A 56,680-nucleotide genomic window follows, 5' to 3' on the forward strand; every position below is an offset into this window, starting at 1 on the left:
ACCTCGCCACATCACCTCACCGGGACGTGTAGCCGGTCAGCAGATTTCAGGCCACCCCGTGCGACCTGCGCACATCACTTCGCAACACTGCCTAGGCGCGGGTCAGGGGGTGCGCGGCCGGGAGTGGAAGCCGAGCCCCTCGTCCTGCGCGCCCATCCAGGCGGACTCGTCGCTCTTGCTGTCCGGCACGTAGATGGTGTCGCGCGGCCTGCGGCCGAGCTCCGGCGGCGGCGTCTGCTCGAATTCGTCGGCGTCGATGACGAGCCGTTCGAGGTCGTTCTCCAGCCGCCGGACCGGCGAGGCGTCGCCGTAGTGCGAGCGCAGCGCCCCGATGGAGCGCTGGAGCTGGCCGACCGCGTAGCGGAGTTCCGCGATATCGCTGCGTGTCATCGTTACCTCCCAGGTTTGTGTGAGGCCACAAGATCATGTGACCCACCGCACACCGTGATCTACAACACAGTAGCCGAGGAAAACCCTCGTGTCCGGTGCGATCTCGAATCGGGGCGGAACCGGTCTGCGTGCTCAGCCCGCCATGGCGTAGGCGGGCGAGCCCGCCAGCACCCGCCGGACCAGCCCGGACAGCGCCGCGGCGACCTCGTCGGCGCGCTCCAGGATGACGCCGTGCCCGGCGCCGTCCACCCGGACCAGCTCCGCCTCCGCGAGCTGCGCGGCGAGCACGACGGAGTGCGCGAACGGGGTCACCAGGTCGGCCGAGCCCGCCAGCACCAACGTCGGGATCCCGGCCAGCCGGTGTAGCCCCGCGCTCTCGTCGAAGGTGCGCAGCGGCTCCAGGAAGCTGGTCATGGTGAGCAGCGGGGTCTCGTTGAACATGGCGATGGCGAGCGCCCGCACCCGCGGGCTCACCGGCGCGGTGCCCAGGTTCGCCTCGCCCATGATCGGCTCCAGCAGCCGCCGGGAGAGCCGGTGCGAGGCGCCCATGAACCGCGGCGCGCGCAGCACCGCCCGCTGCAGCGCGCCGATCGCGCGCCGGTTCAGCAGCCTGCCGAGCCCGACGTCGGTGAGGCCGCTGGCGGCGGTGGCGATCAGCGCGAGCCCGGCGATCCTGGTGCCGACGGCGTGTGGGAAGAGCCGCGCGTAGGCGAGCGCCGTCATGGCGCCCATCGAGTGCCCGACCAGCACCACCGGCCCGGTCGGGGCCAGCGCGCGGAGCACCGCGTCCAGGTCGTGCGCCAGCTGGTCGATGGTGTAGCTCGCGGCCTCGCCCGCGCCGGAGTGGCCGTGCCCGCGGTGGTCGTAGCTCACCAGCCTGGCGCTGCCGCCCCACTCCCGCGCCAGCCGCTCGCCCAGGAAGGACCAGGTGTCGGCGCGCAGGCAGTGGCCGTGCACGAAGACCAGGGTGACCTCGGCGCTGTCGGCGCCGATGACCCTGGCCGCCAGCGGGGTGCCGTCGTCGGCGGCCACGGTGACGCGACGGTCGGCGACGGGAGCGATCGACGTGGTCATGGCAACACCTCCGGGCGGGGACGGTCTTTCCTTGCCTGGATGGTCGCCTCCGCCGAGCCCGCCGTTAACCGACCCCACCTGCCGTTACGCAGCCGTGGCCGAACCGAGTCGTGCCGAGATCATGGGAGTATCGGAGACTCTACCGATATCCCTAGATTTGATTAGACAGTCCTGAGATACCGCCCGAAGTGCGGAACGGTGAAACCGATGCTGCCGCGCTCGGCCGAGTAGATGAGCCCCTTCTTGATCAACCCGTCCCGCGCGGGGGAGAGCGAGGCGGGCTTGCGGCCCAGCTCCTTCGCCACCGCCGCGGTGGCCACCGGCCCGTCGTCGCCCGACAGGTCGGCCATGGCCCGCATGTACTCCCGCTCCGCCGGGGTGGCCCGCTCGTAGCGGGAGCCGAAGAACCCGACCGCCAGCTCCTCCTCGGCGGCGGGCGCGGCCACCTCGACGTCCTCGGCCTCGATCGGGCTGCGCGGCGCCTGATCCCAGGTCGCCTTGCCGTACGCCTGCACGAAGTACGGGTAGCCGTCGGCCTTCTGGTAGAGCAGGTCGAGCGCGGCCGGGGTGAACGCCACGTCCTCGCGCTCGGCCGGGGCGATCAGCGCCTGGTCCGCGGAGTCCCGGTCCAGCCGGTCGATGCGGTGGTAGCTGAAGAGCCGCTCGGAGTAGCTCTTCGAGGCGGAGAGGACCGCGGGCAGGTGCGGCAGCCCGGCCCCGACCACGATCAGCGGCGCGGCGTCCTGGCTCAGCTCGTGGCAGGCGCCGCAGATGGCGGAGACGTCCGCGGGGCCGAGATCCTGCATCTCGTCGATGAAGACCGCGATCCCGACGCCGATATCGCCCGCCAGCGCCGCGGCCTCGCCGAGCAGCTCCACCAGGTCGATCTCGATATCGCCGGAGTCGGCCCGCCCGGTCACCGCGGGGACATCGATCCCCGGCTGCCAGCGGTCCCGCATGCCCTTGTCCGCGGTGGCGCGCAGCGCGAAGGCCTTGAGGATGCCGAGGAAGTCGTCGACCCGCTCCGGGTTTCGGTGCGAGGTGGCGATGGCGCGCACCGCCATGTGCAGCGCGGAGGAGAGCGGCCTGCGCAGCTCCTGGTCCGGCCGCGCCTCCAGCTTGCCGGTCCCCCAGCCCCTGGCGACCGCACCCGAGCGCAGCTGGTTCAGCAGCACGGTCTTGCCGACCCCGCGCAACCCCGTCAGCACCACGCTGCGCTCCGGCCTGCCGCGCGCGATCCGCTCCAGCACCACGTCGAAGGCGGCGAGCTGCTTGTCTCGCCCCGCCAGCTCGGGCGGGCGCTGCCCGGCACCGGGGGCGTACGGGTTCCGCACGGGATCCATGACCCGACACGGTAGTGGGTTCTCCGGTGAATATCCGTATTTCTACGTGTTGCCCTAGAGACCGCTATCGACCCCGATGCTCTGCCGTTGCGCGGCACCGGCACCGCCGTGACCCGTCCGTGATATTGATCGGAATCGCCACAACCCCAGCTCCTGGCCTCGAATCGGAATATCGGGGTAAAGAGCCAGCTCTGTGGGCTGGACAACAGCGCGTGCGGGTCGTAATCTTCTCGTGACTTAGTGGAGTCTGTCGCTTCGTGAGGAAGGAGCGGCGCCGCTGAGTTACCGCTACAGCGGCTGTCGGGGCCCGTTGGATTTCCCGGCCTCGTCGCGCCGGGAGCACTCCCGGTCAGCGGGTGATGCGCAAAGAGGGAGAATCGGCTCGGTGGGTAAACACAGCTTGCAGCGGGATTCACGCGTTCCGGGTTCCGTCAAGGGTGCTCTCGTCATGGGTGCGGTAGCAGCGACGGGCGCCATGCCCGCGATCCCCGCCATGGCAGCCACCATCGATATTCCGGGGCTCGGCTCGTTCGACGTCCCGAAGGAGTTCGAGGCACCGGCCCAGCAGCTGGAGCAGCAGCTGACCGCCGCGCTCGGCTCGATGCCCGCGGCCCCGCAGGGTGCGCCCGCGTTCCCCGGCTTCGCCGCGCCGGAGCTGCAGGGCATGTTCGCCCCGCAGGTGCAGAACACCGCCGGTGACATCGCGCTCGACGCCGCCAAGACCAAGGTCGGTGCCTCCTACGTCTGGGGCGCCACCGGCCCCAGCAGCTTCGACTGCTCCGGCCTGGTCCAGTGGGCGTTCAAGCAGGCGGGCGTCGAGCTGCCGCGCACCAGCTTCGAGCAGTCGCACGTCGGCGCCCCGGTCGCCTTCGAGGACCTGCGCGCCGGTGACATCGTGATCACCAACGGCGGCGGCCACGTCGGCATCTACGCAGGCGACGGCAAGCTGCTGAACGCGGTGCAGTCCGGTACCCCGGTCTCCTACACCAACCTCTCCGCGGACGAGGTCGTCACCGCCCGCCGCGTGCTCTGACGATTGCCCGCTGAACAGAGCGCACCGACGCAGGCCAGGGTCGACTCCTGGACCTGGGCGGTGCGCCTGTTCAAGACCCGGTCCGCCGCCGCGGAAGCGTGCCGCGGCGGGCACGTCCGGGTGAACGGCGCCGCGGCCAAACCCGCACAGCAGGTGAAGCCTGGCGACGAGGTCCGAATCCGGGCCGCCGGGGTGGAGCGCATCGTCATCGTGGAACGCATCGTCACGAAGCGAGTCGGCCCACCCATCGCCGCACAGTGCCTGATCGACCGCAGCCCGCCGCCGCCGAGCAGGGAAGTTCTCGCTTCCCTGCCGCGGCGGGACCGCGGCAGTGGCAGGCCGACCAAGCGGGAACGCCGCGAAACCGATCGGCTGCTCGGGCGCACCGAGAACTAGTGCGTCCGTAGCTCTCCCGCCCCGAAGCGGGCACGGCACTCGCCGCGCCGCACCTTCCCGCTGGATGTCCGCGGAATCTCCCCCGGCGGCACCAGCAGCACCGCGCGCGGCACCACCTCGTGCGTCCCGGTGACGGCGGAGCGGATCCGGCGCACCAGCTCCGGCCCGGCGTCGGGCACCTCCGCCACGATCACCAGCGACTCCCGTACCCCGTCGTCGTGGCCGAAGGCCGCCACCAGCCGGACCTCCGGCGCTGCCGCGCGCACCGTGCTCTCCAGGTCGACCGGGTGGTGGTTGCGGCCGTCCAGCACCACCAGGTCCTTGGCGCGGCCGGTGACGTAGAGCTCGCCGCCGTGCTCGAACCCGAGGTCGCCGGTGTGCAGCCAACTCTCGGCATCGGCCAGGCAAACATTGGGGCCGGATACCAGGATCTCCCCCACCCGCCCCGGCGCCGCCGCAGTGCCGCTCGCCGGGTCGACGATCCTGATCCGCTGTCCGGCGGGCGGGCCGCAGCTGACCAGCGCGACGGCGGGCCCGGCACCGGCGACCCGCGCGCACCCTGCGGCCAGCGCGGCCCGGTCCAGCTCGAGCACGGTGGGCTCGCGGTCCTGCGGGGTCAGGGTGACGGTGAGCGTCGCCTCGGCGAGGCCGTAGCCGGGGGCGTGTGCCCGGTGCCGGAAGCCCGCGGGGGCGAAGGCGTCGGTGAAGGCGCGCAGGGTCGCGGCGCGGACCGGTTCGGCGCCGTTCAGTAGCGCGTCCAGCCCGGAGAGGTCCAGCTCCGTCACCTGACGTTCCGTGGTGGCCGAGACCGCCAGCGCCAGTGCGAAATCCGGTGCCCCCGTCGTGCCCGCGCCGAAGTCGGCGCAGGCGCGCAGCCAGCGCACCGGGCGCTTGACGAAGTCCACCGGTGCCAGCGTGACCCCGTGCACCCCCGACCACAGCGGCAGCGCCATGGTCAGCACCAACCCCATGTCGTGAAAGAAGGGAAGCCAGCCGACGATCGGTTTCGTCCGGGTGGCCGGGATGGCCGCGCGGAGTTGTTCGAGTGCGGCACCGAGATTCGCCGGGCTTACCCGAATTCCGGTCGGTGAGCCGGTGGAGCCGGAGGTGTACTGCAGATACGCGGGGGCCCCGCCGCGCGGCAGTTCGGCGTGCTCCCAGTGGCACGCCGGGTCGACGACGAGCGCCTCCCCGGCCAGCGCGGCCGAGGCCGCGTCGCCGGGGTCGATCAGGGCGAGTGTCGGTGCGGCATCGGCCAGTACCCCGGCCAGCCGCTCCGGGTGCCTGCCGACCGGGAAGAGCGGCACCGCGATCCGGTCGGCGGCCAGGCAGCCGAGGAAGGCGACCAGGTAGCCGAGGCCGTGGCCGGTGAGCAGCGCGATCCGGTCACCGGGGGCTGTGCGGGCGCGCAGTTCGCGCGCGAGCGCCGCCACCCGGGCTGCCAGCTCCGCGTAGCCGAGGGTGTGCGGGATGTAGTCGGTGCCGTCCGGGGAGCTCGGCGCGGGGTAGCGCAGCGCCGTGTAGGCGGGGGCCGCAGGCCGCTCCTGCGCCCAGCGGGCCAGCCGGTCGACGAGGTGCTCGGTCACCGCTGCTCCGGTTCCCGGCGGCCGAGCCGCTCCGCCAGCACGGCGGCGAGCGCGGCGACGGTCGGGTTGCCGAAGATCTCCGCGGTCGAGAGCCGCACCTGCAGCCGGGATTCCAGGACCCTGCGCAGTTCGATGCCGAGCAGCGAGGTCAACCCGAGGTCGGTGAAGTCGGCGGCCGGGTCCACCTCGTCGGCGGGCCGGTCCAGCGCGGCGGCGAGCGCCGCGCGCACGACCCGGTCCAGCGAGCGCGGCTGCGGGTCCGGCGGTGCGGGCGGCGCGGATTCCTCGGTACCGCCGAGGGTCTGGCTCAGCCGCAGGCCGACCGGGGAGTGGTCACCGGGGCCGGACCAGTCGAGCGCGAGCAGGTACGGCACCTCGTGCCGGAGCACCTCGGCGAAGAGCGCGGCGCCGCGCTCCGGGTCGAAGGCGCGGATTCCGGCGCGGCGCAGGTGGTCGGCGCCGCCCGCCGCCTCGGTCAGCCCGGACGACCACACCCCCCAGCCGACGCTGGTCACCCGCCTGCCGCGCTGGGCCGCCGCGAGCGCGTCCATGGCCGCGTTGGCGGCCGCGTACGCCGCCTGCCCCGGCGCGCCGAAGGCGCCGGTCGCCGAGGAGAAGAGCAGGACGAAGTCGGTCGGGTCGGTGGCGGTCAGCTCCAGCAGGTGGTGCGCGGCGACCGCCTTGGCGGCCAGCATCCGGGTGAGCTGCTCCGGCGTCACCGTGGGGAAGGCGGCGTCCTCCAGGCTGCCCGCCGCGTGGATCACGCCGCGCACCGTCGACCCCCACTCGCGGATGTCGTGCAGCGCCGCGGCCAGGTCGGCGCGGTCGGTGACATCGCAGCGGACCACGACGATCCGGTCCTCCAGGCCGTCGAGCACCGCAGGCATCGGGCGCGGCGCCCTGGTCAGCACCACGACGTCGCGGGCGCCCTCGGCGAGCAGCCAGCGCACCGCCAGCGAACCGAGCGCGCCGAGGCCGCCGGTGACCACGTAGGTGCCGGTGGCGTCGATCGAGACCGGCGCCGCCGCGGCCGGTTCGGCGCGCACGAAGCGGCGGACCGCCGTCGTCTCCGGGGTGAGCCGCAGCTCGAGCGGCAGCGTGGGGTCGGTGACCGCCCGGGCCATGGCGTCGTCGGTGCCCGGCGCCCGGTGGACCAGGCGGACCCGCAGCGCGGACTCCAGTTGCAGGCTGCGGACCAGTCCGGCCAGCGCGGCGGCGGGGTGCAGACCGGTCGCCGACGGCACCTCGTCGATCGGGAGCAGGACGGTGAGCGCGGCGGTGGCCTGCGCCGCCGTGACGTGCTGGAGCAGGGCGAGGGTTCGGGAGACGGCGGCCGCGGTGGTGCTCTCCGGACCCGGCCGCGCAGGCCAGACGAGGATGACGGCGAGCCGGGCGGCGGAGGTGTGCCCGGTGAGGGCCGACCGGACCAGCGGGAGCGCGGCGTCGGGGTCGCGGGCGACCCGCTCGGTGGGCAGGGTGCGCTCCAGGGCGCGAGCGAGTCGGACGGCGTCCTTCGAGTCGCCGATCACCAGCGCGCGCCGGATCTCCGCTCCGGCCGCCCCCTGGCGCGCGTCCGCCGCGGCGGGCGAGCCCGGTCCGGGCCCGGGAACCGCAAGCGGCACCCAGTGCTCGGTGCGCAGCACGTCCGCGCGGTGCGGCGCGGTGTGCACCGGCAGCGCCGGGTCGGTGAACCGCACCCGGACACCGAGCAGCGCCAGCATGGGGATCCCGTGCTGGTCGGTGGCGACCACATCACCGACCAGCCCCGCGCCGGAGCGCTCCCGCACCAGGGCGTGCGCCTCGCCGACCGTGCGCCCCGGCTCGGTGGTGAGCCAGGCGTTCTCGATGCCGATCGGCAGCGGCACCCGCCCTTCCGGCAGCCCGCCTGCCGCCGCCGCCAGCACGTGCAGGCACCCGTCCAGGGTGGCGGCGCGGTGCGGGTCGGCGGCGTCCAGCTCGCCCGCCGCCCGGTCGCGCTCCACCGCGAGCCCGCGCAGCGGCCGGAAAGCGGGGCCGTACGCCAACCCGTGCGCGCGCAGCTCCGCGTAGAAGCTCGCCACCGGGACGGCGCGCATCCGCGGCCGGGCGGCCCGGCCCGCGTCGACCACCCGCATCCAGGCGACGATGTCGCCGGGCGTCGGGTCGCCCGCGGAGCGCGTCGACGCCGCCGCGGACGCGCCCGCGACCTCCGCGCGGAGCCCCGGCCCGTCCTCGGTGTAGCCGACGGTGGGCGCCACCTCCGCGCGGGTGAGCTCGTGCACGGCGAAGCCGCGCACCGCCGACGCCCCGGTCCCGGCCCGCGCCGCGTGCAGCAGCCGCAGCAGCCAGTACACCGCGGGGACCAGCGGCACCCCGGCCACCACGTGCTCGGCCAGGTCCTGCGCCGGGAAGGTCGGCTCGGCGACCGCGGCGGGCGCGGGCACCAGCAGCGGGAAGCGGCGGCGCTGCCAGCGGCGGCGCGGCGGCGGCTCGGTGAAGGCGCCGAGCGCGGACCAGTCCGGCGCGCGGCCCGCGACGTGCAGCTCGCCGATGCACTCCAGCAGCGCCGCGACCTCGTCGTCCCGGTGCGCGGCTGCGTGCGCGGCGGCCGCGAAGGCCGGGGTGTCGCGGAGCGCGGGCAGCAGCACCGGGTGCGGTGCGATCTCCACCGCGGTGCCGAACCCGTCCGCGCCCGCCCGCTCCAGCGCCGCGCCGAGTTGCACCGTGGCGACGGCGTTCTCGGCCCAGTACCCGGCATCGGTCGCCGCGGCGCCGAGCACCGCGCCGCCGCGCGCGGTGGAGTAGAGCGGAATCCGCGGCACCAGGGGCGTGATGTCCGCGAGCGCCGCGCGCAGCTCCGGCAGCACCGGCGCCACCTGCGGGCTGTGCGCCGCGAACCGCACCGCCACCCGGCGCGCGAAGAGCCCGCGCCTGCCCGCCCGGCGCAGCAGGATGTCCACGTAGCGGCGGGAGCCGGAGATCACCACCGAGCGCGGCCCGTTCACCGCGGCCACCGCGACCTCCGCCGCGACCGGCTCCACCAGCGTCTCGGCCACCGGCAGCTCGGTCTCCAGCACCGCCATCGCGCCCTGGCCGTCCAGCCTGCCGAGCAGGGCGCCGCGGGCCACCGCGACCCGCGCGGCGTCGGCCAGGGAGAGCGCACCCGCGGCGACCGCCGCCGCCACCTCGCCCAGGCTGTGCCCGGTGACCGCGTCCGGCCGGACGCCCCAGTGCGCCAGCAGCCGCAGCATCCCGACCTGGTAGACGAAGAGCGCCGGTTGCACGGTGGCCGTCGCCTCGTCCGCGGTGAAGCCGCCATCCCGGCTCCAGACCGCGGGGCCGCCCGCGGCCACCACGGCCGCGGCCGCTTCGGCGAGCCCGGCGGCGAAGGCGGGGAAGCGGGCCGCGAGCGCATCGCCCATGCCCGCGAACTGGCCGCCCTGGCCGGAGAAGACGAAGAGCACACCGCCGGGGACCGGGCCGCCGGGCACGAGAATGCCGGGCGCCGAACCGGATTCGGCGAGCGTGCGCAGCCGCTCGACCGCGGTCTTCGCGTCGGGGGCGAGCACCGCGGCGCGGGCGGATTCGGGCAGCCTGCGCGCCTCGGCGGCGGCGAGCGCGGCGACCCGCGCGGGTTCGGGGAACCTGCGTGCCCCGGCGGCGAGCGCGGTGACCCGGGCGGGTTCGGGGAGCCTGCGTGCGTCCGCGGTGGTGAGTGCGGTGGCGCGGGCGGGTTCGGGCGGCCTGCGTGCCTCGGCGGCGAGCGGTGCGGCAGCGCTCGAGATCGCGGGCGACCCCGGCTCCCGCCCCGCGACCGCGGGCAGCGCACCCGGCGGATCACCGACGGAGGCACCGCTGTCCGCGAGTCCATCTGTTTCCGAACCGGATTCGACGGCCGCGCCGCCCGCCTCGATGGCATCGGCCACCGCGGCTGCCCGCTGCCGCACCTCCTCCTCGTCCCGCCCGGTGAGCGGGATCAGCACCGGCGCGGGACCTTCGGGCACCGCTCGCTCGGCATCGACCCCGCGCAGCACCACGTGCGCGTTCGTCCCGCCGAACCCGAACGAGCTCACCCCGGCCCACCGCTCGCCCGGCGGCACCGCCGACCAGTCCACCGCGCGCACCGCGGGCCGCAGGCCGTGCTCGGCCTGGCGCAGCAGCGGATTCGGCGTGCGCACGTGCAGCGTCGGCGGGATCACCCCGTGCCGGAGCGCCAGCGCCGTCTTGATCAGCCCGGTGACCCCGGCCGCCGCCTCCAGGTGCCCGAGGTTCGACTTCACCGACCCCAGCCACGCGGGCTCCGTGCCGAGCACCGCGGCCAGCGCCCCGACCTCGACCGCGTCGCCGAGCGGCGTTCCGGTGCCGTGGCATTCGAAGTACCCGGCCCGCTGCGGCGGCACCCCCGCCCGCCGCCAGGCCGCCCGCACGACCTCCTGCTGCGCCCGCCCGCTCGGCGCGTAGAGGCCGTTGGAGCGGCCGTCCGAGCCGACCGCGCTGCCCGCGATCTCGGCGTAGACCCGCGCCCCCGACGCCGCGGCATCGGCGCTGCGCTGCAGCACGATCACCGCGCAGCCCTCGCTCCTGGTGTAGCCGTCGGCGGCCGCGTCGAACGGCTTGCACCGGCCGTCCGGCGCCAGGAACCCGCCGTCGGCCAGGTACTCCGACGTGTGCGGCAGCAGCACCAGGTTCACCCCGCCGACCACGGCGAACGGCACCGCGGGGTCGGCGAGCAGCCGCACCGCCAGGTCCACCGCGGCCAGCGAGGAGGAGCAGGCGCTGTCCAGCACCAGGCTCGGGCCGCGCAGGTCGAGCGCGTAGGAGATCCGGTTGGCGACGATGCTGAGCGCCGACCCGGTGACCGCGAACGGGGCATCGTGCCCGCCGGAGCCGAGCACCGTGACCCCGTGGTCGAAGGTGCACGCCCCGAAGAGCACCGCCGCACCGGAACCGGTTGCGCGGTAGCCGATCCCGGCGTCGTCCAGCGCCTCGGCGGTGACCTCGAGGGCGAGCCGCTGCTGCGGGTCCATCACCGCGGCCTCGCGGTCCTGGATGCCGAACCTGGCATTGTCGAAGCGGTCGATGCCGCGCAGGTAGCCGCCGCGCCGGGTGAGCGGGCGGTCGGGCGGGGGCGCGTCGGTGGCATCGAGCCCGCTGGTGAGCAGGTGCCAGAAGGCCGCGGGGCCGTCGGCTCCCGGCAGGCGGCAGCCGATGCCGACGAGGGAGATCGGGGTCATGCGGCGAGGTGCTCGACCAGTTGCTCGATGCTGGCGTGGTCGTACAGCGCGACGAGCGGAATCTGCACGCCGAGCGCATCCTCCAGCCGGGCGGTGAGCCGGGCCAGCTGGGTGGAGCTCAGCCCGAGCTCGGTGAAGGGCGCGGTGGTCGAGACCGGCCCCGCGTCGGCCGGGAGCAGATCGGTGATCGCCGCGACCGCCGCGGCGGTGAACGCCGCCCGCCGTGCGGCCCTTCCCTCGGGTACCCCGGCGCGCATCGCGACCTCCCTCTGCCCGGCTCGCGGCCGGGAATCCCCCAGCGATTATGCCCGAGGAGAGTGGCGAAGGCGCTGCGCAGCTGGGTCTTTCACGCCGCGGCTCGCAAACCGGGGCGGCGGAGGGGCAGTGCGCGGACGGTGCGCGATCCGCGGCCCCCCGCAACCCGCGATTCCGGCGCTCCGGCGCGAGTCGTCTGCCTCCGGCTCGGCGGTGGCGCGCACCGAAGGGAGCGGGGCGCGCCGACCGGGGAGCCTCGCTGTCCCGCGGGGCGACCGCCCGCTCGCGCGGCCCGGCGTCGCTACAGTGGCCCCATGTCGGGAGACGACCGCACCGCCACGGTGCCGACCCTGCTGCGCTGCTGCGCCGCACTCGCCGCGACCCCGGGGCGGCTGCTCCGCCCCCGGAAACCGGACACCGCGCTACTGGCCGGGCTGGCAGGCGTCGACCCGCCGCCCGCGACCGCGACCGTCGCGCTCACCGTGCTCACCCAGGCGACCATGCACGCTCCGACCACGATCGTCGCCGAGGGGGTCCGCGAACTCGGCCGGACGCAGCTGATCATGGGCAGCTTCCTGGTCGAGCACCCGAAAGCGCGGTTCCTGGTCGACCCGGCGCTCTGCTCCGGCGTGCACGAGCGGGTGCTGCCCGAGCTGCCCTTCCCGATCCCGCTGCTGGTGGCCCCGGAGCGGCCGGTGCTCGGCCTGGCCGATGCGCTCGCCGGGCGGGACGTCGCGGTGGACTCGATCGACTTCGTGCTCCCCACCCACCTGCACTGGGACCACGTCTCCGGCCTGCTGGAGCTGCCGGACCAGGTGCCGCTGCGGCTGCCCGCCGCCGAGCGGGACTGGGCGCTGGCGGGTCCGCGCGCGCCCATCGGCGTCGCCCGCGGCCCACTGCGCGGCCGCGAGACCCAGCCCTTCGAGCTGGACGGCCCGCCGGTCTTCGGCTTCCCGCGCAGCCACGACCTCTTCGGTGACGGCTCGGTGCTCCTGCTCGACCTGAACGGCCACACCCCCGGCAGCGTCGGCGTGCTGCTCGCGGTGGACGACGGCCGCCGGGTGCTGCTCGCAGGCGACGCCGTCTGGACCAAACTCCAGGTCGACACCCTGCGCGAGAAGGCCCCCATGCCCGGTCAGCTCTTCGACGCCGACCGCGACGCCGCCTTCGCCACCATCCACCGCCTGCACGCCCTCCCGGACGGCATCGAACTCATCGCCAGCCACGACCACGCCGCCGTCACGGCCCGCGCCGCCCGCAACCCCCCGCGCTGACGCACCGCCCCCGCGCTGCCGCGCTGAACCCGCGCCGCCGCGCTGAACCCGCGCCGCCGCGGGCGAACCGCTGCGCCCGTAGCGGAGCAACTCGCGCGGTACCGCCGAAAAGTGCGGTACCGCACAGCGGTGGTGGCTCGCCACCCCTGTGCGGTACCCCGATCGCCGCCGCTTTTCGCCGTTCGCGGCGGCGACGTCCCTAGCGGGTGACGAACCCGGCGAGCTGCCCGGTGATCAGCTCCTCGGCCTCGCGCACCATGCGCTCGACCAGCTCGGCGCAGGTCGGGATGTCCTCGATCAGCCCCTGGGCCAGGCCGGTGGACCAGATCCCCGCGTCCAGGTCGCCCTCCTCGAACACCTTGCGGCCGCGGGCGCCGGAGACCAGCTCGCGCACGTCCTCGAAGGTGCCGCCCGCCTTCTCGATCTCGACCACCTTGCGGCTGATGGCGTTGTCCGCGACCCGGGCGGTGTTGCGCAGGGTGCGGAAGATGAGCTGGGTGTCCAGCTCGGAGTTGGCGACGATCTGCTCCTTGACCTTCTGGTCGATGGAGGACTCCGCGGTGCAGAGGAAGCGGGTGCCCATGTTCACCCCGTCGGCGCCGAGCGCCAGCGCGGCGACCAGGCCGCGCGCGTCCGCGATGCCGCCGGAGGCGATGACCGGGATGTCCAGCACCCTGGTCGCGGCCGGGATCAGGATCAGCCCGGGCACGTCGTCCTCACCGGGGTGCCCGGCACACTCGAAGCCGTCGATGCTCACGCCGTCGACGCCGATCTTCTGCGCCTTCAGCGCGTGCCGCACGCTGGTGCACTTGTGCAGCACCTTGACCCCGGCCTCGCGGTACGCGGGCAGGAAGGGCTCGGGGTTGCTCCCCGCGGTCTCGACGATCTTGATGCCGCTCTCGATGATCGCCCGCGCGTACTCCTCGTACGGCGGCGGGTTGATCGAGGGCAGGATGGTGAGGTTGACGCCGAACGGCTTGTCCGTGAGCTCCCGCGTCCGCGCGATCTCCTTGCGCAGGTCATCGGGGGTGGGCTGGGTCAGCGCGGTGATGAAGCCGAGCCCGCCCGCGTTCGCGACGGCCGCGACGAGTTCGGCGCGGCCGACCCACATCATGCCGCCCTGCACGATCGGGTGCTCCACGCCGAATGTCTCGGTGAACCTGGTCCGCAGCATTGCGCTCTCTCCTCGTGTTCGCGCGGGCGTGCCGGAATTCGCCCGGACCCGACGATCGTGACACGTCGATCCGCCCGCCTACAACCCACAAGTGAGCCGAGATTCGCAAACAGCTTCGGCCATCGCTCGCGGTGATCGGTCGAGGGGAGCGGAAAAACAGCAGTTCCACATCGTTGCCGGGGGAAAACCCCCGGATTCGTCTGCTGAACGGAGATTCCCATCCCGACCTGTTGCCGATGGGAAAAGTTAGTTGTTATTCTGGCCCGGAAATCTGCCGCCAGTGGTGTGGGTCACTCAGGCTCAGGCGGGGGCGGTTCGAGAGGAGTTCGTGGGATGACCACAGGTGCACAGGCGCTGGACGAGCCGATCCGCTCGCGTCGGAACCACTGGAACAACCAGCTGGCCACGCACGCGCTGATGCGGCCGGACGCGGTGGCGCTGCGCTTCAAGGGGGCCGACACCACGTGGCGGCAGCTGCACGAGCGCTCGCTGAAGTTCGCGGACGCGCTGGCCCGCCGCGGCGTCGGCTTCGGCGACCGGGTGCTCATCCTGGCGCTGAACTACCCCGAGTACCTGGAGGCGGTGTTCGGCATCAACGCGCTCGGCGCCATCGCGGTGCCGGTGAACTTCCGGCTCACCCCGCCCGAGGTCGCCTACATCGTGAGCGACAGCGGCGCCAAGGCCGTCGTCACCGACAGCCTGCTGCAGCCGCTGGCCGTCGCGGTGCGGGCGCAGGCCCCCGGTGTCGAGTCGGTGTTCGTGATCAACGGCGCCTCCGGCGACGGCGTGATCGGCTTCGACGACGCGCTCGCGGAGGAGGGCGAGGCGCACGCCCCGCGCGACATCCCCGAGGACACCCCCTCGCTGATCATGTACACCTCGGGCACCACCGGCAGCCCCAAGGGCGCGATGCTCTCCTACGCGAACATGAACGCGCAGGCGCTGACCTGTATCCGCGCGCTCGACTCCACCCCGGACACGGTCGGCTTCTGCACCTCGCCGCTGTTCCACATCGCCGGCCTCGGCAGCCTCGCGCCCGCCTTCATGCTCGGCTCCAAGACGGTGCTGCACCCGCTGGGCGCCTTCGACCCGGTCGAGTTCCTGGACGCGGTCGAGGCCGAGGGCGCGACCACCGCCTTCTGCGTGCCCGCGCAGTGGCAGGCCATCTGCGCCGTGCCCGGCGTCAAGGAGCGCAACACCAAGCTCGAGGTGCTGAGCTGGGGCGCGGCCCCGGCCTCGAACAGCGTGCTCGAGGCCATGGCCGAGTGCTTCCCGAACTCCTCCAACGTCGCGGTCTTCGGGCAGACCGAGATGTCGCCGATCACCTGCGTGCTGGAGGGCAAGGACGCGCTGCGCAAGCTGGGTTCGGTGGGCAAGCCCATCCCGACCATCCAGACCCGCGTAGTCGACGACGAGATGAACGACGTCGCCCCCGGCGAGGTCGGCGAGATCGTCTACCGCGGCCCGACCCTCATGCAGGGCTACTGGAACAAGCCCGAGGCCACCGCCGACGCCTTCGCCGGCGGCTGGTTCCACTCCGGTGACCTGGTGAAGCAGGACGAAGAGGGCTTCGTCTGGGTGGTCGACCGCAAGAAGGACATGATCATCTCCGGCGGCGAGAACATCTACTGCGCCGAGGTGGAGAACGTGCTCTTCGCGCACCCGAAGATCCGCGAGGCCGCGGTGATCGGCCGGGACCACGAGAAGTGGGGCGAGGTGCCGGTCGCGGTGGTCGCGCTGCACGACGCCGACGCCGAGCTCACCCTGGAGGAGCTGGAGCCCTTCCTGAACGAGAGCCTGGCGCGGTACAAGCACCCGAAGGATCTGGTCGTGGTCGCGGAGCTGCCGCGCAATGCGAGCGGCAAGGTCGTCAAGGTGCAGCTGCGCAAGGATTTCTCCTCGTAAAGGGGGCTTTTCGGCTGCGGGACGCCCGATGCCAGGTGGAATCCGCCGGGCATCGGGCGGGTCGATCGTGGAACAATCGGGGGCGGCCCCGCGCGTGCGCGCCGGGCCGACGGCGATCGGCAGGTTGAGAAGGAATGGCAGAGGCGGGGGAGCGCTGGTTCGGCGAGTATCGGCTGGACCGGGAAGTCGGCCGGGGCGGAATGGGCCGGGTCTGGAAGGCCTGGCACGCACCGACCGAGCGGTTCGTCGCGCTCAAGCTGCTCCCCGCGGCCGCCGCCGACGACGAGGAGTACCGCCGCCGCTTCGAGCGGGAGGCGCGGGTCGCGGCGCGGCTCAGCGACCCGCACGTCGTCGCCATCCACAACTTCGGCCAGGTCGGTGACCAACTCTATATCGACATGGCGCTGATCGACGGCGACGACCTGGCCGCGCTGCTCATCGACGGCGGCCGGATCGCCCCGGAGCGGGCCGTGTACCTGCTCGGGCAGGTCGCCTCCGCGGTGGACGCCGCGCACGCCGCCGGGCTGGTGCACCGCGACATCAAACCCGGCAATGTGCTGGTCAGCCGCAACGACTTCGCCTACCTCATCGACTTCGGCATCGCCAGGCCGCGGGACGGGACGGCGCTCACCACCGGCAGCGTCGCCATCGGCACCATCGCCTACATGGCGCCGGAGCGCTTCGACGGCGAGGCCACAGCGCGCAGCGACATCTACTCGCTCGGCTGCGTCCTCGTCGAGTGCCTCACCGGGCGCAGGGCCTTCCCCGGTGACAGCCACGCCGAGCAGATCAACGCGCACCTGAACCACGCGCCGCCGCGGCCGAGCACGCTGGTCGCCGATGTGCCGCCCGCGCTGGATCGGGTGATCGCCAAGGCGCTGGCCAAGCAGCCGGAGGAGCGGTTCGGCACCGCCGGGGAGTTCGCGCTGGCCGCGTGGGCCGCGCTGGCGGCGGAGGAGGCTCCGCTCTCCGAGCCGATCGCCGTTCCGCAGGTCGTTTCGCCGACGCCGGTCTCGGCGGAGTCCGGGGCCGAGCGGTTGGTGGTGCGCGGTGTCGCGACGCCGGTGCTCGGTGCGGCGGACGAGACCGAGTCACCCGCGCGCGCCGCCGCGGCGGAAGCGCCCGCCGTGGCAGGCGCCCGCGCGTCCGTCGCCGCGAAGACACCCGCCCTTCCGCTCGCCGCCGCGCCACCCGCTGCCACACCCACACCGGTTCTCCCCGATTCGAGCGTCGCCGTCCACGATGTGCCGGTGGTCCCCGCCGCCGCGCCTGTGCTCGCGCCCGTCGCCGGTGGCCTGGAGTCCGCCATCGCGGCCGCGCCTGCATTCGAGTTCGTCGACGGTGAACCGGATTCCGCCATCGCGGACGCGCCCGCGCTCGAGCCCCTCGGCGGTGAACCGGATTCCGCTGTTCCGGAGGAGCCCGCAGTCGGCGCCTCTGCCGCCGCACCTGCGCTCGTTGCTGCCGAGGGCGATCCCGCTTCCGCTGATGCGGCGGTCGCCGCGGACGAGCCGGAAGCCGCCGTCGTCGACTCGCCGGAACTCGTCAGCGTTCGGAAGCCCGAGTCGCCCGTGCCCGCGAGTGTCGTAGGAGCCGGGGAGCCGAGTGACGCGAGCTCGGCCGTCGCGGATGCGCCTGCAACGGAATCGGCGGGGGCCGTCGCCGTTCCGCCCGTGCTCGCTGCGGCGAGTGCCGAAGCAGCGAGCGATACACCGGAACCGGTTCTGGCCGAACCGCCTTCGGAATCGCACGGGCGGAATCGCCTGTCCCTGAGTGACTCCTCCGCACCCACGCGGCAGAAACCACTCCCGGTCCGCGCGGCGGCGGTCGCGCTCGGCGTGCTCGGCACCGGCGTCCTGACCGCGACCCTCCTGCTCGTCGCTCCGGACGGGCCGAGCGAGGAGGCGGGCACCGCCCCGACCTCGGTGTTCGAATCGCCTCCCCCGGCTCCGGGCGTACCGCTGCCCGGCGCGGCGGCCCCGCCACCCGCGGCGCCGCCCACCTCGGGCGCACCTGTCGCGGTGGAGGTCACCGGCGCCCGCACCGAGCCGGTGCTCGCGCCGACGGCCGGCGACGCAGGCGTACCGCCCCCGCCGGCCGCGGTCACCCGCCCGCCTCTGCCCTCGGTCCCGGTCGGTGCGCCGATCACCACCAGGCCGGAGCCGACCCAACCGCAGCCGACCCCCGATCCCGCACCGACGACGGCGATTCCGCCCACGACACCGGCACCCACCACGGAACCATCGACCACGGAACCATCGACCACGCCGACGACGGCGCCCGCTACCACGACGGCGACCGAGCCGACCGCGACCGCCACCCAGCCGAGCCCGCCTACGCAACCCGCGGCAGCTCCCGCTGAGCCCATCACCGAGGGCATACCCGCCACCTCCGCCACCCCCGCGACGGTCGGCACCGAACCGGAACAGGCGATCGAAGAGCCGGACGGCCCGGAGACCTCCGCACCCACGCCGCCCCCGTTGTGAACGCACCCCGGTGGTTCGGCGAGTACCGCCTCGACTCGGTGATCGGCCGCGGCGGCATGGGCCAGATCTGGCGCGCCTTTCACCGGCCCACCAAGCGCTTCGTCGCGCTCAAGGTGCTCCCCGCCGAGCTCGCGGACGACGTGGAGTACCGCCGCCGCTTCGAGCGCGAGGCCAGGGTGGCCGCGCGGCTGCGCAACCCGCACCTGGTGGCGATCCACGCCTTCGGGCGGGTGGGTGACCAGCTCTACATCGACATGGCCCTGGTCGATGGCGTCGACGTGAGCGTGCTGCTGCGGGAGCGCGGCGCGATGCCGCCGGTGCGCGCGGTCGAACTGCTCGCGCAGATCGGTACCGCGGTGGACGCCGCGCACGCCGCCGGGCTGGTGCATCGCGACATCAAGCCGGCCAATGTCCTGATCGACCCGGCCGGCTTCGCCTACCTGATCGATTTCGGCATCGCCAAGCCGAACGACGAAACCGGCCTGACCAGAACCGGCACCGCACTCGGCACCGTCGCGTACATGGCACCGGAGCGGTTCGAGGGCGTCGCCACCGCCGCCGCCGACATCTACGCGCTCGGCTGCGTATTCGCCGAATGCCTGCTCGGCGCCAAGGTCTTCGCCGGGGAGAGCGTTGCCGAGCAGATCTTCGGGCACCTGTACAAACCCCCGCCGCGGATCGGCGAGCTGCGGCCCGGTATCCCGTCCGCCCTGGACGACGTGGTTGCCCGCGCCCTGGCCAAGGACCCGGCCGAGCGCTTCGACACCGCGCTCGAGTTCGTCGACGCCGCACGCCGCGCGCTCGGCGCGGGCCCGGTCGCCTGGAACCACGGCACCGCCGCGGCCACTACGCCAGGGGACTCGGCCGCGCGGAGCCCCGACCAGGGCAGTTCACCGGGTACGGACGGCAAGCCGTTCAACCACGGCACCGCCACCGACGTCTTCGGTGGCACCTACCGCGGCAACGGCCCTCGACGCTAACGCGAGATGAGCATGCCGTCGAACTTGCCGCCCTCGCAGTAGGTGATCGCCCCACGCGGCGGATCGGCGATGGTGATGACCCGGCCGCCACCCGAGAGGCAGTACTCGGTCAGCGTCGCACCCGAGGCCATACCCGTGGTGAGGGTCGCGGTACCGACGGCGACGAACGCACCCGCGACGAGCACACGAAATACTGAACGCATATTTGTCCCCCTGAAGTTGTTGCGTCACATGATGAATCCCCGACGCAACCCTAAACCGCAGCCGCCGAATCAGGCAAGAGCGTTCCGGCGCAGTGCGCTCAGATCTTGTCCTGCGCACTCAGCCACCGCATGACCGGCCACCCGCAGAACACCGGCAACCAGCAGGTCAGCACCCGGTACAGCAGCACGGACGGCACCGCCACCTCGGCGGGCAGCCCGAACGCCGCGAGCCCGCCGATCAGCGCCGCCTCCACCGCCCCGACCCCGCCCGGCGTCGGCGCCGCCGAGGCCAGCGTGCCGCCGATCATCGTCACGATGGTGACCGTGATGAAGGTGGTGCCGCCGCCGAACGCCTGCACCGACGCCCAGAGCGCCCCGGCCTGGCCGAGCGTGATCGCCCCGCAGCCGAGCACGATGATCGCCGAGCGCTTCGGGTCGCGGGCCAGCTGCGCCAGCTCCAGCAGCACCTCCTGCAACTGCGGCCGCACCGAATCGTTCAACCAGCCGCGCAGCTTCGGCACGAAGGTGAAGGCGCCGACGATGCCGACGCCGACCCCGGCGATCAGGTAGAGCACGGTGGCGTCCGGCACGAAGTGCGAGAGGTCGGCGGAGGTGCCCGCCGCCACGCTGAACACCAGCAGCAGGCTGATGTGCGTCAGCACCTGCACGGCCTGCTGCAGCGCGACCGCCGCGGTGGCGCGCACCGCGCCGAGCCCGCCCTTCTGCAGGTATCGCACGCTCAGCGCGAGCCCGCCGACCCTGGCCGGGGTGGTGGTCGCGGCGAAGGTGTTGGCGATCTGCATGACGATCAGCCCCCACAGGCTGATCCCGCGCGAGGCGCAGGCCCAGAGCGCCGCCGCCGCGCCGATGTAGGTGAGCGAGGAGATGCCGAGCCCGAGCAGCGCCCACCACCAGTTGGCGGTGCGCAGCTGGGTGAAGAAGGTCGGCACCGCGCTGATGAACGGGTAGGCGACGTAGACCAGCCCGACCAGCAGCACCAGCTGGATGATCTGGTTGCGGCTGAACCGGGTGATCTGCTGCGCCTCGATCCGGTCCTGCCCGGTCTGCCTGCGCACCTCGGAGCGGGCCTCGCCGAGCCGGTCGCTCCAGTCCGGCACCGAGCGGCGCATGCCGGGCGGAAGCGCGAACTTGGTCAGCCGTCGGGAGGCGACGAGCACCTCCTGCTCGCCGAGCGCGTCGATCGCCGCGCGCACCGCGGCCGCCTTCCCGAAGAGCGAGGTGGTGGTGACCAGCAGCTGCGCGATGTCGGATTGCAGCTGGGTGTCGCTGGCGCCGTACTCCGCGCTGGCGAAGCCGCCGAACAGCACCTGGCCGTCGCGCACCCGGATCTCGCTCGGCCGCAGGTCGCCGTGGGCGATCTGGTGTTCGCGCAGGGAGCAGAGCGCCGCCCAGACGGCGGGCAGGATCTTCGCGTCGGACTCGGCGAGCGGCCTGCCGTGCGGCACCGAGTGCGCGTACAGCGACCAGCCGCGGGCCAGCCTGCTCACCGCGATCGGCTCGTGCGCGGCCAGCCCGGCGTCGCGGACCGCGAGCGCGAGCAGCCCGCGGTGCTCGACCGCGCGGTGCATCGAGCCGTACGGCGACGGCGTCTCGCTGCTGCGGAAGGTGAGCCAGCGCCAGAGCTGCCGCAGCGCGCTGTGGCTGCGCTGGTTCTTGCCGTAGAGGTCGACGATCAACTCACGCTCGGCGCCGTCCACCGCGGCGGCGAGCACCAGCGGGCCCGGCCCGGCCGGGCGCACCACCGTGAAGGCGGTGACCGTGCGGCCGCGCCCGGCGAGCAGCCGGACCGCGGCGTCCAGCGGCACCTCCAGCGCGGGGGTCCCGACCGCCAGCACGATCACCGCCCCGACCAGCCACCCCACCGCCAGCCCGAACATCGCGCGGGCCGGGACGACGGTGCTCACCACCAGGTGGATCGGCGCGAACGCGAGCAACAGGAACCACATCAGCCTGCGCACCCTGGTCGGCAGCCACGGACTGGACACGGTGAGCACCGCGGCCGCGCCCGCGATCCAGCGCGGGTCGTCCAGGAACTGGGAGAGGAAGGTGTCGAGCCGGTCCGGCACCTGCAGGTGCCACTGCGGCGCCGAGAGCCCGGTGCCGGTGATGGAGAGCAGCAGCCCGGCCACCAGCCCGGCCGCCGCGTACCCGGCCATCAGCTTCCACTGCCGCTTCCAGACCAGCTCGATCAGGATGACGAAGGGCAGGATCAGGATGGCGACGCCGTAGCAGAGGTAGACCAGGTTGGACTGCGCCGGATTCAGGAAGCCGATGATGTTGGAGACCGAGCGCTCCAGCGCCAGCCACTCGGGCCGGGTGATCACCGACCCGACCACGACCACCCCGACGCCGAGCGCGGCCAGCACGACGCGAACGATGTCGCTGGTCCGCCTGGTCAGCGGCGGCAACAGGCTGCCGGTGACCGGGATTTCCCGCCCGTCGACTCGCATGGCGTATGGGTACTTTCCGATTGTGGTGGAGCTGCGCAGTCGGAAGCGCACGATACATACCAGCACACAGCGGCGGTTCGAGGAATGCGGCCGTCCGGCGTGGCCGGTCGCGATGCGTGTCGGCGGTCACACCGGCGTTGAGACATCGTGTCTCAGACGATGCGCCCGATCACCCCGTCCGCTCGACCGAGGAGCGCGGCTGCCGCCCGCGCCGCCTGCGTTCTCGCACGAGCGCCAGGTCGACCGGGCCGAGCAGCCCGCTCGGCTCGCCCGGCTCGGCCGTCCCGTAGGCGATGGCGTCCAGGTGCGGGAACCAGCGGGCGATCTCGTCCCGGTACGAGGTCTCCGCCTCCAGCTGGCAGAGCGCGCCGACAGCGGTCAGCACCGCCCGCGCGAACGGCGTCATGGAGACCGGCATGGTCAGCTGCCGCATGATGTTGGAGAGCCGCGGGTTCGTCACCCGCAGCACGTGTTTGCGCAGCCACGGGTTGCTGAGGCGGTAGGTGTCGTAGCGCAGCGGCTCCATGCACGGCGAGACCACCTTGTAGAGCGCGCCGTCGTCGATCGGCCGGTCCGGTTCGGCGAAGCCGTGTCTGCGCGCGGTGCTGCCGAGTTCGTCCGGGCCGCCGCGGAAGAGCGCGCGGGTGTAGTCCTCGGCCAGCGCGTCGAAGCCCTCCGGCGGCCAGGGCAGGCAGGCGCCGAAGTCGAGCACGCCGAGCCTGCCGTCCGGCAGCAGCCGGAAGTTGCCCGGGTGCGGGTCGGTGTAGAGCAGCCCGCTGCGCAGCCAGGTCGAGGCCATGAACCGGACCAGCAGCATGCCGACCCGGTCGCGCTGCTCGCGGCTGCCGCGCTCGACGATGGCCGGGACCGGCGTTCCCTCCAGCCATTCGGTCACCAGTACGTCGCCGCGCTGCGCGATCACCCGCGGCACGTGGAAGTCCGGGTCGTCGGCGTAGGCCGCGGCGAAGGTCCGCTGGCTCTCCGCCTCGGCCGCGAAATCCAGCTCCCGCTCGACGCAGTCGCAGATCGCCTCGGTCACCCCGAGCACGTCGGCGCTCGGCAGGAAGACCTTCGCCACCGTGCTGAGCCTGCGCACCTGCTTGAGGTCGGCGGCGACCGCGGCCCGCCCGCCCGGGTACATGAGCTTCACCGCGACCGGGGTGCCGTCCTGCCAGACCCCGCGGTGCACCTGCCCGATCGAGGCCGCGCAGGCCCTGCGGTCGTCGAATTCCAGGAAGTGCGAGCGCCACTCGGGGCCGAGGCTCTCGGCCATCGCCGCGCGCACCACCGTCGGCAGCATGACCGGGCCGGAGTCCTGCAGCCGGGAGAGCGCGATCCGGTACGGCTCGGCGATCTCCGGCGGCAGCGCCAGCTCGTAGATGGCCAGCAGCTGGCCGAGTTTCGCGGCGCAGCCCTTGAGCTCGCCGAGCACCTCGAAGATGTGCTGCGCGGTGCGCAGCCGGATGTCGCGGTCGACCTCGTCGGCCGGGCGCCCGATCGCCTTGCGGCCCAACCCCGCCGCCTGCCTGCCCGCGTAGGCGACCGGCAGCGCGGCGATCCGCGCCCCGCGCACCGCCGAGCGCACCGGCAACCGCCCCGCACCGCGGTTCGCGGCGCGGCCGAAAACCGCCGCCTGCTCCGCGTTTCGGCGGATTCGGCGGACCGGCTCACCACCGGCATCGGTGCCGGAAGTGCTCGTGCCCCCGCGTTCGGTCATGAGTCACCTCACATTGTGCGATGCTCAGTTTCGCACACGTGCGAACGAACCTCGCAGGCCTTAGACTGTCTGGGACGTGACACGCGCCACAGATGAGAGGTTGTCGAAGAAATGGGTTCCCAAACGGTTGTCGCCGATGTCGCCGACGAACTGGCGCGGCGGGTGGCAGCGGGGGAATACCGCCCTGGCGAACTCATGCCCTCGGTGCGGCAGGTGGCCGAGGAGTTCTCCATGAATCGGGCAACCGCCCAGCTCACCCTCGGCAGGCTGGAGTCCTACGGCTTCGTCGAGGCCCGCCGCGGCAAGGGCTTCACCATCCGCGACGTGCGCGAAGCGGGCGGGATCGACGTCTACCGGCACCTCTTCCGCTTCTCCGTGCCGATGCCCGAGGTCGCCGTCGAGATGTTCCACGACATCGTCGAGGTGCAGCGCGGCATCGTGATGGACGCGCTGCTCGCCTACACCGGCTGCGCCGACCGGCTGGACCCGGCCGAGCTCAAGGCCACCGTCGACGAGCTGGAATCGCTGGCCAGGCAGGACGAGCCGGACCACCACCGGATCCTCGCGCTTGAGGTCGGGCTGGTGCGCAGCCTGCTCTCCGCGCTCGGCTCCACCATGCAGCGCGCCGTCCTGAACTCGATCGGCGAGATGGTGCTCGAGGTGCCGCTCGCCGTGCAGGCCTACTTCGCGGGCGCCGCCGACCTGCACGTGCTGGTCTGGCGGGCGCTGCTCGCGGTCTGGGATTCCGGCTCGGAGCCCTCCGAGGCCCAGCTCGCGCTCTTCGAGGACCTCTTCGGGATGTACCACGACAAGGTGGTCACCCGGTTCGAGGAGCTGCTGCTCGGCCCCGCCGAGCAGCAGGCTCCCCGCGCCGCTACCGCCTGACGCTCAGCCGTTCAGCTTGGTGAGCCGGTCGCAGGCCTCGACGTACTCCTGGATCAGCCGGTTCACCGCGTCGGCAGAGCGCTCGATCTTGTTGAGCTGCCCGACGACCTGGCCCACCGGGTTGAAGTTCACGTCCTTGGCCGCCTCCGGGTAGCGGTGCCCGCGCTTCACGCCGTCCAGCGCCACCATCATCTGCAGCGGCATGGGCAGCGGGTCCGGGGTGTCGGCGCTCTCCCACGCCTCGGTCCAGTCGTTCTTCAGCATGCGGGCGGGCTTGCCGGTCCAGGCGCGGGAGCGCACGGTGTCGTGGCTGGTGGCCTCGAGGTAGCTCTGCATCTGCGCGGGCGGCACGTTGGCCTCCTCGACCGTCAGCCAGATCGAGCCGGTCCACGCGCCCGCGGCGCCCATCGCCATGGCCGCGGCCACCTGGCGGCCGTTGCCGATACCGCCCGCGGCCAGCACCGGCAGGTCGCCGACGGCGTCGATCACCTGCGGCCAGAGCACCAGCGAGGAGACCTCGCCGCAGTGCCCGCCGCCCTCGGTGCCCTGGCAGACCACGAAGTCCAGCCCGGCGTTCTTGTGGTTCAGCGCGTGCTTGACCGAGCCGCAGAGCGCGCCGATCAGCCTGCCCGAGCTCTGCACCTGCTCGATCACGTCCGCGGGCGGGGTGCCGAGCGCGTTCGCGACCAGCTTGGCCTTGGGGTGCTTGAGGATCACCTCGACCTGCGGGCCCGCGGTGGTCGCGGTCCAGCCGAGCAGCTGCGCGTGCTGCTCGCCCTCGGGCAGCGCCGGGACGCCGTGGTCGGCGAGCAGCTTCTCCGCGAAGTCGCGGTGGCCCTGCGGGACCATCTGCGCCAGCTGGGCCTCCAGCTCCTCGGGGCTCAGCCCCTCGATGCCCTTGCCCTCGTACTTGGACGGGATCACCAGGTCGACGCCGTAGACGCCGTTGACGTGCTCGTCCAGCCAGGCCAGCTCGACCTCGAGCTGCTCGGCGGTGAAGCCGACCGCGCCGAGCACACCGAGGCCACCGGCATTGCTCACCGCGGCGGCGACATCGCGGCAGTGCGTGAAGGCGAAGATCGGGAACTCGATTCCCAGCCGATCACAGATCTCGGTGCGCATGGCCTGCTCGTCTCCCTGTAGCACTCATGAAACGGGTTGCAAATTGTCGGCTGCCCCGCCGCGCGCACAGGCACGTTCGGGGCTCCCGAATCGAATGTAACACGTTCTAGTTTTGCCGTACAGGGATGCTCAGGCGGTGGCGTGCTCCAGCTCTTTCAGCGCGGTCTCCAGGTGGTCGAGCATGCGCTCCAGGTCCGGCACCGTGCGGCGGCAGGCGACCAGCCCGAAGTCCAGGTTGTCGCCGGTGCCCGCCAGCGTGATGTTCATGGCCTGGCCGTCGAACGGGATGGAGAGCGGGTAGGCGGCGTCCAGCCGGGCGCCGTTCCAGTACAGCGGCTTCCTGGTGCCGGGCACGTTCGAGATCACCAGATTGAACGGCGGGCTGGTCCACGGAATCAGGCCGGGCACCAGCGTCACCGCCAGCGGGCTGAGCATGAGCGCCGAGACCGCCATGGCCTGGATCGCCGAGAGCGAATCGTAGGCCGCCTTGCTGGCCCGCATGGACTCCGAGATCACCTGCAGCCGCGCCACCGGGTCGGTCCGGTCGGTGCCGAGGTTGCAGAGCATGGCGCCGACCTTCACGCCGTCGGAGTCGGGTTCGCCCGGCGAGCGCAGCGACATCGGCACCATGGCGATCAACGGCTTGTCCGGCAGCGCGTCGTGGTCGAGCAGGTAGGAGCGCACCGCGCCCGCCGACATGGCGAGCACCACGTCGTTCATGGTGGCCCCGGTCGCCTTGCGCACCTGCTGCAGCCGCTCCAGCGGCCAGGACCGGGCCGCGATCCGCCGCGCCCCGGCGATCGGCACGTTGAACATCGTGCGCGGGGCGTCGAAGGGCATCGCCACCTGCTGCTTCAGCACCGTCTTGCCGACCAGCCGCGCCAGCGTCGGCCCCGCCGCCATGGAGACCAGTTCGCGCGCGGCGCCGAAGACGCCGCCGCCCTTGGCCTCGCCGTCCTTCGTCCGCCGCGGGACGTTCCACGGCACGTTTCCCGGCTCGGTCGGGTCGAGCGCGAGGGTGCGCTGCAGCAGCCGCTGCGCCGTCACCCCGTCGATCAGGGCGTGGTGCATCTTCGAGTACATGGCGAAGCGGCCGTCGGCCAGCCCCTCGATCAGGTGGAACTCCCAGAGCGGGTGGTGCCGGTCCAGCAGCGCGCCGTGCAGCCCGGAGACCAGGTCGAGCAGCTCCGCCCGGCCGCCCGGCGTCGGTAGCCCGACCCGGCGGACGTGGTAGCTCAGGTCCGCCCGGTCGTCGTAGGTCCAGGCCGCGCGCGGCGCGCCGAAGATGGTGGCCGGACGTTTGCGGAAGCGCGGCTGCACGTCGTCGCAGTCGAGCAGGTGCGCGTGGATGGTCTGCGCGAACTCCCGCCCGACGCCCTCCGGCGGCTCGAAGATCTGCACCGACCCGACGTGCATGGGTTGCTCGCGGGATTCGGCCAGCAGGAAAACGGCGTCGATCGGTGCGATCAGTTCCATGCGTCGGCCCTTCGAACAGTGGTGGTGTGCACGGTCCGTGCGCCCACTGTGGTGGATATCACGTGCTCGGTTCGGATACCCGCGCGGCCCGCGCGGACACGTCGGGTTCGGCGCGCTCGGCCAGCAGGATCACCCCCCGGAACCGCTCCTTCGGGTACGGCTCGCGGACCAGCCAGGCGGTCGCCGTCAACCCGGCCGCGCTGAGCAGCGCGGCCAGCCGGTCCGGCGCCCAGCGGTACGCCCGGATCACCCGGTGGTCGAACGGGGTCGGCTGCGCGCCCGGCTCCTCCGCGAAGCAGCCGAGCAGCAGCTTCCCGCCCGGTGCGAGCGCGCGGGCGAACTCGGCGAACACCGCGGGCAGCCGGGTCGGCTCGATGTGGATGAACGAGTACCAGGAGACGATGCCGCCGAGCGTGCCGTCCGCGTGCGGCAGCGCGGTCAGGTCGCCGACGTCGAAGCGGATGCCGGGGTACTCGGACCGGGCGGTTTCGATCAATCGTTCGGACAGGTCGAGCCCCGAGATGTCGAGGCCGAGGTCGCGCAGGTGCGCGGTGATCCGGCCGGGGCCGCAGCCCGCGTCCAGCACCGGGCCGCGCACCTGCTCGGCGAAGGCGGTGAACAGGGCGCGGCCGTACCGGTCGGTGGCGACCTGGTCGCGGGTGACGTCGGTGTAGAGCTCGGCCACCGCGTCGTAGGCGGCGGCGACGGCGTTGTCTGGCACAGGTTTCCTCCGGGGTCAGTCCAGCGGCGCGTTGGCGCGGACCCCGCGATAGATACCCCATCGGATGATCAACGGCCGCAGCACCCGGTCCAGCGACCACCCGGGGAAGTGGAACGGCCGCCCGTTCGGGGCGAAGACGTCGAGGCCGTCCGGTTGCGGGCCGAGCACCGAACCCCAGCGGCGCCGCGGCGGCCGGTAGCGGCGCAGCTCCCGGCCCGCCGCCTCGGCGCGGATGTTGCGGGCCAGTAGCCCGTCGGCGCGGTTGCGCGCGGTGCTGCGCAGCGGGTCGGTGGCGGCGACATCGCCGATGGCGAAGACCCCGTGGTGGCCGGGGACGCGCAGCTCCGGTGTGGTGCGGACGAAGCCGTGCTCGTCGAGGAGCGCGGCGGGGAGCCAGCCGGTGTTCGGGGTGGTGCGGCCGACGGTCCAGAGCACGGCGTCCGCGGCGGTGTCCGGTTGGCCGGTCCGCCAGCGCACGGGTCCGGTGGTGATGGCGTCGGCCGGTTCGGCCGCGCGGTGGCCAGGGTGCAGCTCCACCCCGAGCTCGGTGAGGGTGCGCCGCAGCCGATCCCAGATGCGCGGGTGGTGTGCGGTGAGGGCGCGGTCGCGCGGGAAGTAGAGCGCGATCCGCTTCTCCGGCCAGGTGCGGGCCAGGTTGGCGGCGCTGCCGACCGCGGCCGCGCCGCCGCCGATCACCGCGATCGCGGCTGCCGCCCGCAGGAGTTCGTGGCCGTCCCGGATCGACCGCGCGACCTCGGCTTCCGAGCGCAGGTCGGGGACGCGCCAGAAGCCGTTGCGCACGCCGGTGCTGATCACCAGGGTGTCGAAGGGCTCGACGTGTTCCGCCCCGGCGGCGTTCTGGACCGTGACGGTCCTCGCGTCGAGGTCGGCGCCGGTCAGCGTGCCGTGCACGGTGCGGACCCGGTCCAGTCCGCGGAACCGGTCGAACGGAATCCAGTAGTCCCGCGCCCACTCCTGCGGGCGGGTCAGCCGAAAGCCCAGTTCCTGCCCGCTCACCAGCCCGGGAGCAGCGGAGATGCCGACCACCTCGAAGTGCCGGGCCAGCCGGATCGCCGTGAGCACGCCGCTGTCCCCCAGCCCCGCGATCACGACCCGGCGGCGCCCGGTGCCGGGTCGCCGGTGGGGCAGCGCGCCGCGCGCTCCGCCCACCGCTACCCCCGCCGCGGCGGGCGCGGCACGAACCGCGGCACCTGTTCGAGCACAGCGCCGTACTCCGGCCTCCGCTCCAGGCTGCGCTCCTCCATCATCGGAATGCTCGCACCGAGGAACATGGCCAGCATCGCCCCGGCTCCGATCCACAGCCACCAGAACTCGCCCGGCGCCGCCGCGATCCCGAACAGCGCCATCGCCACCCAGAACCCGAACTCGCCGAAGTAGTTCGGATGCCGCGACCACCTCCACAGCCCGCGATCCATGACCTGCCCCGGCTGCCGGTCCCGCGCGAACCGCCGCAGCTGCCCGTCCGCGGCCAGCTCCAACCACACCGCCGCCAGCCCGACCACCACCGCCACGCCGGTCAGCCAGGCCAGGTCGTCGCCGGTGCGGGTGACCGCCACGTACACCGGCAGCATCCCGGCGAAGACGATCACCGTGGGAATCAAGTGGATGGGGAAGAGGTCGGCGAAGAACTCGCCGCGCCCGGCCCGCCCCCGCAGCAGCGGGTAGCGCCAGTCCTCGTGGTGCAGGCCGGGGAAGGAGAGCGCCCAGTTCACCGTCAGCCGGACCGCCCAGACGACCACCACCAGCGCGATCAGCGCGCACCGCACGGTGTCGGCGCCCGGCGTCTCCAGCCACCAGTAGAGCAGCAGCAGCGGCGGGATGACCGACCAGTACGGGTCGTAGAAGCTGGAATTCCCGAAGCCGCGGCTGAAGGCGAAGATCACCAGCGTGGCCAGGACATCCGCGATGAAGGTGTCCAGCCAGAGCTGCCCGGTCTCCGGCCCGGCGACCAGCCAGGCCGCCGCCACCGCGACGGCGAGTACATACGCCCCGGTCACCACCGCGAACGATCGAGCCCTGCTCGTCCGTACGGACTCCATCCCGGCCTCCCGCAGCGCCGTGCCGGCTCGACGGTGAACCGGCTGGAGCGGAAATGTAACACGTTTCAGTTGGCCAGTCCGGCGGTTCGCCTCAGGTGCGCCCGCGGCGCAGCTCGGCCGCCCGGCGGGTGAGGTGGTCGCGCTCGGCCACGATGTGCGCCGTGCCCGCGGCCTCGATGTAGAGCCGCACCGCCGTCTCGATCTCGCCCGCCTGTTCGTGCAGGTAGGCGGCGGAGGCGGTGTAGCGGGGGAGGCCGGGGTCCAGCTCGGCGAGCGCCGCCAGCCCGGCGCGCGGCCCGTCCGCCTGCCCGACCGCGACGGCGCGGTTGAGCCGCACCACCGGGCTGTCGGTGCACCGGAGCAGCTCGTCGTACCACTCCACGATCTGCACCCAGTCGGTCTCCGCGGCGGTCAGCGCGTCGGCGTGCAGCGCCGCGATCGCGGCCTGCGCCTGGAACTCGCCGAGCTCGTCCCTGGCCAGTGCCGCCTGCAGGATCTCGACCCCCTCGGCGATGAGGTCGCGCCGCCACCGGGTGCGGTCCTGCTCGGCCAGCGGAACCAGGCTGCCGTCCGCGCCGGTGCGGGCCTCGCGGCGGGCGTGGTGCAGCAGGAACAGCGCCAGCAACCCCGCTACCTCCGGCTCGTCGCTGACCGCGGCGAGCTGCCTGGCCAACCGGATCGCCTCCGCGGCCAGGTCGACATCGCCGCTGTACCCCTCGTTGAACACCAGGTACAGCACCCGCAGCACGGTCCCGAGATCGCCGGGGCTGTCCAGCCTGACCCCGCTCACCGTGCGCTTGGCGCGGCTGATCCGCTGCGCCATGGTCGCCTCCGGCACCAGGTAGGCCCTGGCGATCTGCGCCGTGGTGAGGCCGCCGACCGCGCGCAGCGTCAGCGCCACCGCCGACGCCGGCGTCAGCTTCGGGTGCGCGCAGAGGAAGTAGAGCCGCAGCGTCTCGTCGGTGCCGGCAGCGGGCTCCGGCGGAGGCTCGTCGAACACCGCGGCCTCGCGGTTGCGGCGCGCGGTGTCCGAGCGGGCGAGGTCGAGGAAGCAGCGCCACGCCGTGGTGATCAGCCAGCCCTTCGGGTCTTTCGGCGGCTTCTCCGGCCAGGTCTCGACCGCGCGGATCAGCGCCTCCTGCACCGCGTCCTCGGCCGTCGCGAAATCCGCCCCCCGGTGCACCAGCGCGGCCAGCACACCGGGGATCAGCTCGCGCAGCTCGTTCACTCGGTCGTCGGTCCGTGCGCGGTCATCAGCGGCCGGATCTCCAGCCACTCCTGCACCGGAATGCCGTCCTTGCCCGGCGCCGCGGAGAGCTCGCCCGCCAACTCCAGCGCCCGCTCGTACGAGTCGACGTCGATGATCATCCAGCCCGCGATCAGGTCCTTGGTCTCCGCGAACGGCCCGTCGGTGACCGGCGGCCGCCCCGCCCCGTCCGACCGCACCCAGGTGCCCTCCGCGGCCAGCGACTGCGAATCCACGTACTCGCCATTGCGCTCCAGCCTGCCCGCGAACTCCTCCATGTACCGCACGTGCGCCGTGATCTCCTCCGGCGTCCACCGGTCCATCGGCACGTCGTTCACCGCCGCCGGTGCGCCGCGGTAGTGCTTCAGCAGCAGGTACTTGGCCATCTCGTGCTCCTTCGTTCGGTTCGTGTACCCCTGGGACGGAGCCGATCGCACCTTCTCGACATCGCTGCCGATATTTCTTCGGAGGAGACCGTGGCGGGCCGAGCAGGTCGGTCAGCCGCGCGCCATATCCACGAACCGGCTCAGGTGCAGCTGGTGCGCCACCGTGATGGTCGCGGTCGGGCCGTTGCGGTGCTTGCCGAGGATGAGGTCGGCCTCGCCGCCGCGCGGGTCGTCGCGCTCGAAGGCGTCGGGGCGGTGCAGCAGGATGACCATGTCGGCGTCCTGTTCCAGCGAGTTGTGCAGCGCGACGCCGTTCGCCACGAAGTTGTGCGTGCCGGGCACCGTGCCGTCGAAGACGTCTTGTTCGCCCAGGCTGGTGATCTCGACGATGCGATCCCAGAACACGTCGTTGGTCGCCAGCATCTCGATGTCGGCGTCCTGCAGCACGTGCGCGACGCGGGCGAGCCTGGACCGGCTGGGCGAGTGCTTCCACATGGTCGAGCCGCAGAACCGGGAGTTCATCGCGGCCGAGAACTGGCGGTGGGTCATCTCCCTGGTGGCGAGCAGGGTGCGGACCTTGGACCACACCTCCTTCGGCACCGTGTCGACATTGGTGTTCGCGGTGAGCGGTGCCAGGTGGACGAGCGCCTGCTCGGCGGCGACCCCGCGGGCGCCGTGCACCCCGACGTCCCGCAGGAAGATCGTCTGGTTCTCCGAGCCGTCGACGGACAGATGCCAGCACGGTCGGTAGCCGGGCTTGCGCACCTGCTTGATCCGGCCGTGCACGCCGAGCCGGAGCAGCAGCTGCGCGATGTCGTCGACGAGCCGCCTGCTGGTCGAGGCGTAGTAGACGCGGGCCTGGTTGCCCTTGGCGTCCCAGCGCACCGACCCGTCGGTTGCCCACAGGTGCCGCAGGAACAGCGCGACCTGCTCGGTCGGCAGCGCGAAGACCGGCTCCGGGACGAACTTCTCGTAGCTGCGCAACCCGAACAGGCCGAGACCGTCCAGCCAGGCCGCGATCGGATTCCGCTTGCCGTGCGTGAGGCGGTGCGGCGCGGGCAGGCGCAGCGTGGTGACGCGCGCGGCCGGGTACTCGTCCCGCACGGCGGTCACGCCGAAGTGCTCCGCCGCCGTCGTCACCGCGGCCAGATTCTCCTCGTCGATGCTCGCGTACCGCACCGGCTGGCGACGCACGCACGAACCGTCTCCGATCATGTGCGCCAGCATGACGATCTCGGCTTCCGGCATGCGCCGGGCGTGCGCGGGTTCCGGGACGCGGCGCGGGGTGGCCAGCCGGTCACCGACGGCGAGCCGGTCCAGCGGGATCCACCCGTCGACCGTGAGGAACGGGTGGTTGCCGGTCGCCTCGACCTCGCGGCCCGAGGCCAGCCGCAGCCGGAAGACCTCCTTGCGCCCGCTGGGGAAGACCTTCACCATCGGCCGCGCCACCATGCGCATCCGCTCGTCCAGCGACCAGACCAGCGGCTGCTCCCCGGACTCGAGCAGCTCGCCCAGCGTGCTCTCCGCGCCGGTATCCGCCCGCAGCACCCGGGCCGAAGCAGGCAGGCATCCGGATTCGCGCAGGTCGGACACCATGGGGCGCTTGTCGGTGCGCTGCTCCGGACCACGGTTCAGCTGGCTGATCGCGACCACGGGAACCTCGAGTTCCTTGGCGAGCAGCTTGAGATTCCGGGAGAAGTCGGAGACCTCCTGCTGCCTGGACTCGACCTTCTTGCCCGAGGTCATGAGCTGCAGGTAGTCGACCACGACGAGCTTGAGGTCGTGCCGCTGCTTGAGCCGCCGCGCCTTGGCCCTGATCTCCATCATGGTGAGGTTCGGCGAGTCGTCCACGAAGAGCGGCGCCTCGCTGATCTCGCTCATCCGCCGCGCCAGCTTGGTCCAGTCGTCGTCGCTCATCCGCCCGGAGCGCATATCGCCCAGCTTGATCTTCGCCTCGGCGGAGAGCAGCCGCATCACGATCTCGGTGCGGCTCATCTCCAGCGAGAAGATCACGCTCGCCAGCCCGTTCTTGATCGAGCAGCTGCGCATGAAATCCATGCCGAGAGTCGAGTTGTGCGTCGGCACCATCGCGCGGCCCGCCAGGTACAGGTGCGCGGCGTTGTCGACCTCCACGCAGCGCACCGGGACGCTCGGGATCGGGCGGACGGCCACGATGTAGCGGTGGTCGGAGCGCGCGGTGCTCGCGCCCGCCCGGCGCTGCTTGTGCAGCAGCGCCTTCCGATGCAGGCCGAATACCTCGTCGTCGGTGGCGAAGGTGATGCTCCGGTCGGTGCCCGAGCGGACCTGGTAGCCCAAGCTCGCGAGGAGTTCAGCGACGTCGGCGGTGAGCCGCGCACTGGCCGCGCCGAACTGCACCGAGCCGTCGGCGGTCACCGTGCCGCCGGTGTCCAGCAGCCCGCTCAGCAGGGCGCGCCGCTGTGCCTTGGACGCGCGCAGGTAGCGCGGTGGGACGTGGCTGTCACCCGGCACGCCTAGCGTCCGCAGTGGGGCCTGCCCGGCCGCGGAATTTTCGCCTTCGATCCGAACTGCGATCTCCGGGTCGGTGCTGGGCAGGGCGGCGCTTCCGAAACCGAGCCATGCGCCGAGCGTGTAGGGCGGCACGGGCAGGTCGGCGGGGGGGAGGTCGAGGGGGCGGGCGGTACGGACGGAGTGGTCGACGCGGAGGGTGGCGGCGATCTCGGCGGTGGTGCGGACCGCGGCGGCGGTGCGGGGGGAGCGCCGGGAGGCGCGGGTGTCGGTGAGCCACTGGTGCTGTTCATCGGCGACCAGCACGGTGCCGTCGGAGAACTCGACCTCGTAGCAGGGCCTGCCGTGCAGCACCTCGGTCGCGGCGACCACCCGGGTAGGCCTGCCGTCGGCGTCGAGCAGGAGGTCACCCGGCTGCACCTCGCCCATGGTGGTCCAGCCGGTGGGTGTGGGCAGGGGGGTGTCGAGGGCGAGCGCCTTGCCCACGCCGGGGCGGGCGGCGACGATGATCATCTGACCCGGGTGCAGCCCGTTGGTCACCTCGTCGAGCTCGGAGAACCCGGTGGGGACGCCGAGCGAGATGCCGCCGCGGCTGGCGATGGAGTCGATCTCGTCCATCGTGGGCTGCAGCAGCTCCTCGAGCGGGAGGAAGTCCTCGGTGGTGCGGCGCTCGGTGACCTCGTAGACCTCGGCCTGGGCGCGGTCGACGACCTCGGCGACGTCCTGGCCGTCGGCGCCCGCGTAGCCGTACTGGACGATCCTGGTGCCCGCCTCGACGAGGCGGCGCAGCACGGCCTTCTCGGCGACGATCTCGGCGTAGTAGCCGGCGTTGGCGGCGGTCGGCACGGTCTGGGTGAGGGTGACCAGGTAGGGCGGGCCGCCGATGCGCTTGAGCTCGCCGCGGCGGTCGAGCGCGGCGCTGACGGTGACCGGGTCGGCGGGCTCGCCGCGGCCGTAGAGGTCGAGCACGGCGTCGTAGATGGCCTGGTGCGCGGGGCGGTAGAAGTCGCCGGGGCGGATCACCTCGACGACGTCGGCGATGGCGTCCTTGCTGAGCAGCATGCCGCCGAGCACCGACTGCTCGGCCGCCATGTCGTGCGGCGGCTGCCTGCCGAAATCCTCGCCGGGCGCCTCCGGTGGGTACTCGGAGTGTCCGCGGTCGTCGACGACTGCCATCCGACTCGACCGTCCTTCCTCCGCACGAGCGCGGCCCGTGAACCTACCTGTACTGGTCCGCGTCTGCCTCGGTTGTACCGCGTGGGTACGACAGGTCGCGGCTCGGCGCGCCGGGCGCCGCACCGCGGGAACCGGGTGCCAGTTACCGCCGTGACAGCGCCGTCCCGGCCGTCGGGAACGGCCTCGGCGACGAACCTAGGCGACCGCTCCGGCCTGCGCCAAGCCGCCGTGGGGATAAACCTGTGGATAACATGGGGACTGTTAACTCTTGGATGTGCACCCCCTGTGGATAACTTGGGGAAAACGCAGGTGGCAGCAGGAAAGTGCCCAGATAAACGGCGGTTTACGGGCTCGCACAGGTGTGGATTGAATTCACTGCGGCGTGTCGGTGCAGATGAACAGCCGGGCGTGTTGGGTGAACGGCACATGTGGAAAACATGACCTGAGTCACAGGAAAGCCGGTCGGTTTCAGCGGTAATCCACAGGGCGATCCCGCACTGGGGAATGTGTGCAGGTGAATCGGCCGGGAAGGTTCCGCGCGGTAACACCGACGGCGAGGCTAATTCGGCGCAATCGCACAGTGTGGCGGGATTCGCGCCGACACTCGCGGTGGAATAACCGAACCGCACGCACAGCCAGGCCGTCCCCGAAACAACTCCGGGAACGGCCTGGCCGAGAAGCGCGAATCAGCTCGCGGCGACGACCTCGACATCGAGCTTGGCGGCCACGTCGGGGTGCAGGTGCACCACGATGCCGTGCTTGCCGGTGCTCTTGATGTGCGACTTCGGCAGCTCGATGCTGCGCTTGTCGATCACCGGGCCACCCGCGGTCTTGATGGCCGAGGCCACGTCGGACTGGGTGACCGAGCCGAAGAGCTTGCCGGTGCCCGCGGTCTTGACCGACAGGGAGACCCCGGTCAGCCCCTCCAGGGCCTGCTTCAGCTCGTTGGCGTGATCGAGGTCGCGCACCCGGCGGGCGTCCTGCGCCCGGCGGATGCCCTCGACCTGCTTCTGCGCACCGCGGCTGGCGACGATCGCCAGGCCGCGCGGCAGCAGGTAGTTGCGGCCGTAACCGTCCTTGACCTCAACGGTGTCGCCGGGGGCACCGAGGTTGTCCACGTCAGCGGTAAGAATCAACTTCATCTGCGTGCCTCCTTCTCAGCGAGCGGTGGACACGTAAGGCAGCAGCGCCACCTCACGCGAGTTCTTGACGGCGACCGCGACATCCCGCTGGTGCTGGACGCAGTTGCCGGTCACCCGGCGCGCGCGGATCTTGCCGCGATCACTGACGTACTTGCGCAGCAGCGTCGTGTCCTTGTAGTCGATATTGACGGTGCCGGTCTTGCTGTCCTTGCAGAACTGGCACGCCTTCTTCTTCAGCACCTTTTCGCGCGCGGGCGCTTTCGGCATCGTCTTCTACTCCGTTTTCATGTGGCCCGAGTCCGCTCGGGCCGGGAAGCCGTTCCTCAGAACGGCGGTTCGTCATCCATGCGGCCGCCGCCCCCGAAGGAGGAGCCTGCCGCGGGCGCGCTGCCCCACGGGTCGTCGTCGGCGCTGTTGTTGCCGCCGCCGCTGCCGCGGTTGCTGCTGCCGCCCCCGCTGTTCGCGTTGTTGTATCCGCCGCCACCACCGGAGCCGCCGCCGAAACCGCCGCCGCCGCCACCGCCGCGGCTGGTCTTGTTGACCTTGGCCGTCGCGTACCGCAGGGACGGGCCGACCTCGTCGACCTCGAGCTCGACGACGGTGCGCTTCTCACCCTCGCGGGTCTCGTAGGAGCGCTGCTTGAGCCGCCCGCTGACGATCACCCTGGCACCCCTGGTCAGGCTCTCGGCGACATTCTCCGCCGCTTCCCGCCAGATGTTGCAGCGCAGGAAGAGCGCCTCGCCGTCTTTCCACTCGTTCGAATTGCGATCGAACACGCGGGGGGTGGAGGCGACGGTGAAGTTCGCCACCGCCTGGCCCGCGGGCGTGAATCGGAGTTCGGGGTCGGCCGTCAGGTTTCCGATGACGGTGATGACCGTGTCGCCTGCCATTGTGGTTCCTCCTGGAGAGGGGGGATCAGCGATTGCTCGCTCGGTTGCGCTAGAGCCTAGAGACAGGCACCGACGTTTTCCGAGGGGGCAGCGACGCGATTACTTCTTGCCGTGGCGCAGCACCTTGGTGCGCAGCACCGTCTCGTTCAGCCCCAGCTGGCGGTCGAGCTCGCTCACGGTCGAGGGCTCGGCGGTCAGGTCGACGATGGCGTAGATGCCCTCGGCCTGCTTGCTGATCTCGTAGGCGAGACGACGGCGGCCCCAGATATCGACCTTGTCGATCTTGCCGCCTTCGGTGCGGACGACGCTGAGCAGATTTTCCAGCGACGGGCCGACGGTGCGCTCATCCAGGCTCGGATCGAGGATGACCATCACTTCATATTGACGCACGGACCATTCACCTCCTGTGGACTCGAATCGGCCACGGACGTTCCGTGGCAGGAGGGTCGTTGCGTCAGCAACCCGGCAAGGCTACCCGACCGGGCCCTGACCGGCGAAATCGATCCCTCGCCTGCGGTAGCGGCCGGGCGCGGTGCCGTACGCGCGCTTGAACGCCTTGGCGAAGGCGAACTCGGAGGTGTAGCCGACCGCGCGGGCGACCGCGGTGAGCGTGGCGTCCGATTCGCGCAGCATCCCGGCCGCGGTGAGCAACCGCCAGCGGGCGACGTAGGCCAGCGGCGGCTCCCCGACGGTGGCGGTGAAGCGCCTGGCCATGGTCGCCCTGGAGACCCCGGCGCAGGCACCGAGCGCGGTCACGGTCCACGGCCGCGCGGGGGCGGCGTGGATGGCGTGCAGCGCGGCCGAGACGACGGGGTCGGCGAAGGCGGCGGCCCAGCCCGCGGGGCGTCCGGCCGCGGCCTGCTCGGCGAGCCAGGCGCGCAGGATGTGCAGCAGCATGGTGTCGAGCAGCGCGGGGATCGCGGCGTCGGCGCCCGGCCTGCGCTCGGTGATCTCGGCGAGCAGCAGCTCGACCGTGGCGTTCAGGGCGCGGTGCCGCTCCGGGGTGGCGGGCAGGTGGACGAACTCGGGGATCCCCGCGAGCAGCGGGTGGGTCCGGCCGCGGTCGAGTTCGTAGGCGCCGCAGAGCAGGATGCAGCGGTCGCCCGGACCCGTGACGATCCGTGGCTCGCCCGGGTGCGCGGTTTCGGTGATCGGCGAGTCCGCGGCGTCGGCGAGGTCGTGGTCGGCGCCGCGGGGCAGGAAGAGCACGTCGCCGGTGCGCAGCGGGATCGGGTCGGTGTGCGCGGCCGCGAGGACGCAGGAGCCGTCGACGACGACGTGGAACCCCGCGCCGGGCACCACCGGGTAGCGCCTGCCCCACGGGGCGTGCCGGACGAAGAGCCCGGCGGCGGGGCGGCCGGTGCGCGCCGCCGCGATCAGCCCGGAGACCGGGTCGAGGCCGGACGGCTCGGTGAAGGTGAGCGTTCCAGACAGGAAATCGAGCGTCGACGGCATGGGAACACTCTCCCACCCGGCTTACCGTCGAGGCCATGAGCACACAGAACGCCCCCGAGATCGGGGTTTTCCTGCCGACCTCGACGCCGGACCCGGAGCGGCCGATCATCGGCGACGTGGTCGCCGCGGCGCGCACCGCCGACCGGCTCGGCCTGGACGCGGTGTGGGCCACCGACCAGCTGGTGGCGCGGGCGCCGATCCTGGACGGCGCCGTCGCGCTGGCGGCCGCGGCCGCGGTCACCGAGCGGGTGCGGCTCGGCTGGGGCGTGCTGATCCTGGCGCTGCGGCCACCGGTGGTGGTGGCCAAGCAGGTCGCGGCGCTGCAGCAGGTTTCGGGGAATCGGCTGCTCCTCGGCGTCGGCACCGGGAACACCGCGCACGGCGACGGCTCGTGGCGGGCGGTCGGGGTGCCAGCGGGGGAGCGGGCGGCGCGCACCGACGCGGCGCTCGCGCTGCTGCCCGACCTGATCGAGGGCAGGCCGGTCACCGCCTACGGCGAGCCGATCGCGCTGGCGCCCGCCGCGCCGATGCCGCCGCTGGTGGTGGCCGGGGAGGTGCGGGCCGCGCGGCGCCGTGCGGTGCGGTTCGGGGCCGAATGGCTGAGTCTGCGGCCCGAGCTCGGCGCGCTCGAGCGGGGGATCGCGGAGCTGCGCGAGCTCGCCGCCGAGCTCGGGCGGGAGGTTCCCGCGGTCGCGCTGGTGGCGCCGCTCAGCCAGGACGGCCCGGACGCGACCACCGAGCAGGCCGCCGCCTTCGCCGCCGCCGGGGTGCGCAGGCTGCTGCTCAGCCCGACCGGCGCGGACACCGAGGCCGACTACGCGCACGCCGCCGAGGTCCGCCGCCGCCTCCGGGCGGGGTGAACGCCCTGCGGTGGGGACGAGCCCGTCCCCACCGGAACCCCTCCTCTAGGGTGGGTTCCATGCCGATCGGACGCCGGGTCAGCCGCCGTGCGGCCCTCGCGACGACGGTGCTGCTGCTCTGCGCCCTGACCCTCGTGCTCGGCTACCTGAACAAGGCCAGGTGCGCGGGCCCGCCGTTCGGCGCGGACGGCCGCAGCGCGGTGTTCGACATCGCCAAGGACACTGAGGTCTGCTACTCCGACATCCAGTTCCTCTGGCTGGGCCGGGACATCGACAACCACGTCTTCCCCTACATCCACGGCGCGATCACCCCGGACGGCGCGCTGATCGGCGGCGTGGTGGAGTACCCGGTGCTGAGCGGGGTGCTGATGTGGCTCGGAGCGATCCCGGCGCAGACCGACGCCGACTTCCTGCGCTGGTCGGCGCTGCTGCTCGCGCCGTTCGCGCTGCTCACCGCCTGGATGCTGGCCCGGATGGCGGGCGCGGCCGCGCTGCTGTGGGCGATCGGGACTCCGCTGCTGCTCTACGCCTTCCACAACTGGGAGCTCCCCGTGGTCTGCACGGCGGTGGCGGCGGTCTACGTCGTCACGGTGCCGCGCTGGTCGCTGCGCACCCGCGGGGTGGTGGCCGCGGTGCTGCTCGGGCTCGGGTTCTGTCTCAAGCTGTATCCGGGCATCTTCGTGCTCCCGCTGATGGCGTACGTGCTCACCGGCGGCACGGGCGGGAAGCGGGACCTGCGCGGCGCGCTGCTCACCGGCGCCGCGGCGGCGGGCACCGTGCTGCTGGTGAACCTGCCGTTCGCGCTGGCCGGGTTCGAGGGCTGGCGGGCGTCGTTCGCCTTCCAGCAGCTGCGCCGGGCCGACATCACCACGAATTCGCTCTGGTACTGGGGGCTGCGCCCGCTCTACCCGGCGAGCAGCGCGGGCGAGGAGCGCTTCCAGGACGCGGTCTCGCTCGCCTCGCCCGCGCTGATCCTGGCCGCGTTCGCGCTGGCGCTCTGGCTGGGGTGGCGGCGCGCGCGGACCACCGGGGTGTACCCGTGGGTCGGCGTGAGCGGCGCGATGCTCTGCGGTTTCCTGCTCTTCCACAAGGTGCACAGCCCGCAGTACACGCTGTGGCTGGTGCCGTTCCTGGTGCTGCTGGTGGTGCCGTGGCCGCTGGTCGGCGCCTACCTGGTGGCGGATGTGGCGATCGGGGTCGGGGTCTTCCGCTACTTCGCCGCGCTCGGCACCGGCGACGGCGTCGAGCCGCTGGAGAACGTGGTGCAGTTCGGGGTGTGGGGGCGCGCGGTGCTGCTCGCGGTGTTCTTCGTGCTGTTCCTGCGGGCCGCGGTCCGCGACGACCTGGCTACTTCCGCGCCTCCCGCCACTGCATTCCCCAGCCGTACGCCTCGTCCAGCGCCTGCTGGGCCCCGTTGATGTAGTTCACCTCGCGGCGCACCGAGATCCGGCCGCCGGTATTGGTGAGCAGCGCGATGGCGCAGGAGCGGGCGTCGTCCACCGGCGAGTCCAGCCGCACCTCGACCTGCGGGCCGCTGGTCGGGACGAGCGTGACGGTGCCGTCCGCGGCCGCCCAGTTCGGGACGCCCTCGTAGATGAAGGCGTAGATCAGCACCCGGCGGAACTGCTCGGGGCGGCCCAGATCGATCCGCATGGTCTCGCCGCCGACCGAGCCGCCGCTGCGGTCGTCGCCGTCCAGCTCGATGAAGGGCGGCGCGTGCAGCGAGCCGTAGTTGTTGCCGAGCGCCTGCACGACGCCCTTGCTGCCGTCGGCGAGCTCGTACAGGCAGCCGAGGTCGAGGTCGATCGAGCGGCCGCGGCGGAAGAGCCGCGGCTTGCCGCTGGCCCAGCGCAGGTTGACCCGCAGAACCCCCTGCGCTTCCCCGGGTTTGGCGAGATCGACGCTGGGCGCCGCCTTCGAGAGCGTCACCTTGTTCTCCTCGACGCCGCCGGATCCGGCCCGGTTGTCGGCCGCCATCGCGATCCCCCTCCAACTCGACACGGTGGTCAGGTGGCACCGAGCCTAACGCGCGCGACCCCGGAAATGACCGGAGCGGCAGCGAAAATTCGCTGCCGCTCCGGGGCGGGTCGGAGGTGCGGGTGCTCAGGCGACCGGGCTGGTCTCCCGCTCGCCGCCGACCGCGGCGAGCGCCTTGCGGTTGCGGCGGACGCTGGACCAGAGCGCGGCGCCGATGAAGGCGACGCCGACCAGGCCGGTGATGATCTCGTTGATGTGCACGCCGATCGAGACCAGCAGGATGGTGGCGAGCGCGCCGATGGCCCAGTGCGCGCCGTGCTCGAGGTAGACGTACTCCGAGAGCGTGCCCTGGCGGACCAGGTAGACGGTGATCGAGCGGACGAACATGGCGCCGATCAGGCCGAGGCCGAGCGCGATGATGATCGGGTCGGCGGTGATGGCGAAGGCGCCGATGACGCCGTCGAAGGAGAACGAGGCGTCCAGGACTTCCAGGTAGAGGAAGAGGAAGAAGCCCGCCTTGCCGGTGGCCTTGGCCAGATCCGAGGGGCCGCTCTTGTCGACCGGTTTGCCTTCGAGCTCCTTGCCCGCGGTGTCGAGGTCCTCCTCGAACTCCTCGGTGTGGAACATCGAGCCGAGGCCGTCGACGGCGATGTAGGTGATCATGCCGAGCAGCCCGGCCAGCAGCACGGTGGCGCGGTCCTCGTCGTGGGCGAGGAACTCGGAGGTGAGCACGAGGGCGATGCCCGCGACCACGACCGAGAGCATGTCGAGCTTGCCCGCCTTGGCCAGCGGGCGCTCGATCCAGGAGAGCCAGGTGATCTCGCGCTCGGCGAAGATGAAGTTCAGGAAGAGCAGCGCGAGGAACATGCCGCCGAAGGCCGCGATCTGCGGGTGCGCGTCGGTGATCAGCGTCTCGTAGCTGGGGCTGCCGTCCGGGAAGTAGGCGGCGTCGTCCGCGGGCGGGTTCAGCGCCAGGTCGAAGGCCTCGACCGGGTTGAGCCCCGCGGTGACCCAGATAATGGCCAGCGGGAACAGCAGCCGCATGCCGAACACGGCGATGAGGATGCCGATGGTGAGGAAGATCTTCTGCCAGAATTCACTCATCCGCCGCAGCACCGTGGCGTTGATGACGGCGTTGTCGAAGGAGAGCGATACCTCGAGGATGCCGAGGATGGCGCAGAGGAACAGTGCGGTGGGGCCTCCGTAGAGGAAGGCCGCAACCAGTGACAGCACTGTGATGAGGCCGGAGAGGCCGAATATGCGCAGGACCACCGGTGGGACCTTTCGTTGTCGGAGCCGTACTTCGCCGCCGTTCAGCGTGAACGCGCCGCTGGGCATTGTCCACCGGGGGCGGTATCGCACGAGAAGGGGGCCCGTTTCCGGGCCCCCTCACACGTGGTCGTTCGTCAGACGTTCACGCCGTAGTCACGCGCGATGCCGGACAGGCCGGAGGCGTAGCCCTGGCCGATGGCGCGGAACTTCCACTCGGCGCCGTTGCGGTACAGCTCGCCGAAGACCATGGCGGTCTCGGTGGAGGCGTCCTCGGACAGGTCGTAGCGGGCCAGCTCCTCGCCGTTGCTGCGGTCCGAGACCCGGATGTACGCGTTGCGCACCTGGCCGAAGGACTGCTGGCGGGTCTCGGCGTCGTAGATCGAGACCGGGAAGACGATGCTCTCGATGTTCGCCGGGGTGTTGGCCAGGTCGACGTTGATGACCTCGTCGTCGCCCTCGCCCTCGCCGGTGCGGTTGTCACCGGCGTGCTCGATCGCACCCTCCGGGGACTTGAGGTTGTTGAAGAACACGAAGTGCTGGTCGGACACGACCTTCTTGTCCGCGCCGGTCGCGATCGCGCTGGCATCCAGGTCGAAGTCGGTGCCCGTGGTGGTCCGAACGTCCCAGCCGAGGCCGACCGCGACGGCCGTCAGGTTGGGGGCTGCCTTGCTCAGCGAAACGTTGCCGCCCTTGGACAAACTGACACCCATGCGGGAATCCCTTTCGATGGTCGGTGTGTGACCCCGACATGTCCGAATCGCCGGGTACGCCATCGACACTAGTAGGTTTCGGCGAACTTGCGTAGGAACCAGGCAGACGGGGATCTCCTACGATCGGGGCGTGGCAGGCCGCAGGCGTGGATGGTTCCGCTCGTCGGGGCGGAACGAATGGATCGAGCAGGCTCGCACCGGTCTGGTCGCGGCCTTCCTCGACATGGACCGGAGGCAGAGCGCGGCCGATTCGGCGGTGCACGCGGTCGCGGAGGTGCGGCCGGACCCGGCGCTCGCCAGGGGCTGGGAACCGGTCCGCAACCGCTGCTACGCGGCGGCGGAGGCGTATCTGGCCCTGAACGACGACCTGGACGCGGCCGAGCGGGACGACACCCAGGTGCCTGGCGGCGCCGTGCGCGCCGAGCAGGTCACCAGGCAGCTGGCCGAGGCGGCGCGCGCGGTGGACGAGTTCTGGAACGCCAACCGGGCCCGGCTGGAGGACGCGGTGGCGGTGCTCGGCGCGGTGCCGCGGTTCGCCGAGGAGGTGCGGGCCGAGGCGGAGCGGGTGCTCGCCGCCGCCGCGAGCTCGGAGTACGCCGGGTACCGCTCGATTCGCTCCGGGGTCGCGGCGGTGGATGAGGCGCTGCTCACACTCGCCGCGGCCACCACGGCCGGGCCGGGCCGGGTGCGCGCCGCCGCGGGGGCGCTGCGCGAGGTGACCGCGCTGCTGTCGGAAGCATTGGCGCAGGCCCCTTCTCGCCGCGGCGCCGCGGCCAACGCGATCGCCTCGGTGACCACCAGGATCGCCGCGGTGCGGACCAGGGCCGAGGGGCTGGCCGCGGCCTACTCGGCGCTGCTGCGCGAGTTCAACGCTGCGAGTTCCGCCGATCTGACCAACAATGAGCGGGAGAGCCAGCAGGCCGTCGCCGCCGCTGCCACCGCACTCGCCGGTGCCAGGGCGGCGGCGGCCGAGCACGATCCGGAGACCGCGCTTGAACTGACCACTTCCGCGCGCGCCAGCCTGGCCGCGGCCGAGCAGCAGGTGGATGCCGTCACCCGGCGACTCGCCCTGCTGCGCGAGGTCGCCGCGAACCCGAATCAGAAGGCCGAGGCCGTACGATTCCGGCTGCGGGACGCGCAGATGCTCGCGGTGAGCCGGGGGCTCGTCGCCGAATGGGGTTCGGTACTCGATGCCCAGATCGACCGGATCGATCGTGCCGTCGCCGCGTTGACCGGTAGGCACCCGAACTACTGGGCATACGTCACAGAGCTCGACACCATCGCCGAATTCATCGCAGGCGTGGTGGATCGAATGCGGAAAGAACCAGGACAACGACGAGGATGAGGACGGGGCCGCGATGACCGCGAGCGTTGCCGTCGCGCAGGAGGTCTCCCTGCGCAAACGGAAGCCGCTGTGCCACTTCCGGCAACTGCCCGCGGGGCGGGCGCCGGAGCTGTTCCACCGGCGGCCGCAGCCGTTCGGCGACAGCGACGAGCGGGAACTGCTCGCCATCGCGCTCGGCGCGACGCTCTACGCCCCGGCGACCAGGGTCGACCTGGCGGCCACCATCCGGCGCCGCGGTGCGCGCGGCGTCTGCTCGATGGTGATCGACCTGGAGGACGCGGTCGCCGACCACGAGGTGGAGCTGGCCAAGGCGCAGGCCGTCGCGGTGCTGGACGAGCTGGCGGGCGACCCCGACCCGAACCCCATGCTCTTCGTCCGGGTGCGCGACGCCGCCACCATCACCGAGCTCGCCGACGCGCTCGGCCCCGGCGCCGCCGTGCTCACCGGCTTCGTCTTCCCCAAGTTCGACAGCCGCTCCGGGCCCTCGTACTTCGCCGCGCTGGCGGCGGCGACGCACCGCCTCGGCCGGACCGTGTACGCCATGCCGGTGCTGGAATCGGCGGCGCTGGTGCACCGGCAGACCAGGGACATCGAGCTCGGCCGGATCGCCGAGCTGCTGGCGGCGCACCGGGAGCAGGTGCTCGCGGTGCGGGTCGGCGCCACCGACATGTGCGCCACCTTCGGCATCCGCCGCGACCGCGACCTCACCATCTACGACGTCAGGGTGGTCGCCGACGTGATCGCCGACATCGTGAACTACCTGGGCCGCGCGGACGGCTCCGGCTTCGTGATCACCGGCCCGGTGTGGGAGTACTTCGCCGACCACGAGCGGATGTTCCGGCCGCTGCTGCGCACCGCGCCCTTCGAGGAGTCGGACGCGGTGAAGTTCCGGCAGTCCCTGGTGAGCCGGGACCTGGACGGGCTGCTCCGGGAGATCACGCTGGACCGGGCCAACGGCATCCACGGCAAGACGGTGATCCACCCGTCGCACGTGGCCGCCGTGCACGCGCTCTCGGTGGTGACGCACGAGGAGTACTCGGACGCGCAGGACATCCTGCGCGCCGACGTCGGCGGGGTCGCCGCCTCCGGTTACCGGAACAAGATGAACGAGATGCGCCCGCACCGCAGTTGGGCCAGGCAGACCGTGCTGCGCGCGCGGGTCTTCGGGGTGGCGAACAAGGGCGTCTCCTTCGTCGACCTGCTCACCGCGCTGGTGACCGAATGAGCGGGACCGCCGCGCGGCTCGGCTTCGAGGTGCACCACGAAGCGGGGGTCGAGGCCGCGGGCGCGCTGCCCTTCCCGGCCACCGTGCCCGCCCTGATCGAACCGGGGTTGCGCCGGGGCAACCCGCTCCGGGCGCACCTGCTCGTCTCCACCGTGCTCGGCAAGCACATCCCGACCGACCCCGCCGTCGTGCTCGGCGCGGGTGACCTTCTCGGCGACCTGGTGCGCGCCCGGCTCGGCGACGGCGACGCCGTTGTCCTCGGCTTCGCCGAGACCGCGACCGGGCTCGGGCACTGCGTCGCCGCCCGCATCGGCGCCAGGTGCTACCTGCACTCCACGCGCCGCGCGGTGCCGGGTGCGAGCACGCTCGCCGGTTTCGAGGAGGGGCACTCGCACGCCACCTCGCACCTGTTGCAGCCGGAGCCTGCCGGGGTCTTCGCCGAGGGGCTGCCGCTGGTGCTGGTCGACGACGAGATCTCCACTGGGAAAACGGCGCTGGAGGCGCTGCGCGCGCTGCACCGCTTCGCGCCGCGCACGCATTACGTGCTGGCCAGCCTGGTCGACATGCGCAGCCGGGAGGACCGGGCGAAGGTCGAGGCGGCCGCCGCCGAGCTGGGCGCCAGGATCGACACCGTGTGCCTGGCGGCGGGGCGCGCCGAGGTGCCCGCCGACCTGCCCGCCGCGGTGGCGGCGCTGCCCGAGCACCGGCTGAACCCGGTCGCCGAGCGGCGGGGTTCGGTGGCGCGGGTACGGCTGCCGTGGCCCGCCGGGGTTCCCGAGGGTGGGCGGCACGGTTTCCTGCGCGCCGACCGGGCCTGCTTCGAGGAGGCGCTGGCCGCGGCGGCCGCGGAGCTGCGCGGCGGGCTCGACCCCGCCCGCCCGGTCGTCGTGATCGGCCACGAGGAGCTCATGTACCTGCCGCTGCGGCTGGCCGGTGCGCTGGCCGCCGCGGGCATCCCCGCCCGGTTCCAGACCACGACGCGCTCGCCCGCCTACGTGTTGGACGAGCCGGACTACCCGCTGCGCCGCGGCTTCCGCTTCACGGCGCCGGAGCCGGACGACGCGCCGCGCTACCTCTACAACGCGGCCTGGCCCGGCGCCGACCCGCTGCTGGTCCTGGTGCTGGACGAGCCCGCGGAGACCCCCGCGCTCACCGCCGCGGGCGGGCTGCTCGACGTGCTCACCGCCGCGGGCGCCGACGTGCTGGTCGCGGTGCTGCCCGGCGCCGACCCCGGGGTGCTGCGCGCCGCCCGCGCGCTGCCCGAGCCGCTGTACGGCCCCGACTTCGGCTCGTACGCCGCCGACGAGGTGGCCTGGCTGCTGAAGGATCTCTCCGCGGTCGACCTGGAGGCCGACGTGGCCGAGCGGGAGCGCCGGATCCAGGCCGGGGTCGCGCACTACGCGGAGTCGCTGCCGATCGAGTTCCAGCCGGACGCCGCCTACCGCGAGCTCTTCGAGAAGGTGCTGGCCGACAGCGCCGAGCGGCTGGCGCTCGCCGTCGGCACGGTGGCCGAGCTGGTGGTCGCCGAGCGCGGCGACGACATCGTGCTGGCCTCGCTGGCCAGGGCGGGGACGCCGATCGGCATCCTCATGCGGCGCTGGCTCCAGCGCCGAGCCCCGGCGCTGGAGGTGCCGCACTACGCCGTGTCCATCGTGCGCGATCGAGGCATCGACGCAGTGGCGCTGGACTACCTGGCGGCGCACCACGACCCCGCCGCGGTGGTCTTCGTGGACGGCTGGACCGGCAAGGGCGCCATCGCCAGGGAGCTCACCGCCGCGCTCGACGCCTACCGCGCCGCCGGTGGGGCGCGCTTCGACGACGAGCTCGCGGTGCTCGCCGATCCGGGGCACTGCGTGCGCACCTTCGGCACCCGCGACGACTTCCTCATCGCCTCGGCCTGCCTGAACTCCACGGTCTCCGGGTTGGTCTCGCGGACCGTGCTGAACGCCGAGCTGATCGGCCCGCGCGACTTCCACGGCGCCAAGTTCTACCGGGAGCTGGCCGCGGACGACGTCTCCGGCAGGCTGCTCGACACGGTCACCGCCGCCTTCGACACCGTGCGGGACCGGGTGCCCGCCGAGGTGGCGGCGGTGCGGGCGGGCGACCGCACCCCGACCTGGACCGGGTGGGCGTCGGTGGAGCGGGTGCGCGCCGAGTACGGGATCGGCACGGTGAACTTCGTCAAGCCTGGGGTCGGGGAGACCACGCGGGTGCTGCTGCGGCGGGTGCCGTGGCGGGTGCTGGTGCGCGACCTCGAGGCGCCGGAGCACGCGCACATCCGGATGCTGGCCGCGGCCAGGGGCGTTCCGGTGGAGGTCGTGCCCGACCTGGCGTATTCGTGCATGGGATTGATCAAGGATGTGCAGTGAGTTCTGCTCTACCGGCCCTGGTGGCCACCGATCTGGACCGCACCATGATCTACTCGCGGGCGGCGAGCGGCGATGCCGACGAGCTGGTCTGCGTGGAGTACCTGGACGGTGAGCCGATCTCCTACCTGACCGAGCGGGCCGGGGCGCGGCTCCGGGAGCTGGCGCGGCTCGCCGTCGTGCTGCCGACCACAACGCGGACCATCGAGCAGTACCGGCGGATCGCGCTGCCCGGCGGGCCGTTCCGGTACGCGGTGACAAGCAACGGTGGGAATGTGCTGGTCGACGGGGAGCCGGACGCGGCGTGGCGGGCGCGGGCCGGGCGCGAGGCGGCGGCAGGTGGGGCCGGGTTGGCCGAGGTCAGGGCCGAGCTGCTGCGGCGGATCGACGATTCCTGGGTGCTCAAGTTTCGGGAGGCGGACGATCTCTTCTGCTACCTGGTGGTGAATGTGGCGGCGATGCCCGCGGGGTTCCTCGCCGAGTGGGACGGGTGGTGCCGGGCGCACGGGTGGGGGGCCTCGCAGCAGGGGCGGAAGATCTATGCCATGCCGCAGGCGGTGTGCAAGAGCGTCGCTGTCGCCGAGGTGCGGAGGAGGTTGGTCGAGGAGGGGGAGTTGGCGGCCGACGCGCCGCTGCTCGCCGCGGGGGACGGGGCGTTGGACGCCGAGTTACTGGCGTCGGCGGATTTCGCGGTCCGGCCGCGGCACGGGGAGTTGGAGGAATTGGGCTGGACCAGCCCGAATCTCGTGCTGACGGAGTCGCGGGGGGCCGATGCGGGGGCGGAGATGGTGGAGTGGTTCCACACCGGCGTCCGTGCGTCCGCCGCCACGGCGGCGAAAAGATTAGCGGGGTAGGCCTGTTGGCCTACCCCGCACCCCACCCGGGCGAAAGGCCGTGGGCGGCACCCCGCGCGGGGGCGGGAAACCGTGGCCCACACCCCACTCGGCGCGGGGCCGCGGCCCCGCGCCTCGGCCGGGTACTGCCGCCCGTCAGGGCTGGGAGTTCAAACCCTTTTCCAGGAGGGGCCAGGAGGCCTTGAGGTCGTCCTGCCAGTAACCCCAGGAGTGGGTGCCGCTGTCGCGGTAGACGAAGGTGGCGGGGATGCCGAGCTCGCGGAGGCGGTTGTCCAGGTTGTGCGTCGACCAGAGCACGCCCGCCTCGATGACCGCGCCGATGGCGACGGTCTGCGGGGTGTCCTCCGGCTTCTCCAGCCGGAACTTCCCGCCCGGCTCGTCGTAGACGCCGGGGATCCCGGTGCCGGTGGAGACGAAGAGGTCGGTGCCGCGCAGCCCCTCGGCATTCAGGATGGGGTCGTTCGCCTTCCACAGCGGGTCGTCCGCCGGGCCCCACATGTTCTCGGCGTCGCCGCCGCCCCAGGTCTCCACGGTCAGCTTCACCATGTTCTGGCCGATGGGGTCGCTGGTCTGCGCCAGGCCGCTGTAGACGGCCGCGCTGCGGTACAGCCCGGGGTTGGCGATCGCCAGGTTCAGCACCGAGACCCCGGACATGGAGAGCCCGGCGATGGCGTTCACCCCGTTGGTGCCGAGCACCGAGTCGATCAGCGGCGGCAGCTCCTGGCTGATGTAGGTCTGCCACTTGTTCACGCCGAGGACCGGGTCGGTGGACTTCCAGTCGGTGTAGAAGGTCCAGGCACCGCCGATGACCTGCACGACATTGACGTTCTTGTCGCCGAGGAACTCCAGCGCGTCGGTCATCCGCTGCCAGGACGCCGAGTCGACGCCGCCGCCCGCCCCGTTCAGCAGGTACAGCGAGGGCCGCGGCACCGAGGTGTCGGCGGGCCGCAGCACATCCACCAGCAGGGTCTTGTTCATGGCGGCCGAGTGGATGTGCAGCCGGACATTGCGCGCGTCCAGCGCCTCGACCTTCTTCACGTACGAGCCGCCGGGCGCGACCACCTCCGCGGTCACCACGTTCGGGGCGGCCGGTGCCGGTTCGGCGAGCGCCTGGCTCCCCGACCCGAGCAGGCAGGCGGCGAGCACCGCCGCGACCATGGTTCGCCTACCGGCGCGGCGGATCGACATCCTCGTCCTTCGTGTCGTGCTGCTGCCGCGGATTCCGCGGCCCGCCGAACCGATCGGCGGAGCGCGCCCGAATATACCGGCGCGCAGCCGTTTTCAATACTGTTGCTGCTGCCCGGCCAGCTGCTGGGCGATCACGCCCTGCAACCGCTGCAACCCGCCGACCGTCATCCCGCTCTGCAGCTGCCCCTCGATGGTGCGGACCACCTGGGAATCGCTGAGCACCTTCTCGCTGGACTGGATCAGCACGGTGCCCGCGCCGGTGAAGTCGAACTGCCGCTCCTCGCCGGAGCTGACGCCGAACCGCGCCGCGCCCGCCGCCAGGAAGTCGGTGATCCAGCGCTGGTCGTAGTGGTGGCTCGGGGACGGGCAGTCCGCCCAGCCGACCAGCGACTCCGGATCCACCCGCAGCGGCGGCTCGGCGAACATGACCGGGCCGTTCGAGGAGGCGAGGAACTTGCCGGTGCCGATCAGGGTGAGGAAGCCGGGCACGATCGACTGGTTCAGCGAGAGCCCCGGCTCGAAGGCGAGCAGGTTGGCCGCGCGGATGGTGAGGTTGCCGTCGTCCAGGTCGTAGGAGTTGATGTCGTAGCCGCGGTCGCCGATGATCAGCTTCCCGTGGCCCTCGGCCACTACGTAGTCACTGGTGAAGAGCGGGGCGGAGAACTGCTGCGACACCATGTGCAGCAGCCCGCCGTGCAGGCCGTGCGTGAGCACCTGGAAGTTCATCTGCCCGTAGTACGCGATCATCGCGCCCTTGCGCATGAACCACGGCTTGTTCAGGTCGATCGAGTACGCGTAGCTGTTTCCCGGGATGTTGTCGCTCTCACCGAGATTCATGGGGTTCAGGATCTGGCTCATGGCTCACAACTTCTCTTCGGAGGCCTGCACGTAGACGATGCCCTGGCCGACGCAGTGCAGCTGCATCGCCTCGCCGGCCCCGCGGCCCACCGCGTCCCGCCAGCTCATCGCCGTCTTCAGCTCGGTCTGCACATTGCCGTACGCGGCGACGAAGGCCTGCGGGTCGACCACGATCGGGTTCGGCCCGCCCACCTGCAGCTCCAGGAAGCCGCCGTGCGCGAGCAGCACCGCGGAGCCCTGCCCGCTGAGCTGCGTGGTGAACATGCCCTGCCCGGTGAGCGCGCCGGAGGCGGCGCCGCGCAGCGCGCCCATGATGCCGCCGCCGCCACCGCCGCCGCTGCTCGAGCTCGCCACCGAGACGACCGAGCTCTGCAGCTGCGCGGAGTTGGCGAGCAGCCGGGAGGCCTCCACCCGGAGCACCGCGCCGGGCTGCATCTGCACCACGTGCACCTCGAGCCCGGCCAGGCCGTAGTGCACCTCGCCGTTGCCCTGGGCCAGCATGGTGCTCTCGTGCTCGCCCGCCATCATCCGGCCCGCCATGCGCATCATGCCGCCGCCCATACCGCCCATCCCGCCGCCGCCCATCCCGGCGACCTGGTGCGGGGCGAACGAGACGTCGCCGGTGTAGAAGAGCATGGCGCCCTTGCGCGCGACCACGCCGCCCGCCATGCCGACGTTGACCTTGACGACCTTGCCGTTGACCTTCTCGAACATGGAAGCGCCCCTTACCGTTCCGCGGGCTGGATCAGTACGACGCCCTGCCCGTCCCAGCGCAGCGAGAACGCCTCGCCCGCGTCCGACCCCATGACCGTGCGCCACGAGACGTCGGTGACGAAGGACTGGTTGAGGTTGCCCTGGGCCGCGACGAAGGCGTCCGGGTCGACGATCAGCGGGTACTGCGGGCTGACCTCGAGGTGGATCAGCGGGCCGCCCGCGGAGAGCAGCGCGACCTGGCCCTGCCCGGTGACCGTGGTGGTGAAGAGCCCCTGCCCGGCGGAGGCGCCGCCGACGCCCGCGAAGCGGATGTCGGTGCGCAGGTTGCCCGCGAAGGCGAGCAGCTGCTGCGACTCCACCTGCAGCGTCTCGTTGTTCAGGTTCACCACGGTGACGTTCTGCCCGTTCACCGCGAAGAAGACCCGGCCGTTGCCGCCGCACTCCATCAGCGACAGCTTCTCGCCGGTGGCGCGGCGCTTGAGCCCGGCGAGGACGCCGTCGCCGCCGCCGAAGCCCGCGGACTTGAACTGCACGTTTCCTTCGTAGGCGATCATCGAGCCGGAGATCGCGCGGACACTGGTGCCTGCGAGATGGGCTTCGATCACCTTCTTCGACTGCTCGAACAGCTGTGCCATAGGAAGTCGCCTGTGGTCTCGGGGGAACGGCGGAGGCTCCGCGGTGTTCCGTGCGAGCGACACACTAACCGATCCGGCTGTGGCCTGCGGTCTTCGCGAACCACGGTTGTGCACAGGTGCCGATTCGTCCACAGGTGTTCACACGCCCGCGGCCGCGGGCGATTCTCGTAGAGTGGCTTCGAACGCACCGACAAGCGAAGGGTCGAACTTGTCCGCATCACTCGCCAAAGGCCAGAACGGCCCACTGGCAGTCACCGACGTCGTGGTCTCCATCCAGCTCACGGCTCCCGCGGATCTCTCCGCGCTGCTCGTCACCGAACAGGGGAAGGTCCGCACCGACGCCGACTTCGTCTTCTTCAACCAGCCGAGCGGTCCCGGCGTGAACCTCGTTCCGGCGGCCGGGGGGCCCGCCGCGCTCGCGGTCTCGCTCGCGCAGGTCCCGCCGGACATCGCGCAGATCCGCGCGGTGATCACGCTGGAGGATTCGAACAGCAACTTCGGCCGGTTCCCCGCGCCGACCGCGATCGTCTCCGACGCGTCAGGGAACCAGCTCTTCGAGTACCGGATCGACGGCCTGGCCAGCGAGTCCATCGTGATCGCGCTGGAGCTGTACCGGCGCCAGGGCGCCTGGAAGGTGCGCGCGGTCGGGCAGGGCTACGCGGGCGGGTTCGCCGCGCTGGTCACCGATCACGGTGTGAGCGTCGACGATTCGCCCGCCCCGCAGACCCAGAGCGCGCCGCCGCCCCCGCCGACCCAGGTCGCGCAGCCGACGCAGGGCTACCCGCCGCCGCAGCAGTCCGCGCCGACCCAGGGGTACCCGCCGCCGCAGCAGTCGGTGCCAGGCGGGTACCCGCCGCCGCAGGGTGGACCGGGTGGGTATCCCCCGCCGCCGCAGGGTGGGCCCGGTGGTTACCCGCCCCCGCCCCAGGGTGGGCCGGGTGGTTACCCGCCCCCGCCGCAGGGCGGCCCGGGTGGTTACCCGCCGCAGGGCGGGCAGCCCCAGCCGGGGTATGCGCCGCCCGCCCAGGGCGGCTACCCGCCCGCCGCGCCGCCGCAGCAGCCGCCCGCCGAGGTCAGCCTGAGCAAGGACCGGCCGGTCAGCCTGCAGAAGGGGCAGCGGGTCACGCTGCGCAAGGAGGGCGGCGCCCAGCTGACCTTCGTCAAGATGGGGCTCGGCTGGGACCCGGTGCGCACCCGCGGCATGTTCGGCAGCCGCACCGTCGACATCGACCTGGACGCCTCGGTGACCATGTTCGCCGACAACAACCTGGTCGACGTCGCCTACTACGGCCAGCTCAGCTCCAAGGACGGCTCGGTCCGGCACCAGGGTGACAACCTGACCGGCGAGGGCGAGGGCGACGACGAGGTGATCCTGGTCGACCTCACCCGGGTGCCCGCGCACGTCAGCACGCTGCTCTTCATCGTCACCTCCTACAAGGGGCACTCCTTCGAGCAGGTGCAGAACGCCTTCTGCCGCCTGGTCGACGGCAGCAACAACGCCGAGCTGGCGCGGTTCACCCTGGCGGGCGGGATGCCGTTCACCGCCATGGCGATGGCCAAGATCTACCGGGTGGGCGGCGACTGGAAGTTCGCCGCGCTCGGTGAGGGATTCCAGGCCAAGCACCCCGGTGAGGCGGTCCCGCAGCTGGGCCGGTTCCTGGTGAACAGCTGAGCGGAGCGGATGTCGTGATCCAGTTGCAGGCCGGGCAGAACATCCCGCTCACCGGCGGGGCCGTGCGCTTCGAGGCGTCCGCGGGCGCCGCGCTGCGCTTCGCGGCCCTGGTGGTGGCGGACAACCTGCGGGTCACCGGCCCGGAGGATCACGTGTCCGCCGAGCGCCCGGCCGCGCCCGGTGTCTCGCTCGCGGGCACCGCCGTCGTCGTCGACCCGCCCGCCGTGCGGGCCGACGCGCAGGCGGTGCTGCTCGTGGTCGCGGCCGACCCGGCGGTGCCGCTGCCGCCGGGCGGGCTCGGTGCCGTCGATGCCGTGCTGACCGGGGTGGACGGTGCCGGGATCGCCCGGTTCACCGTCGCCCCCTCGGCGGGCGAGACGGCGCTGATCTGCTTCGAGGTGTACCGCCGCGGCAGCGGCTGGAAGCTGCGCGCCGTCGGGCAGGGGTACGCGGGCGGAATGGCCGCGCTGCTCCCCGCGCACGGCATCGCGGCGCCCGCCTCGGCGAGCGCGGGAGGCACCTGGCCTGCCGGCTCCACCCCGCCCGGCGGGGCCGCCGCTGCCGGCGGGGTCGCGCCCGGCAGTGCCGCCCCCGGCGGACCCGCGCACCGCGGCGCCGCGCCCGCGGCGGCACCGGTGCCGCTCGAGGTCGCGCACGGCCTGGAGCGCATCTGGATGATCTTCGAGGACGCCGCGCGCTCGGCGGCCGCCCTGATCGCTGCCCGCGAGTACGCCGACAAGCGGCTGGACCAGGAGCTCTCCGCCGCCGTCTCGGACCCGGCCACCCGCAACACCCCGGCCGCCGAGCAGGCGCGGCAGCTCGCGCAGCGCCGCTACGACGAGCTGGTCGGCATCGCCGAGGCCAACCACCGCAGGGACAGCGAACAGCTGCTCAACGAGCTGGCCGAGGCGGACCGGCTGCTCCCGCCCGCGCTCGCCTCCTGGGAGGCCCCCGCCTGGGACCGCCCGCCCGCCGCCTCGGACGGCATCCGGCTGGGCGAGCTGTACGCCATCGAGCGCGGCGCGCTGCGGGTGCCGTACTGCGTGCCGGTGCCGCTGAACCGGCCGCTCTGGATCGACACCGAGTCCACCGCCGCCGTCGCCCCGGTGGTCGGCGCGCTGCTGGCCAGGCTGATCGCCGCGGTCCCCGACCGGCGCACCGTCGTCGACCTGATCGACCTGAGCCAGGGCCTCCGCAACCTCACCCCGCTGCTCGCCCCGGTGCTGGAGGCGCCGCCGATCACCGACCACGCCGACATCTCGGCTCGGCTGCAGTCCCTGGTCGAGGCGGCCGAGCTGGCCGAGTTGGCGCTCAGCGGCGGCGCCGGGGTGCCGCCCACCGAGCACCGCATCCTGGTGGCCGCCGACTTCCCGCACGGGTACCAGAGCATGGACGTGCAGCGGCTCTCCGCGCTGGTGCTGCGCGGCGCGCTGATCGGGCTCTCGGTGGTCTTCGTCGGCTCGAACGAGTCGAGCTCGTCCGAGAGCGCGCTCGCCGCGCTCTCCCAGTCCTGCAGGCACCTGCCGACCATCGAGGGCACCCCGCTCTTCGACCCGTGGACCGGGTCGGCCTGGGAGCTGGCCCTCGACCTGCTCCCGCAGGAACCGGGCAGGCAGGCGCGGTACCTGCGGAGTGTGTAGGGAGTTTCAGACCCGGCCGGGTTTGGGGCGGAGGCGTTCGGGGAGCCAGGGGAGCAGGGGGTCGGGGGCTCGGTCGAGGACGCCGCCGACGGGGTCGTCGGCGTAGTCGCGGCGGACCGGGTCCTCGTCCGGGCGGTAGATCTGCCGGACGACGAGGGCGCAGAGGACGAGCACCGCGAGGTCGCGGAGCAGCACCGTGCCGGTGAACCACTGCTCGGGCAGCCCCTTGCGGTCGGTGCCCAGGTAGTAGAGCATCCGCGGCACCCAGACCAGGGCGTCGATCGTCATCCAGGTGAGCAGGACGCGGCGGTGCGGCAGCGCGAGCACGGCGAGCGGGATCAGCCACAGCGAGTACTGCGGGCTCCATACCTTGTTGGTCAGCAGGAACGCGGCGATCACCAAGAAGCAGAGCTGGGCCAGCCGCGGCCTGCGCGGCGCGGTGAGCGCCACGTAGCCGATGGCGAGGCAGGCCAGCGCGAACGCCGCCAGCGACACCATGTTGAGGATGCTCGGCGGCTGCCCGTGCGCCAGCTCGCCGTCGAAGCCGGGCCAGCCGGTGAACGAGGTGATCACGTTGTAGATGGAGTCCGGGTCGGCGTGCCTGGTGGTGTTCAACCGGAAGAACTCGCGCCAGCCCTGCGGGTAGAGCGCGGCGATCGGCAGGTTCACCAGCGCCCAGGTGAGCAGCGCCGCGGCCACGGTGACCCCGGCCGCGCCGAGCGGGCGCGCGCTGACCACCGCCAGCCACTGCCGCCGCCCGTCCCACCAGTCGCGGAAGGTGCGCGGATCGCGGACCGAGCCGAGCCCCGGCCCGGTGC

Annotated in this window: 46 protein-coding genes (1 of these 46 cut by a window edge); 15 read left to right on the forward strand and 31 right to left on the reverse strand. The window is 72.5% G+C overall.

The genetic code is table 11. From position 1 onward, the window contains the following. Nucleotides 1-102: 102 nt before the first annotated feature. The 3 genes from ACFUUZ_RS21140 to ACFUUZ_RS21150 all read right to left on the reverse strand — a co-directional run bounded on the left by ACFUUZ_RS21140 (nt 103) and on the right by ACFUUZ_RS21150 (nt 2,807). Nucleotides 103-390 (reverse strand): hypothetical protein, encoded by a 288-nt coding sequence (locus ACFUUZ_RS21140; RefSeq protein WP_067648910.1) that lies wholly within the window; start codon nt 388-390, stop codon nt 103-105. 132 nt (nt 391-522) lie between these two features. Continuing rightward, complete coding sequence (locus ACFUUZ_RS21145; protein ID WP_378698711.1) at nt 523-1,464, reverse strand: alpha/beta fold hydrolase; 942 nt, start codon at nt 1,462-1,464, stop codon at nt 523-525. Nucleotides 1,465-1,625: 161 nt separating this feature from the next. Next, a complete protein-coding gene (locus ACFUUZ_RS21150) occupies nt 1,626-2,807 on the reverse strand; it encodes an AAA family ATPase (RefSeq protein ID WP_378698712.1) in 1,182 nt (393 codons plus the stop codon). A gap of 448 nt (nt 2,808-3,255) precedes the next feature. Here ACFUUZ_RS21150 and ACFUUZ_RS21155 point away from each other — a divergent pair, with 448 nt between their 5' ends. After that, nucleotides 3,256-3,840 (forward strand): C40 family peptidase, encoded by a 585-nt coding sequence (locus tag ACFUUZ_RS21155; protein ID WP_378698714.1) that lies wholly within the window; start codon nt 3,256-3,258, stop codon nt 3,838-3,840. Between the two features lie 3 nt (nt 3,841-3,843). Then, on the forward strand, nt 3,844-4,236 hold the full coding sequence (locus ACFUUZ_RS21160; protein WP_378698716.1) for an RNA-binding S4 domain-containing protein: 393 nt from the start codon (nt 3,844-3,846) through the stop codon (nt 4,234-4,236). Here ACFUUZ_RS21160 and ACFUUZ_RS21165 read toward each other — a convergent pair. From ACFUUZ_RS21165 to ACFUUZ_RS21175, 3 genes are read right to left on the reverse strand one after another with little or no spacing between them, the layout of a single operon-like run. Continuing rightward, on the reverse strand, nt 4,233-5,822 hold the full coding sequence (locus ACFUUZ_RS21165) for a fatty acyl-AMP ligase (protein WP_378698718.1): 1,590 nt from the start codon (nt 5,820-5,822) through the stop codon (nt 4,233-4,235). The two genes, ACFUUZ_RS21160 and ACFUUZ_RS21165, sit on opposite strands and share 4 nt — an antisense overlap. Continuing rightward, nucleotides 5,819-11,035: a type I polyketide synthase gene (locus ACFUUZ_RS21170; protein ID WP_378698720.1), complete on the reverse strand. Its 5,217-nt coding sequence runs from the start codon at nt 11,033-11,035 to the stop codon at nt 5,819-5,821. Before ACFUUZ_RS21170 ends, ACFUUZ_RS21165 begins: the two co-directional genes overlap by 4 nt. Then, nucleotides 11,032-11,292 carry an acyl carrier protein gene (locus ACFUUZ_RS21175; protein WP_378698722.1) on the reverse strand — a complete coding sequence of 87 codons (261 nt, stop codon included), beginning with the start codon at nt 11,290-11,292 and terminating at the stop codon, nt 11,032-11,034. The genes ACFUUZ_RS21170 and ACFUUZ_RS21175 overlap by 4 nt, the downstream gene beginning before the upstream one ends. A gap of 312 nt (nt 11,293-11,604) precedes the next feature. Here ACFUUZ_RS21175 and ACFUUZ_RS21180 point away from each other — a divergent pair, with 312 nt between their 5' ends. Then, entirely contained in the window at nt 11,605-12,564 is a 960-nt protein-coding gene (locus tag ACFUUZ_RS21180) for an MBL fold metallo-hydrolase (protein ID WP_378698724.1), read from the forward strand. Nucleotides 12,565-12,763: 199 nt separating this feature from the next. Here ACFUUZ_RS21180 and ACFUUZ_RS21185 read toward each other — a convergent pair whose 3' ends face one another. Next, the gene (locus ACFUUZ_RS21185; protein WP_378698726.1) at nt 12,764-13,738 is read right to left on the reverse strand and encodes an NAD(P)H-dependent flavin oxidoreductase; all 975 of its coding nucleotides are present in this window, start codon (nt 13,736-13,738) and stop codon (nt 12,764-12,766) included. Between the two features lie 333 nt (nt 13,739-14,071). Here ACFUUZ_RS21185 and fadD5 point away from each other — a divergent pair, with 333 nt between their 5' ends. The 3 genes from fadD5 (at nt 14,072) to ACFUUZ_RS21200 (ending at nt 19,109) form a co-directional block, all read left to right on the forward strand. After that, complete coding sequence (gene fadD5, locus ACFUUZ_RS21190; protein ID WP_378698728.1) at nt 14,072-15,643, forward strand: fatty-acid--CoA ligase FadD5; 1,572 nt, start codon at nt 14,072-14,074, stop codon at nt 15,641-15,643. Between the two features lie 134 nt (nt 15,644-15,777). After that, nucleotides 15,778-18,129, forward strand: coding sequence for a serine/threonine-protein kinase (locus tag ACFUUZ_RS21195; protein ID WP_378698730.1), 2,352 nt, complete (start codon nt 15,778-15,780; stop codon nt 18,127-18,129). Next, nucleotides 18,126-19,109 carry a serine/threonine-protein kinase gene (locus ACFUUZ_RS21200; RefSeq protein ID WP_378698732.1) on the forward strand — a complete coding sequence of 328 codons (984 nt, stop codon included), beginning with the start codon at nt 18,126-18,128 and terminating at the stop codon, nt 19,107-19,109. The genes ACFUUZ_RS21195 and ACFUUZ_RS21200 overlap by 4 nt, the downstream gene beginning before the upstream one ends. Here the strand turns inward: ACFUUZ_RS21200 and ACFUUZ_RS21205 are convergent. From ACFUUZ_RS21205 to ACFUUZ_RS21215, 3 genes are all read right to left on the reverse strand, one after another. Continuing rightward, on the reverse strand, nt 19,106-19,294 hold the full coding sequence (locus tag ACFUUZ_RS21205) for a hypothetical protein (RefSeq protein ID WP_378698734.1): 189 nt from the start codon (nt 19,292-19,294) through the stop codon (nt 19,106-19,108). The genes ACFUUZ_RS21200 and ACFUUZ_RS21205 overlap by 4 nt on opposite strands. A gap of 116 nt (nt 19,295-19,410) precedes the next feature. After that, nucleotides 19,411-21,783 carry a lysylphosphatidylglycerol synthase domain-containing protein gene (locus ACFUUZ_RS21210; RefSeq protein WP_378698736.1) on the reverse strand — a complete coding sequence of 791 codons (2,373 nt, stop codon included), beginning with the start codon at nt 21,781-21,783 and terminating at the stop codon, nt 19,411-19,413. A 169-nt stretch (nt 21,784-21,952) separates the two neighbouring features. Then, a complete protein-coding gene (locus ACFUUZ_RS21215; protein WP_378698738.1) occupies nt 21,953-23,500 on the reverse strand; it encodes an ABC1 kinase family protein in 1,548 nt (515 codons plus the stop codon). Between the two features lie 111 nt (nt 23,501-23,611). Between ACFUUZ_RS21215 and ACFUUZ_RS21220 the strand changes: the two genes are divergently transcribed. Beyond that, entirely contained in the window at nt 23,612-24,385 is a 774-nt protein-coding gene (locus ACFUUZ_RS21220; protein WP_378698740.1) for a GntR family transcriptional regulator, read from the forward strand. A gap of 3 nt (nt 24,386-24,388) precedes the next feature. Here the strand turns inward: ACFUUZ_RS21220 and ACFUUZ_RS21225 are convergent, their stop codons facing one another. The 13 genes from ACFUUZ_RS21225 to ACFUUZ_RS21285 form a co-directional block, all read right to left on the reverse strand. Continuing rightward, nucleotides 24,389-25,507 carry a nitronate monooxygenase gene (locus ACFUUZ_RS21225; RefSeq protein ID WP_378698742.1) on the reverse strand — a complete coding sequence of 373 codons (1,119 nt, stop codon included), beginning with the start codon at nt 25,505-25,507 and terminating at the stop codon, nt 24,389-24,391. Between the two features lie 129 nt (nt 25,508-25,636). Then, the gene (locus tag ACFUUZ_RS21230; protein WP_378698744.1) at nt 25,637-26,983 is read right to left on the reverse strand and encodes a wax ester/triacylglycerol synthase family O-acyltransferase; all 1,347 of its coding nucleotides are present in this window, start codon (nt 26,981-26,983) and stop codon (nt 25,637-25,639) included. Between the two features lie 58 nt (nt 26,984-27,041). Continuing rightward, on the reverse strand, nt 27,042-27,704 hold the full coding sequence (locus ACFUUZ_RS21235; protein WP_378698746.1) for a class I SAM-dependent methyltransferase: 663 nt from the start codon (nt 27,702-27,704) through the stop codon (nt 27,042-27,044). 15 nt (nt 27,705-27,719) lie between these two features. Continuing rightward, nucleotides 27,720-28,874 carry an FAD-dependent oxidoreductase gene (locus tag ACFUUZ_RS21240; RefSeq protein WP_378698748.1) on the reverse strand — a complete coding sequence of 385 codons (1,155 nt, stop codon included), beginning with the start codon at nt 28,872-28,874 and terminating at the stop codon, nt 27,720-27,722. A 2-nt stretch (nt 28,875-28,876) separates the two neighbouring features. Beyond that, nucleotides 28,877-29,764, reverse strand: coding sequence for a DUF1295 domain-containing protein (locus ACFUUZ_RS21245; RefSeq protein WP_378698750.1), 888 nt, complete (start codon nt 29,762-29,764; stop codon nt 28,877-28,879). Between the two features lie 91 nt (nt 29,765-29,855). Beyond that, a complete protein-coding gene (locus ACFUUZ_RS21250) occupies nt 29,856-31,040 on the reverse strand; it encodes an RNA polymerase sigma factor (RefSeq protein WP_378698752.1) in 1,185 nt (394 codons plus the stop codon). Beyond that, nucleotides 30,989-31,396 carry a YciI family protein gene (locus ACFUUZ_RS21255; RefSeq protein WP_378698754.1) on the reverse strand — a complete coding sequence of 136 codons (408 nt, stop codon included), beginning with the start codon at nt 31,394-31,396 and terminating at the stop codon, nt 30,989-30,991. Before ACFUUZ_RS21255 ends, ACFUUZ_RS21250 begins: the two co-directional genes overlap by 52 nt. 111 nt (nt 31,397-31,507) lie before the next feature. Next, nucleotides 31,508-35,059, reverse strand: a complete 3,552-nt coding sequence (locus ACFUUZ_RS21260) for a replicative DNA helicase (RefSeq protein WP_378698756.1) — start codon at nt 35,057-35,059, stop codon at nt 31,508-31,510. A 686-nt stretch (nt 35,060-35,745) separates the two neighbouring features. Further along, complete coding sequence (gene rplI, locus ACFUUZ_RS21265; protein ID WP_378698758.1) at nt 35,746-36,201, reverse strand: 50S ribosomal protein L9; 456 nt, start codon at nt 36,199-36,201, stop codon at nt 35,746-35,748. Nucleotides 36,202-36,216: 15 nt separating this feature from the next. Then, on the reverse strand, nt 36,217-36,468 hold the full coding sequence (gene rpsR / locus ACFUUZ_RS21270; RefSeq protein WP_378698760.1) for a 30S ribosomal protein S18: 252 nt from the start codon (nt 36,466-36,468) through the stop codon (nt 36,217-36,219). Nucleotides 36,469-36,524: 56 nt separating this feature from the next. After that, on the reverse strand, nt 36,525-37,091 hold the full coding sequence (locus tag ACFUUZ_RS21275; RefSeq protein ID WP_378698762.1) for a single-stranded DNA-binding protein: 567 nt from the start codon (nt 37,089-37,091) through the stop codon (nt 36,525-36,527). Nucleotides 37,092-37,190: 99 nt separating this feature from the next. Further along, entirely contained in the window at nt 37,191-37,481 is a 291-nt protein-coding gene (rpsF, locus tag ACFUUZ_RS21280) for a 30S ribosomal protein S6 (RefSeq protein ID WP_378698764.1), read from the reverse strand. Nucleotides 37,482-37,562: 81 nt separating this feature from the next. Further along, nucleotides 37,563-38,546, reverse strand: coding sequence for an AraC family transcriptional regulator (locus ACFUUZ_RS21285; protein WP_378698766.1), 984 nt, complete (start codon nt 38,544-38,546; stop codon nt 37,563-37,565). Between the two features lie 35 nt (nt 38,547-38,581). Here ACFUUZ_RS21285 and ACFUUZ_RS21290 point away from each other — a divergent pair, with 35 nt between their 5' ends. Together ACFUUZ_RS21290 and ACFUUZ_RS21295 are read left to right on the forward strand one after the other, a co-directional pair. Then, nucleotides 38,582-39,406 (forward strand): LLM class flavin-dependent oxidoreductase, encoded by an 825-nt coding sequence (locus ACFUUZ_RS21290; protein ID WP_378698768.1) that lies wholly within the window; start codon nt 38,582-38,584, stop codon nt 39,404-39,406. Nucleotides 39,407-39,465: 59 nt separating this feature from the next. Continuing rightward, nucleotides 39,466-40,824, forward strand: a complete 1,359-nt coding sequence (locus ACFUUZ_RS21295) for a hypothetical protein (protein WP_378698770.1) — start codon at nt 39,466-39,468, stop codon at nt 40,822-40,824. Here ACFUUZ_RS21295 and ACFUUZ_RS21300 read toward each other — a convergent pair. From ACFUUZ_RS21300 to ACFUUZ_RS21310, 3 genes are all read right to left on the reverse strand, one after another. Next, a complete protein-coding gene (locus ACFUUZ_RS21300; RefSeq protein ID WP_378698772.1) occupies nt 40,754-41,383 on the reverse strand; it encodes a Tellurium resistance in 630 nt (209 codons plus the stop codon). The two genes, ACFUUZ_RS21295 and ACFUUZ_RS21300, sit on opposite strands and share 71 nt — an antisense overlap. Before the next feature lie 126 nt (nt 41,384-41,509). Then, nucleotides 41,510-42,655: a DUF475 domain-containing protein gene (locus ACFUUZ_RS21305; RefSeq protein WP_378698774.1), complete on the reverse strand. Its 1,146-nt coding sequence runs from the start codon at nt 42,653-42,655 to the stop codon at nt 41,510-41,512. A gap of 134 nt (nt 42,656-42,789) precedes the next feature. Next, nucleotides 42,790-43,365 (reverse strand): TerD family protein, encoded by a 576-nt coding sequence (locus ACFUUZ_RS21310; protein ID WP_378698776.1) that lies wholly within the window; start codon nt 43,363-43,365, stop codon nt 42,790-42,792. A 130-nt stretch (nt 43,366-43,495) separates the two neighbouring features. On the opposite strand from ACFUUZ_RS21310, the gene ACFUUZ_RS21315 reads away from it, so the two are divergent. The 4 genes from ACFUUZ_RS21315 to ACFUUZ_RS21330 are packed head-to-tail and all read left to right on the forward strand — an operon-like array spanning nt 43,496 to nt 49,155. Continuing rightward, nucleotides 43,496-44,710: a hypothetical protein gene (locus ACFUUZ_RS21315; RefSeq protein ID WP_378698778.1), complete on the forward strand. Its 1,215-nt coding sequence runs from the start codon at nt 43,496-43,498 to the stop codon at nt 44,708-44,710. Nucleotides 44,711-44,723: 13 nt separating this feature from the next. Continuing rightward, on the forward strand, nt 44,724-45,935 hold the full coding sequence (locus ACFUUZ_RS21320; protein ID WP_378698780.1) for an HpcH/HpaI aldolase/citrate lyase family protein: 1,212 nt from the start codon (nt 44,724-44,726) through the stop codon (nt 45,933-45,935). After that, nucleotides 45,932-48,304 carry a phosphoribosyltransferase gene (locus tag ACFUUZ_RS21325; RefSeq protein ID WP_378698783.1) on the forward strand — a complete coding sequence of 791 codons (2,373 nt, stop codon included), beginning with the start codon at nt 45,932-45,934 and terminating at the stop codon, nt 48,302-48,304. The genes ACFUUZ_RS21320 and ACFUUZ_RS21325 overlap by 4 nt, the downstream gene beginning before the upstream one ends. 44 nt (nt 48,305-48,348) lie before the next feature. Next, nucleotides 48,349-49,155: an HAD family hydrolase gene (locus tag ACFUUZ_RS21330; protein WP_378698800.1), complete on the forward strand. Its 807-nt coding sequence runs from the start codon at nt 48,349-48,351 to the stop codon at nt 49,153-49,155. Nucleotides 49,156-49,290: 135 nt separating this feature from the next. On the opposite strand, the gene ACFUUZ_RS21335 is transcribed toward ACFUUZ_RS21330, so the two are convergent. The 4 genes from ACFUUZ_RS21335 to ACFUUZ_RS21350 form a co-directional block, all read right to left on the reverse strand. Continuing rightward, entirely contained in the window at nt 49,291-50,343 is a 1,053-nt protein-coding gene (locus ACFUUZ_RS21335; RefSeq protein WP_378698785.1) for an alpha/beta hydrolase, read from the reverse strand. A 93-nt stretch (nt 50,344-50,436) separates the two neighbouring features. Beyond that, complete coding sequence (locus ACFUUZ_RS21340; RefSeq protein WP_378698787.1) at nt 50,437-51,201, reverse strand: AIM24 family protein; 765 nt, start codon at nt 51,199-51,201, stop codon at nt 50,437-50,439. Nucleotides 51,202-51,204: 3 nt separating this feature from the next. Further along, entirely contained in the window at nt 51,205-51,915 is a 711-nt protein-coding gene (locus ACFUUZ_RS21345; RefSeq protein WP_378698789.1) for an AIM24 family protein, read from the reverse strand. Nucleotides 51,916-51,926: 11 nt separating this feature from the next. Next, nucleotides 51,927-52,550, reverse strand: a complete 624-nt coding sequence (locus ACFUUZ_RS21350) for an AIM24 family protein (RefSeq protein ID WP_378698792.1) — start codon at nt 52,548-52,550, stop codon at nt 51,927-51,929. Nucleotides 52,551-52,758: 208 nt separating this feature from the next. Here ACFUUZ_RS21350 and ACFUUZ_RS21355 point away from each other — a divergent pair, with 208 nt between their 5' ends. Both ACFUUZ_RS21355 and ACFUUZ_RS21360 read left to right on the forward strand, forming a co-directional pair. Continuing rightward, the gene (locus ACFUUZ_RS21355) at nt 52,759-54,222 is read left to right on the forward strand and encodes a TerD family protein (protein ID WP_378698794.1); all 1,464 of its coding nucleotides are present in this window, start codon (nt 52,759-52,761) and stop codon (nt 54,220-54,222) included. A 14-nt stretch (nt 54,223-54,236) separates the two neighbouring features. After that, a complete protein-coding gene (locus tag ACFUUZ_RS21360; RefSeq protein WP_378698796.1) occupies nt 54,237-55,862 on the forward strand; it encodes a TerD family protein in 1,626 nt (541 codons plus the stop codon). Between the two features lie 6 nt (nt 55,863-55,868). On the opposite strand, the gene ACFUUZ_RS21365 is transcribed toward ACFUUZ_RS21360, so the two are convergent. Next, nucleotides 55,869-56,680: the end of a glycosyltransferase family 87 protein gene (locus ACFUUZ_RS21365; RefSeq protein ID WP_378698802.1), read on the reverse strand. The gene runs 859 nt beyond the window's last position; only the last 812 of its 1,671 coding nucleotides appear in the window; its start codon lies beyond the right edge, outside the window — the gene reads right to left on this strand; its stop codon occupies nt 55,869-55,871.

The sequence above is a fragment of the Nocardia sp. NPDC057353 genome, assembly GCF_042667085.1.
Taxonomy (GTDB): Bacteria; Actinomycetota; Actinomycetes; order Mycobacteriales; family Mycobacteriaceae; genus Nocardia.

What these genes read in the sequence shown, in the direction of transcription:
- ACFUUZ_RS21245 (WP_378698750.1), bottom strand. Translation starts at nt 29,764, where the DNA reads ATGGAGTCCGTACGGACGAGCAGGGCTCGATCGTTCGCGGTGGTGACC.
- ACFUUZ_RS21340 (WP_378698787.1), bottom strand. Translation starts at nt 51,201, where the DNA reads ATGAGCCAGATCCTGAACCCCATGAATCTCGGTGAGAGCGACAACATC.
- ACFUUZ_RS21335 (WP_378698785.1), bottom strand. Translation starts at nt 50,343, where the DNA reads ATGTCGATCCGCCGCGCCGGTAGGCGAACCATGGTCGCGGCGGTGCTC.
- ACFUUZ_RS21170 (WP_378698720.1), bottom strand. Translation starts at nt 11,035, where the DNA reads ATGACCCCGATCTCCCTCGTCGGCATCGGCTGCCGCCTGCCGGGAGCC.
- ACFUUZ_RS21260 (WP_378698756.1), bottom strand. Translation starts at nt 35,059, where the DNA reads ATGGCAGTCGTCGACGACCGCGGACACTCCGAGTACCCACCGGAGGCG.
- ACFUUZ_RS21185 (WP_378698726.1), bottom strand. Translation starts at nt 13,738, where the DNA reads ATGCTGCGGACCAGGTTCACCGAGACATTCGGCGTGGAGCACCCGATC.
- ACFUUZ_RS21310 (WP_378698776.1), bottom strand. Translation starts at nt 43,365, where the DNA reads ATGGGTGTCAGTTTGTCCAAGGGCGGCAACGTTTCGCTGAGCAAGGCA.
- ACFUUZ_RS21290 (WP_378698768.1), top strand. Translation starts at nt 38,582, where the DNA reads ATGAGCACACAGAACGCCCCCGAGATCGGGGTTTTCCTGCCGACCTCG.
- ACFUUZ_RS21325 (WP_378698783.1), top strand. Translation starts at nt 45,932, where the DNA reads ATGAGCGGGACCGCCGCGCGGCTCGGCTTCGAGGTGCACCACGAAGCG.
- ACFUUZ_RS21140 (WP_067648910.1), bottom strand. Translation starts at nt 390, where the DNA reads ATGACACGCAGCGATATCGCGGAACTCCGCTACGCGGTCGGCCAGCTC.
- ACFUUZ_RS21230 (WP_378698744.1), bottom strand. Translation starts at nt 26,983, where the DNA reads ATGGAACTGATCGCACCGATCGACGCCGTTTTCCTGCTGGCCGAATCC.
- ACFUUZ_RS21145 (WP_378698711.1), bottom strand. Translation starts at nt 1,464, where the DNA reads ATGACCACGTCGATCGCTCCCGTCGCCGACCGTCGCGTCACCGTGGCC.
- ACFUUZ_RS21350 (WP_378698792.1), bottom strand. Translation starts at nt 52,550, where the DNA reads ATGGCACAGCTGTTCGAGCAGTCGAAGAAGGTGATCGAAGCCCATCTC.
- ACFUUZ_RS21215 (WP_378698738.1), bottom strand. Translation starts at nt 23,500, where the DNA reads ATGACCGAACGCGGGGGCACGAGCACTTCCGGCACCGATGCCGGTGGT.
- ACFUUZ_RS21320 (WP_378698780.1), top strand. Translation starts at nt 44,724, where the DNA reads ATGACCGCGAGCGTTGCCGTCGCGCAGGAGGTCTCCCTGCGCAAACGG.
- ACFUUZ_RS21175 (WP_378698722.1), bottom strand. Translation starts at nt 11,292, where the DNA reads ATGCGCGCCGGGGTACCCGAGGGAAGGGCCGCACGGCGGGCGGCGTTC.
- ACFUUZ_RS21150 (WP_378698712.1), bottom strand. Translation starts at nt 2,807, where the DNA reads ATGGATCCCGTGCGGAACCCGTACGCCCCCGGTGCCGGGCAGCGCCCG.
- fadD5 (WP_378698728.1), top strand. Translation starts at nt 14,072, where the DNA reads ATGACCACAGGTGCACAGGCGCTGGACGAGCCGATCCGCTCGCGTCGG.
- ACFUUZ_RS21275 (WP_378698762.1), bottom strand. Translation starts at nt 37,091, where the DNA reads ATGGCAGGCGACACGGTCATCACCGTCATCGGAAACCTGACGGCCGAC.
- ACFUUZ_RS21225 (WP_378698742.1), bottom strand. Translation starts at nt 25,507, where the DNA reads ATGCGCACCGAGATCTGTGATCGGCTGGGAATCGAGTTCCCGATCTTC.
- ACFUUZ_RS21180 (WP_378698724.1), top strand. Translation starts at nt 11,605, where the DNA reads ATGTCGGGAGACGACCGCACCGCCACGGTGCCGACCCTGCTGCGCTGC.
- ACFUUZ_RS21285 (WP_378698766.1), bottom strand. Translation starts at nt 38,546, where the DNA reads ATGCCGTCGACGCTCGATTTCCTGTCTGGAACGCTCACCTTCACCGAG.
- ACFUUZ_RS21330 (WP_378698800.1), top strand. Translation starts at nt 48,349, where the DNA reads ATGATCTACTCGCGGGCGGCGAGCGGCGATGCCGACGAGCTGGTCTGC.
- ACFUUZ_RS21195 (WP_378698730.1), top strand. Translation starts at nt 15,778, where the DNA reads ATGGCAGAGGCGGGGGAGCGCTGGTTCGGCGAGTATCGGCTGGACCGG.
- ACFUUZ_RS21220 (WP_378698740.1), top strand. Translation starts at nt 23,612, where the DNA reads ATGGGTTCCCAAACGGTTGTCGCCGATGTCGCCGACGAACTGGCGCGG.
- rplI (WP_378698758.1), bottom strand. Translation starts at nt 36,201, where the DNA reads ATGAAGTTGATTCTTACCGCTGACGTGGACAACCTCGGTGCCCCCGGC.
- ACFUUZ_RS21255 (WP_378698754.1), bottom strand. Translation starts at nt 31,396, where the DNA reads ATGGCCAAGTACCTGCTGCTGAAGCACTACCGCGGCGCACCGGCGGCG.
- ACFUUZ_RS21295 (WP_378698770.1), top strand. Translation starts at nt 39,466, where the DNA reads ATGCCGATCGGACGCCGGGTCAGCCGCCGTGCGGCCCTCGCGACGACG.
- ACFUUZ_RS21210 (WP_378698736.1), bottom strand. Translation starts at nt 21,783, where the DNA reads ATGCGAGTCGACGGGCGGGAAATCCCGGTCACCGGCAGCCTGTTGCCG.
- ACFUUZ_RS21155 (WP_378698714.1), top strand. Translation starts at nt 3,256, where the DNA reads ATGGGTGCGGTAGCAGCGACGGGCGCCATGCCCGCGATCCCCGCCATG.
- ACFUUZ_RS21300 (WP_378698772.1), bottom strand. Translation starts at nt 41,383, where the DNA reads ATGGCGGCCGACAACCGGGCCGGATCCGGCGGCGTCGAGGAGAACAAG.
- ACFUUZ_RS21345 (WP_378698789.1), bottom strand. Translation starts at nt 51,915, where the DNA reads ATGTTCGAGAAGGTCAACGGCAAGGTCGTCAAGGTCAACGTCGGCATG.
- rpsR (WP_378698760.1), bottom strand. Translation starts at nt 36,468, where the DNA reads ATGCCGAAAGCGCCCGCGCGCGAAAAGGTGCTGAAGAAGAAGGCGTGC.